General features: G+C 44.9%; 36 protein-coding genes. 30 read left to right on the forward strand and 6 right to left on the reverse strand.

Annotated elements, in window-relative coordinates; genetic code table 11:
- The 20 genes from B3M51_RS03900 to B3M51_RS03995 all read left to right on the forward strand — a co-directional run.
- Window positions 1-357, forward strand: a 357-nt coding sequence (locus tag B3M51_RS03900) for a phosphoribosylaminoimidazolesuccinocarboxamide synthase (protein WP_292756966.1), incomplete at its 5' end; no start/stop codon positions are given.
- Between the two features lie 731 nt (window positions 358-1,088).
- Window positions 1,089-2,477 (forward strand): PglL family O-oligosaccharyltransferase, encoded by a 1,389-nt coding sequence (locus B3M51_RS03905; RefSeq protein WP_292411626.1) that lies wholly within the window; start codon window positions 1,089-1,091, stop codon window positions 2,475-2,477.
- A 162-nt stretch (window positions 2,478-2,639) separates the two neighbouring features.
- Window positions 2,640-3,074, forward strand: a complete 435-nt coding sequence (locus tag B3M51_RS03910; protein WP_292357471.1) for a pilin — start codon at window positions 2,640-2,642, stop codon at window positions 3,072-3,074.
- Between the two features lie 202 nt (window positions 3,075-3,276).
- Complete coding sequence (locus B3M51_RS03915; protein ID WP_292357469.1) at window positions 3,277-3,774, forward strand: ATP-dependent zinc protease; 498 nt, start codon at window positions 3,277-3,279, stop codon at window positions 3,772-3,774.
- Entirely contained in the window at window positions 3,771-4,676 is a 906-nt protein-coding gene (rimK, locus tag B3M51_RS03920; RefSeq protein ID WP_014706795.1) for a 30S ribosomal protein S6--L-glutamate ligase, read from the forward strand. The genes B3M51_RS03915 and rimK overlap by 4 nt, the downstream gene beginning before the upstream one ends.
- Entirely contained in the window at window positions 4,676-5,731 is a 1,056-nt protein-coding gene (locus B3M51_RS03925) for a succinylglutamate desuccinylase/aspartoacylase family protein (protein ID WP_292357466.1), read from the forward strand. The genes rimK and B3M51_RS03925 overlap by 1 nt, the downstream gene beginning before the upstream one ends.
- Before the next feature lie 109 nt (window positions 5,732-5,840).
- Entirely contained in the window at window positions 5,841-7,790 is a 1,950-nt protein-coding gene (gene speA / locus B3M51_RS03930) for a biosynthetic arginine decarboxylase (RefSeq protein ID WP_292482286.1), read from the forward strand.
- 24 nt (window positions 7,791-7,814) lie between these two features.
- Entirely contained in the window at window positions 7,815-9,014 is a 1,200-nt protein-coding gene (locus B3M51_RS03935; RefSeq protein ID WP_292756969.1) for a saccharopine dehydrogenase family protein, read from the forward strand.
- A 344-nt stretch (window positions 9,015-9,358) separates the two neighbouring features.
- Complete coding sequence (nspC, locus tag B3M51_RS03940; RefSeq protein ID WP_292756971.1) at window positions 9,359-10,525, forward strand: carboxynorspermidine decarboxylase; 1,167 nt, start codon at window positions 9,359-9,361, stop codon at window positions 10,523-10,525.
- Window positions 10,522-11,406, forward strand: a complete 885-nt coding sequence (speB, locus tag B3M51_RS03945) for an agmatinase (RefSeq protein WP_292756973.1) — start codon at window positions 10,522-10,524, stop codon at window positions 11,404-11,406. Before nspC ends, speB begins: the two co-directional genes overlap by 4 nt.
- A 400-nt stretch (window positions 11,407-11,806) precedes the next feature.
- The gene (locus tag B3M51_RS03950) at window positions 11,807-12,214 is read left to right on the forward strand and encodes a ketosteroid isomerase-related protein (protein ID WP_292482276.1); all 408 of its coding nucleotides are present in this window, start codon (window positions 11,807-11,809) and stop codon (window positions 12,212-12,214) included.
- 86 nt (window positions 12,215-12,300) lie between these two features.
- Entirely contained in the window at window positions 12,301-12,888 is a 588-nt protein-coding gene (locus B3M51_RS03955; RefSeq protein ID WP_292756975.1) for a GNAT family N-acetyltransferase, read from the forward strand.
- A gap of 185 nt (window positions 12,889-13,073) precedes the next feature.
- Window positions 13,074-13,958, forward strand: coding sequence for a carbon-nitrogen hydrolase family protein (locus B3M51_RS03960; RefSeq protein ID WP_292756977.1), 885 nt, complete (start codon window positions 13,074-13,076; stop codon window positions 13,956-13,958).
- A gap of 138 nt (window positions 13,959-14,096) precedes the next feature.
- Entirely contained in the window at window positions 14,097-15,179 is a 1,083-nt protein-coding gene (gene apbC, locus B3M51_RS03965) for an iron-sulfur cluster carrier protein ApbC (RefSeq protein WP_292756979.1), read from the forward strand.
- Between the two features lie 40 nt (window positions 15,180-15,219).
- The gene (gene dcd, locus B3M51_RS03970) at window positions 15,220-15,786 is read left to right on the forward strand and encodes a dCTP deaminase (protein WP_292482268.1); all 567 of its coding nucleotides are present in this window, start codon (window positions 15,220-15,222) and stop codon (window positions 15,784-15,786) included.
- Between the two features lie 14 nt (window positions 15,787-15,800).
- A complete protein-coding gene (locus B3M51_RS03975; protein WP_292482265.1) occupies window positions 15,801-16,832 on the forward strand; it encodes a WD40 repeat domain-containing protein in 1,032 nt (343 codons plus the stop codon).
- Window positions 16,833-16,837: 5 nt separating this feature from the next.
- The gene (locus tag B3M51_RS03980) at window positions 16,838-17,155 is read left to right on the forward strand and encodes an NGG1p interacting factor NIF3 (RefSeq protein WP_292482263.1); all 318 of its coding nucleotides are present in this window, start codon (window positions 16,838-16,840) and stop codon (window positions 17,153-17,155) included.
- Between the two features lie 4 nt (window positions 17,156-17,159).
- Window positions 17,160-19,811, forward strand: a complete 2,652-nt coding sequence (gene pepN / locus B3M51_RS03985; RefSeq protein ID WP_292756981.1) for an aminopeptidase N — start codon at window positions 17,160-17,162, stop codon at window positions 19,809-19,811.
- Window positions 19,811-20,248 (forward strand): HIT family protein, encoded by a 438-nt coding sequence (locus B3M51_RS03990; RefSeq protein ID WP_292756983.1) that lies wholly within the window; start codon window positions 19,811-19,813, stop codon window positions 20,246-20,248. Before pepN ends, B3M51_RS03990 begins: the two co-directional genes overlap by 1 nt.
- Window positions 20,226-20,453: a DUF2835 domain-containing protein gene (locus B3M51_RS03995; protein WP_292756985.1), complete on the forward strand. Its 228-nt coding sequence runs from the start codon at window positions 20,226-20,228 to the stop codon at window positions 20,451-20,453. The genes B3M51_RS03990 and B3M51_RS03995 overlap by 23 nt, the downstream gene beginning before the upstream one ends.
- A gap of 4 nt (window positions 20,454-20,457) precedes the next feature.
- On the opposite strand, the gene B3M51_RS04000 is transcribed toward B3M51_RS03995, so the two are convergent.
- Complete coding sequence (locus B3M51_RS04000; protein ID WP_292482253.1) at window positions 20,458-20,892, reverse strand: RDD family protein; 435 nt, start codon at window positions 20,890-20,892, stop codon at window positions 20,458-20,460.
- An 81-nt stretch (window positions 20,893-20,973) separates the two neighbouring features.
- Between B3M51_RS04000 and purL the strand changes: the two genes are divergently transcribed.
- From purL to B3M51_RS04015, 3 genes are all read left to right on the forward strand, one after another.
- Window positions 20,974-24,858: a phosphoribosylformylglycinamidine synthase gene (gene purL, locus B3M51_RS04005; protein ID WP_292756987.1), complete on the forward strand. Its 3,885-nt coding sequence runs from the start codon at window positions 20,974-20,976 to the stop codon at window positions 24,856-24,858.
- Window positions 24,859-24,975: 117 nt separating this feature from the next.
- Window positions 24,976-27,099, forward strand: a complete 2,124-nt coding sequence (locus tag B3M51_RS04010; protein ID WP_292756989.1) for a sensor domain-containing diguanylate cyclase — start codon at window positions 24,976-24,978, stop codon at window positions 27,097-27,099.
- A 129-nt stretch (window positions 27,100-27,228) separates the two neighbouring features.
- The gene (locus B3M51_RS04015) at window positions 27,229-27,678 is read left to right on the forward strand and encodes an RT0821/Lpp0805 family surface protein (protein ID WP_292756991.1); all 450 of its coding nucleotides are present in this window, start codon (window positions 27,229-27,231) and stop codon (window positions 27,676-27,678) included.
- A gap of 60 nt (window positions 27,679-27,738) precedes the next feature.
- On the opposite strand, the gene B3M51_RS04020 is transcribed toward B3M51_RS04015, so the two are convergent.
- Window positions 27,739-28,431 carry a hypothetical protein gene (locus B3M51_RS04020; protein WP_292756993.1) on the reverse strand — a complete coding sequence of 231 codons (693 nt, stop codon included), beginning with the start codon at window positions 28,429-28,431 and terminating at the stop codon, window positions 27,739-27,741.
- Between the two features lie 115 nt (window positions 28,432-28,546).
- On the opposite strand from B3M51_RS04020, the gene B3M51_RS04025 reads away from it, so the two are divergent.
- Both B3M51_RS04025 and B3M51_RS04030 read left to right on the forward strand, forming a co-directional pair.
- Window positions 28,547-29,179, forward strand: a complete 633-nt coding sequence (locus B3M51_RS04025; protein WP_292756995.1) for a LysE family translocator — start codon at window positions 28,547-28,549, stop codon at window positions 29,177-29,179.
- A 252-nt stretch (window positions 29,180-29,431) separates the two neighbouring features.
- A complete protein-coding gene (locus B3M51_RS04030; RefSeq protein ID WP_292756997.1) occupies window positions 29,432-31,042 on the forward strand; it encodes a GGDEF domain-containing protein in 1,611 nt (536 codons plus the stop codon).
- Here the strand turns inward: B3M51_RS04030 and B3M51_RS04035 are convergent.
- The 3 genes from B3M51_RS04035 to B3M51_RS04045 form a co-directional block, all read right to left on the reverse strand.
- A complete protein-coding gene (locus B3M51_RS04035) occupies window positions 31,039-33,036 on the reverse strand; it encodes a hypothetical protein (RefSeq protein ID WP_292756999.1) in 1,998 nt (665 codons plus the stop codon). The two genes, B3M51_RS04030 and B3M51_RS04035, sit on opposite strands and share 4 nt — an antisense overlap.
- 383 nt (window positions 33,037-33,419) lie before the next feature.
- Window positions 33,420-34,661, reverse strand: a complete 1,242-nt coding sequence (locus B3M51_RS04040) for an ATP-grasp domain-containing protein (protein ID WP_292757001.1) — start codon at window positions 34,659-34,661, stop codon at window positions 33,420-33,422.
- Window positions 34,662-34,895: 234 nt separating this feature from the next.
- Window positions 34,896-36,107 carry an MFS transporter gene (locus B3M51_RS04045; protein ID WP_292757003.1) on the reverse strand — a complete coding sequence of 404 codons (1,212 nt, stop codon included), beginning with the start codon at window positions 36,105-36,107 and terminating at the stop codon, window positions 34,896-34,898.
- A 116-nt stretch (window positions 36,108-36,223) separates the two neighbouring features.
- Here B3M51_RS04045 and B3M51_RS04050 point away from each other — a divergent pair, with 116 nt between their 5' ends.
- Window positions 36,224-36,742 (forward strand): MarR family winged helix-turn-helix transcriptional regulator, encoded by a 519-nt coding sequence (locus B3M51_RS04050; RefSeq protein ID WP_292757005.1) that lies wholly within the window; start codon window positions 36,224-36,226, stop codon window positions 36,740-36,742.
- Between the two features lie 28 nt (window positions 36,743-36,770).
- Here the strand turns inward: B3M51_RS04050 and B3M51_RS04055 are convergent, their stop codons facing one another.
- On the reverse strand, window positions 36,771-39,095 hold the full coding sequence (locus tag B3M51_RS04055) for a DUF1989 domain-containing protein (RefSeq protein ID WP_292757007.1): 2,325 nt from the start codon (window positions 39,093-39,095) through the stop codon (window positions 36,771-36,773).
- Window positions 39,096-39,447: 352 nt separating this feature from the next.
- On the opposite strand from B3M51_RS04055, the gene B3M51_RS04060 reads away from it, so the two are divergent.
- The 4 genes from B3M51_RS04060 to B3M51_RS04075 form a co-directional block, all read left to right on the forward strand.
- Window positions 39,448-40,629 (forward strand): sensor histidine kinase, encoded by a 1,182-nt coding sequence (locus B3M51_RS04060; protein WP_292757009.1) that lies wholly within the window; start codon window positions 39,448-39,450, stop codon window positions 40,627-40,629.
- Window positions 40,626-41,300 (forward strand): response regulator, encoded by a 675-nt coding sequence (locus B3M51_RS04065; protein WP_292757011.1) that lies wholly within the window; start codon window positions 40,626-40,628, stop codon window positions 41,298-41,300. The genes B3M51_RS04060 and B3M51_RS04065 overlap by 4 nt, the downstream gene beginning before the upstream one ends.
- A gap of 1 nt (window position 41,301) precedes the next feature.
- Window positions 41,302-42,081, forward strand: coding sequence for a PAS domain-containing protein (locus tag B3M51_RS04070; protein ID WP_292757013.1), 780 nt, complete (start codon window positions 41,302-41,304; stop codon window positions 42,079-42,081).
- A gap of 150 nt (window positions 42,082-42,231) precedes the next feature.
- The coding region (locus B3M51_RS04075; RefSeq protein ID WP_292757015.1) for an NAD(P)-binding domain-containing protein at window positions 42,232-43,388 on the forward strand (1,157 nt) is incomplete at its 3' end.

A 43,388-nucleotide genomic window follows, 5' to 3' on the forward strand; every position in this document is an offset into this window, starting at 1 on the left:
GAGTTTTTCCTGAAAAATGATGCTTTACATGACCCAATGGTTAATGAATACCATATCGCCACTTTTGGCTGGGCTACCGATGAACAGGTCCAACGCATGAAAGCGTTGACCTTTGAAGTCAATCAGGTGTTGAAAAAACTGTTTGCCGATGCCGGGATGATTCTGGTGGATTACAAACTGGAATTTGGTGTGTTCAAAGACGAAGTCTATCTCGGTGATGAGTTCAGCCCGGATGGATGCCGTTTATGGGATGCTGAAACCCGTAAAAAACTCGATAAAGACCGCTTCCGTCAGGGATTGGGTGGTGTTATCGAGGCCTACGAAGAAGTTGCTCAACGGATTGGTGTGCCTTTGTAGTTGATATAACCACAGAGGGACAGAGGTTTAAAAATATATCCGCAGATTTCGCAGATGGGCGCAGATATTTAGAGAAAAATTTTAATTTAAGCCTTTGAACAAAAGACCAAGCCCTGTAAATCAAAACCGGGTTGAATAGTTATTTTCCGTAGGTTGGCGCTGAGTCTGCGAAGCCCAACATCTTGTTTATGTCGGGTTACGCTGCGATAACCCGACCTACATTATTTTTAATCTCTGTGCTCTCTGTGTCTCTGTGGTTTGTATTCTTTTAAGCTGCACACATCTGCGTAATCTGTGGATAAAAATACAGCTGATATGAAATAGTCGTTGTTTCTATCCAACACGCCTTGCCACTCGATCAATCAGCCGACATAATCCTTTTTTGTTTATTCGCCAGAACAGGGAAGCTTATGTCGCGCACTCTCTCAAAATACCCGTTATTGCCGCAGCAGCCAATTGAATGGTTATTGGCATTACTCTACCTGGTATCTCCCTTTTATCTGGCCTCCAGTCTCGGTGGCACTGGATTTGATCTACCATTTAATATCACCGTCTGGGCGGCCGCTACGTTAGTTATTGCTTATTCAGTCTGGTATTTCTGTGGGCAGGATAAGCTGATTCTTCCAGCAAATTACAAAGGCCTGCTGGCATTACCAGTCGGGATCCTTCTGGCCGCTGCCCTAGCTGGGGTAAAAGACCCAATCACATGGTTATTTCGCATTACATATGTCATGGCGGGTGTGATTTTTCTATTCGGGTTATTTCAATTTCGACTTAAAAACACTGACAAACTTTTACTTTTGCTCGCGGTTGCGACATTCCTTCATAGTCTCTTTGGCATGATTCAACTTTTCCAGCCGCCAATTTTGGTGGACTGGATTCCGAAAACTAACACGCAAATAGCTACTGGAGTATTCCAGCAGGTAAATGTGATGGCGAGTTTTTTGGTGACTGGCATATTGATTTGTATTTATTTGTGTTTACGACCAATTTCCTATAAGCGGATTTATCTGAAAATTTTTTTATTGCTGACCATCGGTGTGGCTACGTGTGTAATGGTGTCGACTGGCTCAAGAATTGGACTTCTATCTGGAATATTCGGCTTATTGATGCTGCTGATTGGTTATCGAAATCAAGTCAGAAAAAATTGGAAAACGATTCTATCTATTCTGTTATTGATCATAGCTGCAAGCTGGTTAGCCAAAGAAGGCTTACATAAAACCTTGGATAAATCCTATCGATTGGTTGAAGCGCAATATTCTGATCAGCGTTTAAGTATTTATCGCATTTCTCTTAATGCTTTTTCTGAAGCTCCAATAAGTGGTCATGGCATCGGCAGTTTTCTTGAACAGTTTGGTTTAGCTTCATCAGAGTTTTACAAAAAGCATCCAAATGCAGATATGCCAACTTATATTGGGCATCCCCATAATGAGCTTTTGCAGTGGGCAATTGAAGGGGGCTTGCTGGCATTGGGAGGGATTGTAATTGCTGTAATCAGTGTACTTTGGTTTGCAATTAAATATAGGCAACAAAGGTTATTAGCCAATTTGGCCTTATTACTCCCGATTACCTTTCATACACAGGTAGAGCACCCTTTTTATATTTCATCATTTCACTGGTTTATTTGGTTAACGTTGCTTTTTGTATTACTTAATCATCACTTAGTCATTAGACAAAATTTGATCAGCTTGATGGCAAAAAAATCACTTCGTAGTTTGGTGGTTATTCTGCTTACAGTAACTTTGCTTTTTTTATGGCAAACATCACAAGCCCAACAACAAATGTATCAATTCATAAGACAATCGCAGCAAGCGCCTCAATTGGATAGCGCGTTAAATAATCTGTATTACAAAACGTATGCAGAGCAAATCGTCATGCGAACTCACTTACATGATGCAATCGGAAGAAATGACGCTGATAAATTGGTTCAGGTAGTGAATTGGTTCGAATCAGAACTGATTAAAAAACCTGAATTGAAAGTGTTTGAAGATATTATTAATGGCTATTTTGCTTTAGCACAGTCTGAACAACGCTGTCAGACGATCGGTAAAAGTCTGCAATATTACCCAGCAAATAAAGTTTTACAGAATCTTCAACAAGATTGTTTAGCCATAAACTGACAAAAAATGTCACTAGTTGACGTAGGTTGACCTTTGTTAAACTTAAAAAGTAATGCACATATAGATAAGTTATTAATTTTAAAGTGAAATTTAAGTTGGCATAGAGGGTGCGTTATTAATTCCGAGCACAAAGCTTGTCGTCTATATAATGGAGATTGAAAGATGAAAAAAACACAACAAGGTTTTACATTAATTGAGTTAATGATCGTTATCGCGATAATCGGTATTTTGGCGGCAATCGCTTTGCCTGCATACCAAACTTATACAGATAAAGCTAGATATACAGAAATTGTTATGGCTGCAACTAGCGTTAAATCTGCTGTTGAAGTATGTGCACAAGTAGAAGGTGGTTTTTCAAATTGTACCGCAGGATCCAATGGCGTACCTAATGATGTAACAACATCTCCATCTATTGCTAACACTATTAACTGGGCTGTTGCAAGTAATACATCTGGAACTATCACGGTAACTCCTGATGCTAACGCACCGGGAAATATCTCCGCTGCAGATACTTACATTATGACTGGTACATATGATACAAACTCTGGTGTTGTCACATGGGCTGGTGCATGTGCTAATAATCCTGCACTTTGCTAGTTTTTAGCTAACATAAAAAAAGCCCCGATTCATCGGGGCTTTTTTTTGTATCTGACTTATTAATTATCCTCTAGTAAATCTTTTCAACTCAACTGATCGCTAGGATTTAATTCTTTTTTAAACATTAATATCCAAAATCCTTTTTGACACTCACCAATAAATTGCTTTCAATTGCCCCATAAATTCTTAATTGGGGAATCCCGTGGAAAATCATCCAAAAATAATAACCGTTGGCTGGCGAGAGTGGTTGAGCTTGCCTGAGTTGGGTATTCAACAAATCAAAGCCAAGGTGGATACTGGTGCTCGAACTTCCGCGATTCATGCCTTTTCGGTTGAGCCGATTGATAAGAACGGTGAGCTTTGGGTAAGATTCGGGGTGCATCCCAATCAACACGATACTGAGACGGAAATCTGGTGCGAAGCGCGAGTTAAGGACGAGCGAAACGTTACTGACTCAGGTGGTCACACAGAAAAACGTTATGTAATTGAGACGCCACTGAGCGTTGGCGGTCATAGCTGGCCGATTGAAATTACCCTGACCAATCGCGATACCATGTTGTTTCGAATGTTACTGGGACGTACTGCCATGACGACTGGTAATATATTGGTTAATCCGGCATTGTCCTACCAAGCAAGCCCCGCATTCCACGACACTACCCAAGCGCCAAGAGATGAAGCGCTTGATGGAGAATCTGCATGAAAATAGCCATTTTGTCCCGTAATTCGAAGCTGTATTCCACTCGCCGATTGGTTGAGGCAGCGGAGGCACGAGGTCACGAAGTGGATGTGCTGGATGTGCTGCGTTGTTATATGAATATCACTTCGATGAAACCGGAAGTCCATTACAAGGGCGAGAATCTGACCGGTTATGATGCGGTGATTCCTCGGATCGGGGCTTCGGTGACCTTTTACGGAACTGCTGTACTGCGCCAGTTTGAAATGATGAATGTATATCCACTGAATGAGTCGGTGGCTATCAGTCGTTCGCGCGATAAACTTCGCGCTCTGCAGTTATTATCCCGCCGCGGAATTGGTCTACCAGTAACGGGCTTTGCACATCGTCCGGATGATGTTGATGATTTAATCAAGATGGTCGGTGGTGCGCCGCTGGTGATTAAATTATTGGAAGGTACCCAGGGCATCGGTGTGGTATTGGCAGAGACTGCTGGGGCCGCTGAGAGTGTTATCGAAGCCTTTATGGGTATGAAAGCCAATATCTTGGTACAAGAATTTATCAAAGAAGCCGGTGGTGCGGATATTCGCTGTTTTGTGGTCGGAGAGAAAGTGGTTGCCGCAATGAAACGCCAGGGTAAAGAGGGCGAGTTCCGATCTAACCTGCATCGTGGGGGCAGTGCCAATTTAATCCGCATTACACCGGCAGAGCGTGCTACCGCTGTCAGGGCAGCCAAAACGATGGGGCTGAATGTGTGTGGTGTGGATTTATTGCGTTCGAACCATGGACCAGTCGTGATGGAGGTTAATTCGTCGCCAGGGCTTGAAGGTATCGAATCAGCAACCGGTAAGGATATTGCCAGTTTGATTATTGATTTTATTGAAAAGAACTCTGTTTCAGGAACCACTAAAACCAAAGGCCGTGGTTGATGCCTGACGAGTTGATTATTGCCGGGCAAAAAATTGGCCCCGGACAAAATAAAGTAGTTGATGTAGCTCTACCGGATTTGTATATGCATACCTCCTTGAGTATGCCGGTGCAGGTGATGCGTGGACGACGTGACGGGCCTGTTTTATTTGTGTCCGGCGCGGTACATGGAGATGAAATCGTCGGTGTGGAAATAATTCGTCGGCTGGTTCGAAGTAAACGGCTTAAAAGCCTTAAAGGGACGTTGATAACCATCCCGGTGGTTAACGTATATGGTTTTATCAATCAAACACGTTATTTGCCAGACCGCCGAGATTTAAACCGCTGTTTCCCCGGTTCTGAAGAGGGTTCTCTGGCGGCGCGCCTCGCCAATCTTTTTATGAGCGAGGTGGTGAATAAGTGTACCCATGGCGTAGATTTACATACTGCAGCCATTCACCGCGATAACCTGCCACAGATTCGTGCAGCGTTGGATAATCCTGCCGTTGAAGAAATGGCGAGAGCATTTAATGCCCCGGTTATTTTGAATTCAGGCTTGATTGAGGGATCTCTGCGTTATGCCTGTCAGCAGGCCAATGTGCCGGTTATCGTCTATGAAGCCGGTGAAGCATTACGTTTTAATGAACTGGCGATTCGTGCTGGTGTCAGAGGCGTATTGGCAGTAATGCGTAAGCTGGGCATGTTGACTGAATCCCGTACTAAACATTTGAAACCGGTAGAACCATTTGTCGCGCGTTCAAGCAGTTGGGTGAGGGCACCGCAAAGCGGAATTTTCAGAATGCTGGTTCCTATGGGAGCCCACGTGACCAAAGGCGATATTCTGGGAATGGTCGCGGCCCCATATGGTGATGAAAAATCGGAAACCAAAGTGGTCGCAATCTGTAGTGGCGTGATCATTGGCAGAACCAATATTCCTCTGGTCAATGAGGGTGAGGCGCTGTTCCATATTGCGCGTTTTAATCGCCCTGACGAAGTTGCGGACAGTGTGGAGGCGTTCAATACCAATCTGGATCCATCAACAGATACCAGCGTTCCAGAAGAGCAACCAATTATCTAGGCCTGCGATTCATCTCGTTACGTAGTAGTGCTGTCATAATATTTTTGCAATTTATCCGTAAAATAGTGACAATCCCGCGATTTAACTGAAGCCAAAGGGGGTCATACTGATGACACAAACCCATGCCAACCTTGATACACACTCACCTGATGTTGCCTCCGAAGAATGGAGTGCGCAACATAGCAGTAAGCTTTATGGTGTGCGTGATTGGGGGACGGATTATTTTGATATTTCCGCCGATGGCAATGCGGTCGTCAGTTTGCAATTTGGTGAAAAGACTATTCATGTTCCATTGATCGATATTGTTAATGGAATGAAAGAGCGTGGCCTGGATATGCCCGCTGTATTACGCATTGAAAACCTGCTGGATTTGCGAATTACCCAACTGAACGAGGCTTTTGCCCGGGCGATTAAAACAGCTGGCTATAAAAATGACTATCGCGGCGTCTTCCCAATCAAGGTAAATCAGCAATGCCACGTTATTGAGGAAATTGCAGATTATGGTCGTCGTTATCATCATGGTCTGGAAGCGGGCAGTAAAGCCGAATTAATTATTGCTATTTCACAACTACGTGACCATGACAGTCTGATTATCTGCAATGGTTATAAAGACGAAGAATTTATTGAACTGGGTTTATATGCCCGTCAAATGGGTATCAAGTGTTTCTTTGTGCTGGAAACCGCCACAGAATTAACCACTATTCTGGAGCGAAGCAAAGCATTGGGAATCGAACCGCTGATCGGTATGCGTATTCGTCTTGCTTCAACCGTTGAAGGTCACTGGAATGGTGATAGCGGGGATCGTTCGATATTCGGCTTGTCGACCAATGCTTTGCTGGAAGTGGTTGAACAGCTCAAAAAAGCCGATATGTTGCATTGCCTGCAATTACTGCATAGCCATCTAGGTTCACAAATTCCCAATATCCGTAATATCCGTAGTGGTGTAATGGAAGCCTGCCGTTTTTACACCGGCTTAATCGAAGAAGGCGCACCGATGGGGTATATGGATCTGGGTGGCGGTTTGGCAGTCGATTATGAAGGCGCTCGTTCTAACAGTACCCACAGTATGAACTACGGTCTGGACGAATATTGCTACAACATTATTGAAACCTTGCAGGAATGCCTGGATCCGCTGGATATCGAACATCCCGTCGTTATTACCGAATCTGGTCGGGCGTTGATTGCCTATTCCTCAATGCTGTTATTTAACGTATTGGAAGTCCGCGATCATAAGCCAGGTGCAATTCCGGAAATGGTTCCGGATGATAGCCCGGATATGCTGGTGAACCTCTATGCCGTTCTGAATAATGTAAAACTGCAGAACTTACAGGAATGTTACAACGATGCGATTTATTATCGTGATGAATTACGTGAGTTATTCCATCATGGTCAGGCAACATTACGTGAACGGGCGTTAGCCGAGAATGTTTCATTGGCTATTCTGGAAAAAATCTCGGAATTACTGCCCCAGGCACGCCGGGTTTCAGCTGAACTGGAAAGTCTGCCGGAATTACTGTCTGACATTTATTATGGCAATTTCAGTCTGTTTCAATCATTACCGGATATCTGGGCGATTGATCAGATCTTTCCAATCATGCCGATTCATCGCTTGAATGAAAAACCGACTCGTGCAGCGGTTATCGCTGATATGACCTGTGACTGTGATGGCAAAATTGATTCGTTTTCCTATGAAGACGGAATTCGCAAAACATTACCATTACACCCGCTTATTGAGGGTGAGGAATATTATCTGAGCGTATTTCTGGTTGGAGCGTATCAGGAAACCCTTGGTGATTTGCATAACCTGTTTGGTGATACCAATGTGGTCAGTGTGCATATTAACGAGGATGGCAGTTTTGATTTTGTCCGTGAGTTTCATGGTGACAGTATTGCCGATGTACTCAGTTACGTTGAATACGATCCGAAAGTGATGCAGGAGCAATTCCGCAAACTGGCTGAACAAGCCGTTCGGGATGGCAAGATCTCGGTTCCAATGCGTCAACAAATGTTACGAGCCTTCAGCGATAGCATGAATGGCTACACCTTCTTTGAAAGATAACTGCAGATTTATAAGGATTCAGCAATGTCAAAAGTGATCATTATTGGTGCCGGTGGTGTTGGCGGTGTCGTTACGCATAAATGCGCCCAGTTACCGGAAATTTTCTCGGAAATTATTCTGGCCAGCCGTAATGAAGACAAATGCAAAGCCATAGCAGCGCAGCTGGATCGCCCAATCCGCACCGCTCAGGTCGATGCTGACAATGTGCCTGAGCTGACCGCTTTACTGGAAAAGGAAAAACCGGATCTGGTCATCAACGTAGCGTTGCCTTATCAGGATTTGCACATCATGGACGCCTGTCTGGCGGCTGGGGTCGACTATCTGGATACAGCTAACTACGAACCTTTGGATACCGCCAAGTTTGAATACAGCTGGCAGTGGGCTTATCGTGAAAAATTCGAAAATGCCGGTTTGATGGCATTGCTTGGTAGCGGCTTTGACCCAGGTGCAACCAATGTTTTCACCGCTTACCTTGCCAAACATTATTTCGATGATATTCATGAACTGGATATTATTGACGTCAATGGTGGTGATCACGGTTATCCATTTGCCACCAACTTCAATCCGGAAATCAATATCCGTGAAGTCACCGCAGAATGTCGTCACTGGGAAAATGGTGAGTTTGTCACTACACCGGCAATGTCGAAAAAAGCCAGTTTTACCTGTCCGGAAGAGGTTGGTAACTACAATATTTATCGTATGTACCATGAAGAGCTGGAATCACTGGTAGTGAATTTCCCGAGTTTAAAACGTGCTCAGTTTTGGATGAGTTTTGGTGAAAGCTATCTGAAACATCTGGAAGTGCTCGGCAATGTCGGCATGACCGGAATCGAGCCAATTGACTATAACGGTCAGCAAATCGTACCGATTCAGTTCTTAAAAGCATTATTACCAGATCCATCAACACTTGGGCCACGTACCAAAGGTAAAACCTGTATCGGTTGTGTGGTGAAGGGTGTTAAAGATGGTAAACAGAAAACTGTTTATCTCTACCAAATCAAAGACCATCAGGATTGTTACGCTGAAGTTCAGTCACAGGCGATTTCCTATACCACCGGTGTACCAGCCATGATTGGTGCCAAAATGATGCTGGAAGGCAAGTGGAAGAAACCGGGAGTCTGGAACATCGAACAGTTTGACCCGGATCCATTTATGGAAGATATGAATAAATACGGATTGCCTTGGGAAGTGATTGAACTGGATGATTTCAATCTCGACGATTGATTCATTTACCACAGAGACAAAGAGGGCACAGAGTTTTTTTATCCGCAGATTACGCAGATTTTCGCAGATTATTTTTGGTCGGGTTACGCTACGCTAACCCGATTTACGATTTTTTAAGAAAGTGTAGGTTGGGTTGAATTTATGAAACCCAACAAGACGCAAAGAGTATGGATGATGTTGGGTTTCGCAGGCTCAACCCAACCTACGTTCCACATAAAATTAGAAATCTGCGTCCATCTGCGTAATCTGCGGATGTATATTTTTATCTCTGTGATCTCCGTGTCTCTGTGGTTAATAAGTATTAATAAAATAAATTAACTATCATTTTCAGGTATTTGAAAATAATGCAATTTACTGATTTTACCAAGCTGGATTTATCTCGATTGCCGTCGCCGTGTTTTGTGGTGGACGAGGTGGCTGTGGAGCGTAATTTACGCATTTTGAATCACGTGCAAACTGCCAGTGGTGCCAAAGTTCTGGCTGCTTTGAAAGCCTTTTCGATGTGGTCTTTGGCGCCGTTGACTGCCAGATATCTGAGCGGCACGTGTGCCAGTGGTTTACATGAAGCGCGGCTTGGTTTTGAAGAATACGGTGGCGAAGTGCATGTGTTTGCAGCCGCCTTCAGTCAACAGGATATCGATGAACTGCTGACTTTTGCCCATCACATTGTATTTAATTCCTGCGGCCAATGGCTGCGGTTTCGCGAGCAATGTCTTGCAGCGCAGAAACAACGTCCGGAACTGCATTTTGGATTACGTATCAATCCGGAACATTCAGAAGGCGCAGTGCCGATTTATGATCCATGTGCACCCGGTTCACGTTTAGGCATTCCGTTATCGCAATTAGATGAAACGGCTTTGGATGGTATTTCCGGACTGCATTTTCATACTTTGTGTGAACAGGGCTTTGAACCGTTGCAGCGAACAGTAAAAGCGATGGAAGCCAAATTCGGTCGTTTGCTGCCGCAGATGCAATGGGTGAATTTTGGCGGGGGTCATCATATTACGGCTGATGGCTATAACATCGACGGTCTTATCGAAATGATTCAGGATTTTAAACAACGCCATCAGGTCGAAGTTTATCTAGAACCGGGTGAGGCGGTGGCAATCGGTACCGGTATTTTGAGCTGTGAAGTGCTGGATATCAGCTGGAATCATCTGGATCAGGCGATTCTCGATACTTCTGCCACCTGTCATATGCCCGATACGTTGGAAATGCCGTATCGTCCAGATATTACGGGTTCGGGCTTACCAGATGAGAAATCACATACCTATCGATTGGGTGGTTTAACATGCTTGGCCGGCGATGTTATTGGGGATTACAGTTTTGATAAGCCACTGGAAATTGGTCAACGTCTGGTATTTGAAGATATGAGTCATTACACCATGGTGAAAACCACAACATTCAATGGCACCAAATTACCGTCACTGGCTATCTGGAATTCCGAAACCGATGATTTACGTGTAGTCAAAAGCTTTGGCTACAGCGATTTTAAAGAGCGACTGTCATGAATACTGAATTGAACGAAGAATTTCCGATTTTCCTGGGCTCCGAGATTGATCAGGCTGATCCAAAACAGGCGATGTTTCATGTATTACCTGTGCCATATGAAAAAACGGTGTCCTATGGTGGCGGCACCAATAAAGGTCCCTCAACGATTTTGAATGCATCCTGGCAGCTGGAAAAATGGGATGGTAAAAGTAATCCCTGTGATTTGGGTATCTATACTTGCCCGCCAGTCGATTGCAGCGTCAGCTCGCAACAGGTGATTGATAATATTGCCAATGCTACCGCTGAGATCATTCGTAATGGTGGTATCCCAGTCGTATTAGGCGGTGAACATACCGTGACTTATGGCGTCATTAAAGGGTTAAAGGATGCCGGCATTGAAGACTTCGGTATTGTGCAGATTGATGCCCACGCTGACCTGCGTCATTCCTATGAAGGCGATATTCTGAGTCATGCATCGGTAATGAAACGTGCGGTTGATATGGGTATTCCATTATATCAGCTGGGAATTCGTGCGTTTTGTGAAGAAGAAATGCAGGTACGTGAAGAGTTTGGTGTGTATTACCAAGATGCCGATGAACTGGTCCCCAACAATATCAACAGTATTACCTTGCCCGATGATTTTCCGCAGAAAGTGTTTTTTACGGTGGATATTGATGGCATGGATCCCAGTGTGTTTCCTTCAACAGGCACACCAGTACCGGGTGGACTGAGCTGGTATCAGACATTGAACCTGTTTGAATCCGTTGCTAAACAACGTGAAATCATCGGCTTTGATGTAATGGAGTTTGCACCGATTGATGGCTTTCATGCCTACGACTTCGCTGCATCAATGCTGACCTATAAATTGATGGGGATCACTGCTCGTAGCCGCCAAAGTTGATTTTTGAAAGTAACTACAGAGACACAGAGGGCACAGAGGTTTTTTTGAGTTATCCGCAGATTACGCAGATTTTCGCAGATTAATATTTTTTATGAATAGTCTGCGGGTATATTCCCAGCTGAATTAAACAGTGATTCCAGTGTTAAAAATTGATGTAGGTCGGGTTAGCTTAGCGTAACCCGACACAAACCCATTATTGCTGGATGCCACAATTTCAACCCAGCTAAACCTTTTTAAACTTTTTTTAGAATAATCTGCGTCCATCTGCGTAATCTGCGGATGTATTTTTCTTTTATCTCCGCGCCCTCTGTGTCTCTGTGGTGAATTAGTAGTTTCTGCTTTTCTTTGAAGCGTTTACACGTTAAAATTCGCGGTTTTTTTACTCTCTGGGATCTGCAACATGAGCCAAGCTACAATCACATTGCTGCAAAACTACTACGATGCGTTCAACCGTCAGGATATGGATGCGTTTTTGAATATGCTGACTGATGATGTTATTCATGACGTTAACCAAAGTGGTCGCGAAATCGGTAAAGAAAAATTCTCAGCATTTATGGATCGCATGAATGCCCATTACAAAGAACAAATCGTTGATATTTCAATCACTACCAATGAAGCTGGTGATCGTGCAGCTGTGGAATTCACTGTATTGGGTGAATACCTGAGCACCGATGAAGGTTTGCCAGAAGCCAATGGCCAGAAATACAACCTGCCAGCCGGTGCATTTTTTGTGATTCGTGATGGCAAAGTGGCTCGCATCACCAACTACTACAACCTTGAAGACTGGGTTAAACAAGTCGTCGGTTAAACTGCAGGACAATCAGCCAGGCTGGGATGTTCTTTCCAGCTTGGCTTTTTTATGGTTGCCTTTCCATCGCACTAAGTGAGATAACTATGCTGGAATTGAAACGCTTATCAGGCGAAGCCCTGAACCAATTTATCCCGGAACTGGCCAGATTACGCATTGAGGTTTTCCGTGATTTTCCTTATCTATATGATGGGGACCCGGATTATGAAGCACGCTACCTGCAAACCTATATCGAAGCGCCTGACAGCGTGATTGTTTTAGCCTTTGATGGCGATAAGGTCGTCGGTGCATCGACGGGTATTCCACTGAAATATGAAACAGATGAAGTCAAAGCGCCGTTTATCAACGCGGGTATTGATGTCGATAGCGTATTTTATTGCGGTGAATCAGTGTTGTTGTCGCAATACCGTGGCAAAGGTGCCGGCATAGCGTTCTTTGAGCATCGTGAGCAACATGCACGAGAGCTGGGCGGATATGAATTTAGCTGCTTTTGTGGGGTACAGCGTCCGGAGGATCATCCACGTCGACCTGCAGGTTATAAGCCTCTTGATAACTTCTGGCGTAAACGCGGCTATGAGAAGCATCCCGAACTCAACACGACATTCAGTTGGAAAGAATTGGACGAAGATCATGAGTCACCCAAGCCGATGACTTTCTGGATGAAAAGGCTTTAGAGTCTGTTGATCTTTCATAATCGTCTCTGAAAGAACAAAAGACCCTAGTAATTTTTGTTTGTATAACAATAGCTTGTCATTAAACATGTAGATAAGCTGTTAAAAATATATTATCCGGCATTGAAGTAAGGCTAAAACGCCCAATCTTTTATGTCTCGCTAACGAATTTCCCGAGTTTGATGTAAATGAGCAAAGTTAAAGTCGCTGCAGCACAGTACGATATCGGTTTTTTCAAAGACTGGTCGCAATTCACTGATAAATTGACGCAGTGGGTCGCCGAAGCCGTTGAAGAGAAAGCCAAACTGTTAGTGTTTCCGGAATATGGCAGTATGGAACTGGCCTCATTATTTGGTGAAACTATTTATACCGATCTCGGTAAGCAATTACATTCAATGCAGGATGTCTATGCGGACTGGCAGGATCTACATCATCAACTTTGCAAACAATACGATGTAATGATGTTGGCCAGCACTTTTCCGGTGTTGCAGGAAGATGGCACCTTCCGTAACCGTGCCAATCTCTATGGACCGGATGGGTTGATTGGTTTCCAGGATAAATTGATCATGACCCGCTTTGAAAATGAGCAATGGTTAATTCATCCAGGGCAACAGATTAAAGTGCTGGATACCGATGTTGGTCGAATTGGTATCAGTATTTGCTATGATATTGAATTTCCAATGATTACCTATCAACAGGTCAAAGCCGGAGCCGATTTGATTCTGGCACCAAGTTGCACCGATACGCAGGCCGGTTTCCATCGGGTGCGGATTGGCTGTCAGGCACGTGCATTGGAAAATCAATGTTATGTGGTGCAGTCGCCTACCTTTGGTGAAGCTCGTTGGTCAGAAGCTGTTGATGTGAATACCGGACGTGCCAGCATTTATACGCCGGTGGATTATGGTTTTACCGATAACGGCATATTGATTGAAGGTGTGGCTGACAAGCCGGGTTGGGTCTGTGCTGATCTGGATTTGGCTGAAATTGCCCGCGTTCGCGAGGAAGGACAGGTCTTTAATTACCGTGATTGGCCTTTACAACACACATTAACTGGACCTGAGCAAACTCGCTAAACACTTTAAGCACCGCTGTTATAGCGGTGTTTTTCTATGTATTAGCCAATAGCCCTGCAAGCAGTGTGGATGCAGGCAGTTTTGGCAGGGTATAAAATATTGAGTCTAATTTAGCTTTGAAATTTACAGGAGTCATGCATGACTAGCCCCGCGCAAATTGAGGAAATCGTCAAAAATTATCAGGATCCATCAACTCTGATAACACTGGGCGATACCCGCGCCACGGTCAAGGTATCGCAGGACGATAAGCAAACACAGGTTGATGTGATTTTGGGCTACCCGGTCAAAGGCTATGCTGCTGAACTGGCACAAAATCTAAAACAATTGATTGAAGCGGAATGCGCATCGAATGTCAGCGTCAATATCACGACTAAAATTGTAAAACATAAAGTACAGCAGGGTGTGCCAGCGCTGGAAAATGTAAAGAATATTATTGCCGTGGCCTCCGGTAAAGGCGGTGTAGGCAAATCGACTACCTCGGTCAATCTGGCATTGGCTCTGGCAGCTGAAGGCGCCACCGTGGGTATTCTGGACGCTGATATTTATGGCCCAAGTCAACCGCGTATGCTTGGCACCACTCAACGTCCTGAATCGGTAGACGGCAAATCAATCGAACCGATTGAAAGCTATGGTATCCAAAGCATGTCCATTGGTTTTTTAATCGATGAAGAAGAACCAATGATCTGGCGTGGGCCGATGGTGACGCAGGCTTTGCAGCAAATGCTGGGCGATACCAATTGGAAAGAGCTGGATTATCTGGTGATTGATTTACCACCGGGTACCGGTGATATTCAGCTGACCCTGTCACAGAAAGTACCGGTCAGCGGTGCAGTTATCGTCACTACGCCACAGGATATTTCCTTACTGGATGCCCGCAAAGCATTGAAAATGTTTGAGAAAGTGAAGGTTCCGGTACTGGGTGTCGTGGAAAATATGAGTACCCATATCTGCAGCCAGTGTGGTCACGAAGAGCATATCTTTGGTGCCGGCGGTGGACAATCAATGGCTGATCAATATGGTGTGAATATGCTGGGCAGTCTGCCACTGGATATTCATATTCGTGAAGATGCTGATAATGGCCAGCCGACTGTCGTAAAAGATCCTGATGGTGATATTGCCTTAGCCTATCGTGTGATAGCTCGCCGTATCGCTGCCAACCTGGCAATGCAGGGCAAAAATTATTCAGCCGCATTCCCGAATATAGTTATCAAGAATGACTAATCAAGCTATCATCAACATCTTTTGAGCAAATTGACGGATTATGAGCATAAAATCTGATAAATGGATCCGGCGTATGGCCGAACAGCACGACATGATTTCGCCATTTGAACCGGGTCAGGTTCGCGAACAGGAAGGACAACGTATTATTTCCTACGGTACGTCAAGTTACGGTTACGATGTGCGTTGTTCGACCGAATTTAAAATTTTTACCAATATTAATTCGGCGATTGTTGATCCAAAAAACTTTGATGCCAGCAGTTTTGTTGATATCAATGCAGATGTCTGCATCATTCCGCCAAACTCATTTGCTTTGGCTCGTACCATTGAGTCTTTTAAGATTCCACGCAATGTTTTGACCATCTGTCTTGGTAAATCAACCTATGCGAGATGCGGCATTATTGTTAATGTCACACCACTGGAACCGGAATGGGAAGGTCAGGTCACCCTCGAGTTTTCCAATACCACTCCTTTACCTGCCAAAATTTATGCTCACGAAGGTGTTGCGCAAATGTTGTTTTTTGAATCTGATGAAGTCTGTGAGACCTCTTATGCTGACAGGGCTGGTAAATACCAGGGGCAGCAGGGCGTGACTTTACCAAAATCCTGATTGAGATTATGACTATGCGCAATATCAGCAGATTCGTTTTACCAGGGCTGCTGCTATTGCTGAGTGGTTGTGAAGATCGTCCCCAACAAACCTATCAGTGGCAGCATAGTGAAGGCAGTTATGCAGCTACCTTTTCAGCCGATGGAAATTTTTTGCTTTCAGCCGATGTGGATGCGGCCGCCAGATTATGGGATTTGCAAAACAATCAGGTGAAATACAGTTGGCAAAGTGAGCAGAAAGAAACCGTTCGCAGTACAACCGTAGCATTAGCCAAATCCAGCCCGATCGCCGCTACCGTAGAATTTGATACGGTGATGTTGTGGAACACGGATAGCGGTATGCCAGAAAACAGGCTGACATTTCCGTTGCGCGTGAAAGCTCTCGATATTTCGCCTGATGGCGAGTTTTTGCTGTTGGCTTTGGCGGATAGCACCGCAGTCTATTTTGATATTAAAGCCAACCGGGTTCTTCAGGTGTTTGAACACGATGGCACCGCAGTTGATTCCCCGGTTAAACATCCCATTAACACTGTGGCTATTTCACCGGATGGTGAAACGGCATTGACAGGGGGAGATGATCGAACAGCACGTTTATGGGATCTGCAGACTGGAGAACAGTTACAGAATTGGCTACATGGCAATACCGTAAATCTGGTGAAATTTGATCCGCAAAGTCGGTTTGCCTTTACCGCAGCGGATAATGATCACGCCTACCTGTGGTCCTTGGCGGATGGCAGTCTGCAATCCCAGTTACGCAGTTCCGCTTGGCCAAAATCGTTGCCAGTTCCAGAATTCCCGGTTTTTAATACGACGACAACTGCCGTTAATTTTTCAGAGGATGGCATGTTACTGGTAACCGGGCACGCTGCAGAACGGATTTGCGTCTGGCAATTACCCCAAGGTGACAAATTACGTTGCTGGAAAGTGACCAGACAGAACTCTCTTAATCCGGGAATGGTTATTCAGGCTGTAGCATTTAATGCCAACGCAAGCGCTGTATTGAGTATTGCAGGTACCGGTGAAGCCCAGCAATGGCAGTGGAGATAAACCTCATGTACAAACTTGTTTTTTTTGTTCCTGACACCCATAAAGAGTTGGTTAAAGAAGCCATTTTTAATGCCGGAGCAGGACATTTTGATGGCTATGACTGTTGCAGTTGGGAAACGCAGGGCATGGGACAGTTCCGACCTTTAGACAACAGTCAGCCATTTATCGGTGAAAACGGAAAACTAGAACAAGTAAACGAATATCGAGTTGAAACGATTTGTTCGAACGAGACTATTAAAACTGTTGTCTCAGCGTTGAAACTCGCACATCCATACGAAGAGCCTGCTTATCAGTACTGGCCAGTTAATCAAGAGGATTTTTAATTTAATGAACGCACCTGCGTCCCCCAAAACGATTCGTCTCGCGGATTACACTGTCCCGTCTTATCTGGTCGATAATGTTGATTTGCATTTTGATCTCGACGCTTCAACGACTCGTGTGACCAGTATTCTGAACATGCGACGTAACCCCAAAGGACCAGGTGAAGACTGTGTGTTAAATGGCGAGCACTTAGAGTTAATAAGCATCAAACTCGATGGACGGACATTAACTGCGGCAGAATTTCAGCGTTCCAATACTCAACTGGTGTTGCCTCAATTACCGGAAAAATTTCAGCTGGAAATTGTCACCGAGATTTATCCAGATCAAAATACGGCGCTTGAAGGCTTATATCATTCTGGCGCGTTGGTTTGCACTCAATGTGAGGCAGAAGGCTTTCGACGTATCACCTATTATCCGGATCGTCCTGATGTAATGGCGGTATTTACCGTGACCATCACAGCCGATAAGCATAAATGGCCAATTCTATTATCAAACGGTAACTTGCAGGAACAGGGTGAATTAGAAGATGGACGCCATTGGGTTCGCTGGCATGATCCACATCCTAAACCCTGTTATCTGTTTGCTTTAGTTGCCGGTGATCTCTATATGCAACAGGACAGCTTTACGACCCTAAGTGGTCGTGACGTGACCTTACAAATCTATGTCGATAAAGAAAATCACGATAAATGTGATCATGCACTGGTGTCTTTAAAGCAATCCATGCGCTGGGACGAAGAGACTTATGGCCGTGAATACGATTTAGATGTCTTCATGATTGTTGCGGTCAATGATTTCAATATGGGTGCGATGGAAAACAAAGGGCTGAATATCTTTAATGCTGCCTGTGTTCTGGCCAGCCCCAAAACGGCTACCGATAACGACTTTTATACAATTCAAAGCATTGTTGGCCACGAGTACTTCCATAACTGGTCCGGTAATCGTGTTACCTGCCGCGACTGGTTTCAGTTAAGCCTTAAAGAAGGCTTCACGGTGATGCGGGATCAGTCTTTCAGTGCGGATTTGAATTCTGCCGCGGTGCAACGAATTGATGATGTTGATCAATTACGCAGTTTGCAATTTTCTGAAGACGCCGGCCCGATGGCGCATCCTGTCAGACCTGACAGCTATATCGAAATCAGTAACTTTTATACTGTGACCATTTACGAGAAGGGTGCGGAAGTGGTTCGCATGATTAAAACCCTGGCTGGCGAAGAGGGTTTCCGTAAAGGCACGGATTTATATTTTGATCGCCATGATGGTCAGGCAGTGACCACAGATGATTTTGTCAAAGCTATTGAAGATGCCAATCGTATTGACTTAACCCAGTTCAAACGTTGGTATACCCAAGCTGGAACACCTGCTATTACAGCCACTCATCAATATGATGCAACAAAGAAAATATTGACCTTAACCCTACAGCAATCTTGCCCAGCTACGCCTGGCCAGACTGAAAAGCAACCGTTCTTAATTCCAGTTGCAATGGGGCTACTGGACGCTGCAGGTAATAGTTTGCCGTTGCAATTGATTGATGAAGCTCAACCCTACGATCATGACACCCGCGTATTAGAACTTAGCGAGGCAGAACAAACATTCCGCTTTATCGGAGTAGAGCAGAAGCCGGTTGTCTCTTTACTGCGTGGCTTTTCTGCGCCGGTTAAATTACTGATTGAACGCGATAATGAAGAACTCGCGTTTTTGATGGCCAATGAGAAAGACAGCTTTAATCGTTGGGATGCCGGACAAAGTCTTTTCATCCAAGTCATGTTGTCTTTAATCAACGATTATCAGCAAGGCAAACCGCTGCAATTACCGGAAATTTTGTCAAAACAATGTGCTGCAGTATTAGAGGATAAAACGGCTGATCCGGCTTTGGTTGCGCGCATGCTGACATTGCCCTCTGAGAACTATCTGGCAGCCCAGATGAAGGTGGCTGACGTCGATGCCATTCATCATGTGCGTAAATTTGTAAAAGATACCCTGGCAATGCAGTTGAAAGCTCAGTTTAATGCCTTGTATCAGCAACACAATTTACCAAATGTGCCATATCAGTTTAACTCAGAGCATATGGGGCGACGCAGTCTGAAAAATGTCTGTCTTGGCTATCTGATGGCAACTGGCGATCCTATGCAAACCCAGCGCTGCCTGAAGCAGATGAAGCAGGCCGATAATATGACGGACACTTTGTCCGGGCTACGTCTGATGGTTGATCAGCCAGGTACCGAACGTGAACATGCCTTACGTGCTTTTTATGAGCAATGGCAGCATGACCGTCAGGTGGTTGATAAATGGCTTACTGTACAGGCGCTCTCCAGCCTTCCGGATACATTGATTCGGATTAAAGGGTTAATGAAACATCCTGCGTTCAGCATTAAAAATCCAAATAATGTCCGGGCGTTAATCGGTCAGTTTTGTCGTAACAATCCAGCGTTATTTCACGCAAAGGATGGCAGTGGCTATCGTTTCCTCGCTGAGCAGATTCTACTGTTGGATAAAATTAATCCGCAGGTGGCTTCAAGGCAATTGGGTGCGTTTAATTCATGGCGCCGATATGATGCAAAACGTCAGGAAATGATGCGCGATGCATTGCAAAATATTGCTCAGCAGCAGGATCTGTCATCTGATGTTTATGAGATCGTTAACAAATATCTGGCGGATTAATGAAATTTGAATTATATCCACAGTTAGCTGCAGACACATTTGTCATTGGTGATTTACCACTGTGTCGAGTGTTATTGATGAATGACGCCCGTTTCCCCTGGGTGATTCTGGTGCCACGTCGCAAAGATATTAGTGAAATTTATGATCTTACGATGCAGGATCAGCAATTACTCTGGCAGGAGTCAGCATTAGTCGCTGAAAAACTGATGAAACTTACCGGAGCCGATAAAATGAATATTGCGGCATTGGGAAACGTGGTTCCACAGTTACATGTGCATCATGTGGCTCGCTTTAAAACCGATGCAGTCTGGCCCAAACCGATTTGGGGGCAGGGCACAGCTGAACCTTATAGTGAGTCAGATAAACAACAAATGCTGCGAAATTTAAGCGATATGTTTAGAGGTTTTCTTGTTAGTGGCCAAAGCCTTAACGTTTAGACTTAATGTCGATAGAGAAGAGGCGATGCGCTACTATCGAGGCGAAGCCTCTGCTGTGGTTGCGATAACCGACTCGGGACAATCTCTACAGTTTCCGGCATTGCATGTTCGGCGCTTTATTACACAAAGCGGTATCCATGGTCGCTTCCGAATCCACTTTGATGACAATCATAAAATGATCAATCTGGAACGCCTCCCAGATTAAATACTTAGCTTTTAGGCGAATAAACCAGGTAACTACCAGAAGCAATATCATGCCAGCTGAGTTTATCGGGGCTCAGCCACAGCCACCAATATCCCAAACCTAACGGCAGCCAGGAAAATATACCGACAACAAAGCGCAGAAATGCCTGCTGCCAGTTGATCCCGGTATTATTGCCGCTGATGAGATAAACCCGCCATGCACGCATGCCAAGCGTTTGTCCGCCATGGGTCCAGAACCAGCCATAAAAAATAAATGCCACGCCCAGCAGATAGACAAAAAAGAATGGATTATTGGCACCTATTGCTTCACCGCCATTCAGGGCGACCGCAACTGCAGCGGCAACTAACAGTACCGAGACCATTAACATGCTGTCATACAACATCACAGCAAGTAGTCTGAAAGGGCTGGGTTTATGGGTTGTGGAACTATTTTCAGTCATTATTAAAGCTCAATTTTATTGGGCGAATTCGGGCGTATAAAGTATCATTATCGCTTTAATTTTCTCTAAATTGGGTTTCAAATGCTGCAATTGGTTGGCCGTCCGGCTTTCTCTGCTTTCCGAATTGAAAAATTGCTGCGCGCTATCCGCGCTGAAGTCGCTGAAGTCAGTGCGTTAAGAAGTGAATATCACTATTTCGCTGAACTGGAAGGTGATGGTCAACTTAACCAAACGGATCTTATTACTCTGGGAGAGATGCTCGAAGCCAGCAAAGGCAGTAGCAGCGCACAAACTCAGGAAAACCTGTTTCTGATTACTCCGCGTCCCGGGACTATTTCGCCCTGGTCCAGTAAAGCGACCGATATTGTGCATAACAGTGGTTTAACTGACATCGTTCGGGTTGAACGCGGAATCGCTTTTTATGTCACCAGCCAATCTGCACTCAGCAGTGAACAACGCGCTACGATTGCAGCAAAACTGCATGATCGCATGATCGAAAGTGTGTTTGATAATGAAGAAGATGCTGAACAATTGTTTATGCATACGGCCCCAAGACCTCTATTGTCTATCGATATTCTGAATGGTGGTCGTCAGGCATTGATTGAGGCCAATCAAAACCTGGGCCTGGCCCTGGCTGACGATGAAATTGATTACCTGTTTGATAATTTCACAGCACTTAATCGTAATCCGAATGACATAGAATTAATGATGTTTGCTCAGGCGAACTCAGAGCATTGCCGTCACAAAATATTCAAGGCTGACTGGATCATTGATGGAAAAACCCAGGATCGCAGCCTGTTCGATATGATTCGCTACACCCACGAGCAACATCCTGAAGGTGTCGTTAAAGCTTACAACGATAATTCCTCAGTAATCGAAGGTCCACGCAGCCATCGTTTTCAGGTAGATATGAGTGATAATCACTACTGCTACGAAGGCGAGCAGCAGCATATTCTGATGAAGGTTGAAACGCATAATCACCCAACGGCTATTTCACCTTTTCCTGGTGCAGCAACTGGAGCCGGTGGTGAAATTCGTGATGAAGGTGCGACAGGACGTGGCTCTAAACCTAAAGCAGGCTTAACCGGCTTTTCAGTGTCCAACTTGCAGATTCCCGGCTTTGAACAACCATGGGAAACCGATTACGGCAAACCGGCCCGTATCGCTTCTGCTCTGCAAATCATGATTGATGGCCCATTAGGTGGCGCAGCATTTAACAATGAATTTGGCCGTCCCAATCTGTGCGGTTATTTCCGTACCTATGAAGCTAAAGTGCCCTCGGATAATGGCTTTGAAATGCGCGGTTATCACAAACCCATCATGGTAGCTGGTGGTCTGGGTAGTATTCGGCCTCAGCATGTTGAAAAACATATCATGCAACCAGGCACTCAGCTGATTGCGCTTGGCGGCCCGGCTATGTTGATAGGTCTGGGTGGTGGTGCAGCTTCCTCGGTGGCTTCCGGTACCAGTGAAGAGGGACTGGATTTTGCCTCAGTGCAACGCGGTAATCCGGAAATGGAACGCCGTTGTCAGGAAGTTATTGATCGCTGTGTGGCACTTAATGATAAAAATCCAATTGTATCTATTCATGACGTCGGTGCCGGTGGGTTATCTAATGCGTTTCCTGAACTGGTTGACGACAGCGGTCGTGGTGGCCGTTTTGAGCTTCGGGTCATTCCAAATGATGAACCGGGCATGTCACCGATGGAAATCTGGTGTAATGAATCTCAGGAACGCTATGTATTAGGCGTGAACCCAGAAGATATTGAGTTGTTCCAGGCCATTTGTGAAAGAGAACGTTGCCCCTGGGCGATAGTCGGTGAAACCACCGAAGATCAGCATCTGTTGCTGGGTGATGCTGAGTTTGAAAATAATCCAATCGATATGCCGTTATCGCTGTTACTGGGTAAACCGCCAAAAATGCTGCGCGATGTTAAACATCACAGCATACCCAAACCCGAGTTAGATCTAAGCGGTATTACTGTTCGTGATGCGTTGGAACGGGTCTTAAAACTACCGACAGTGGCCAGTAAAAACTTCCTGATTACCATTGGTGACCGCAGTATTACTGGTCTCGTAGCACGGGATCAGATGGTTGGCCCCTGGCAGGTGCCTGTTGCCGATTGTGCGGTAACGCTCGCAGATCACCACGGATTACTGGGTGAAGCCATGTCGATGGGAGAGCGCACACCATTAGCGGTGATTGATGCTCCGGCCTCGGGACGGATGGCGATTGGTGAAGCGTTAACCAATATTGCTGCGGCGGATATTGAGAAAATAAGTGATATCAAACTGTCAGCTAACTGGATGGCAGCATGTGGTCATAGTGGCGAAGATGCTTTGCTGTATGACACCGTCAAAGCCGTCGGTATGGAATTATGTCCGCAACTGGGTATTGCTATTCCGGTGGGAAAAGATTCGCTGTCGATGAAAACAGTCTGGGAAGAAGAAGGTGAAACCAAAGCCGTTACTTCGCCGTTATCACTTATTATCAGTGCATTTGCACCGGTTACTGATACCAGTAAAACGCTGACGCCCCAATTACGTACCGATCTGGGTGAAACCCGTCTGATTTATCTGGATTTAGGTCATGGACATAATCGCCTGGCAGCCTCTGCTTTAGCACAGGTTTATAATCAGGTCGGACATCATGGACCGGATGTCGACGATGCACGTAACCTGAAAAACTTCTTTGCGGCCATGCAGCAATTGAAGCAGGACGAATTGGTGTTGGCCTATCACGATCGCAGTGATGGTGGTCTTATCACCACGTTATGTGAAATGGCTTTTGCCGGACATTGCGGACTGAATATTAATTTGAATGGACTGGGCGAAGCCTTGCCAGTGCTGTTTAGCGAAGAGCTGGGTGCCGTCATTCAGATTAAGGCTGAACATCAGGATGCGGTACTGGAACTTCTGCAGCAGTTTAATTTAAGCAAACACAGTCATCTGATTGGCGAAGTTTCAGCAGATCAAACGATTCAAATCAGCGTTAATGACGAACAAGTATTAAATCAGCGCCGTCTGGTATTACAAAAATTCTGGGCTGAAACCAGCTACCGGATGCAGGCATTGCGTGATAACCCGGATTGCGCCGAGCAGGAATTTGCAGCATTGGATGATGAGCAAGATCCGGGTTTGCACGCCAAGTTGAGTTTTGATTTGAAAGAACAGGTCGCCGCGCCATTTATTATCAGCGGACAGCGTCCTAAAATGGCGATTCTGCGAGAGCAGGGCGTTAATGGTCAGCTGGAAATGGCAGCAGCATTTGATCATGCCGGCTTTACTTCAGTCGATGTACATATGAGCGATATTGTCGAAGGTCGCGTTTCTCTGGCCGATTTCAAAGGTCTGGTGGCCTGCGGTGGTTTCTCTTATGGTGACGTGCTGGGAGCAGGGCGTGGCTGGGCCAGTACCGTTTTACACAATGCGCGTGCACGCGATGAGTTTGCGGCGTTTTTTGCCCGTGAAGATACCTTTTCGCTTGGCGTATGTAATGGCTGTCAAATGCTGTCACAATTGAAATCGCTGATTCCAGGCAGTGAGCATTGGCCGCGGTTCAGTCGCAATTTGTCTGAACAGTTTGAGGCACGTTTCTCATTAGTTGAAATCACCGAATCGCCATCCATTCTGTTGCAGGATATGGCGGGTTCGATCATGCCTATTGCCGTTGCTCATGGAGAAGGGCGTATTGATTTCACCGAAGGCGGCAGTATGTCGGACGCTTTAGTGGCTATGCGTTATGTAGATCATTACGGGCAGCCTACCGAGCGTTATCCTTTTAATCCTAATGGTTCTGCAAGTGGACATAACGGTTTTACCACCACAGATGGGCGTGTCACGATTCTGATGCCGCATCCGGAACGGGTAATCCGTAGTGTGCAGCATTCATGGCATCCGGATGACTGGGGCAAAGACGCTCCATGGTTAAGGGTGTTCCATAATGCAAGACGTTGGGTCGGCTAAAAATTGAATACCTCTTGACTCCAACAAGGGGTATTTTTTTATCTGAGGATAAAAGCATTACGCTTAACGCCTATGACTGACTCAACCAACTACCAGTGTTACCTGTCAGGACGCTTAATGCGGCTGCTGCTACTTATAATGCTATTTTTGCCTCACGGAATAGTGTTTGCGGCTACCTCTGAACAAATAGATCTCGAAAATTGGCAATATCGTTGGGGAGATTCGCCTTTCATTGATGGGCAACCGGTATGGACCATGCCGGATCAGCAAAATCATGTCGGCTGGCAGTCCATTCCTAATCCTACCTATCCTCCTGATCGACAGGGCCGAGAAAATATCTGGTATCGCACCACACTGCCAGATATAAATCTGGTTGATCCGGTGGTGTTTATTTCCAGTATTGATTTGATTGCTGAGGTTTATCTCGATCAACAACTTATTTATCGCTTTGGTGAATTTGATGCGGCGGGAAAGGGTGATTATGCTGGTTGGCCATGGCATATCATTGGTCTGCCAGATGATTTTGCTGGCCGTACGATTTATTTCCGGGTCTATTCTGATTACACCGATATCGGTTTATGGGGAGAAAAGAAGCTGCTTGAACGCTCAGCAGCATTACTGAATATTCTCAATAATTCGCATAGCGATTTAGTGATTTCGGCATTCTTTTTCTTTATCGCATTGATTGCATTTGCGTTTTCCGCAATGCGCGGTGATAACGGTGAGTTTATTTACCTTGGATTGTTTTCACTGGCCAGTGCAGGCAACCTGCTGGGAGAAAGCCAGGCATTACAACTGTTGATATATGCGCCGTTGGCTAAAACCTATTTGGCGGCCATATCGTATTTTTCAATTCCGATTTTTATTGCATTGATCCTCAATTACTGGCTCGCCGTACAAAGCGGTAAATTGATGTTGCGTATCGCTCAGATGCATATGCTCTATGTTCTGCTATGTCTGGTATTAACAGTGTTTGGCGCTTGGCATCTGGCTTATTTCTACCCGATTTTCGATATATTGTTTGTTATCACTCTGGTCATCATACTTTGGTTTTGTATTCGTCATTTTACGGTGATGAATACTGAACAGAGATTGGTAATGGGCGCGTTTGGAATTTATGCCATATTTTTCCTGATTGATATGATTATTGCCCATGGTCTAGTGCCCTGGGTTAACTTTCCACTAGCCTTTGGCGGGTTAATTTTTGCGTTGATTCTGGTGTTTGTTTCGTTAAGACATTATCGGCAGATCCAACAGGACTTAAAAGAATTAAATGTGTTGCTGGAAAAGAGGGTGGGCGAACGAACAGCTGCTCTACAGAATTACGTGGTACTTGAACAGCAGCGGGCAAATCAACTGGCATTGATTAATGACTTCAGCCTTCGACTGGAAACCTTGATAAGTCGATTACAACCCAGCCAGAGTCTACAGCAGGCAGGCAATGTGATTTGTCAGGAATTACATAAAGTTTTTGCGCCAATACAGCTGCGTGTTTCGACCTTCAATGAATTTGCTGATTTGTCACCAAATTCTGTTTTGAATGATAAGTATCGAATTGAGATTGATGATTTGCGGCTAGGTAAACAAACGTTCATTACCTTTGAACTGCTGGACCTTTCCACTGAAACCTCAGAAACCCGGCAAGTGATTGAACAATTTATATTCAGGGCCATTGATAGATTAAGTGTGACTTTGAGTGGCATAAAGCATAGAGAAGACCTGCATATCATGTCCTTTGAAGATGCTTTGACCGGTTTGAAAAATCGTCGGTATTTTGATGATGCCCTGCAACGCGAACTTCAACTTGCTGAACGGTATCAACAGTCATTATCTCTGCTGATTTGTGATATCGATAATTTCAAACAGTTTAATGATCGTTTTGGTCATGATGCCGGTGACATGGCATTGCGTATAGTTGCTTCACTGATGTTGGAGCATTTTCGTGAAACGGATATACCTTGTCGTTACGGTGGCGAAGAGTTTGTTGTATTGATGCCGGCCGCTCATCTCCAGGACGCCTTGGATCGGGCCAATGCGTTATTGGAAAAAATTGCTGCTAAAACCATTGTTTATCAGGACAGGGAGTTGGGTAGGTTGACGATTTCGGTGGGTATTAGTAGTTGGGATGGACTAGGAGATATACCGCACCAGCTGTTACAAAATGCTGACAAGGCGCTGTATCGGGCAAAACAGTCTGGGCGAAACCGTGTAGAGGTTTCTGCCAGCGCATACCTTGATTGATATAACGGATAATATCTCTGCAAAGTGAAAAAGTATGTAAAGGTGCGCTCTGCGTCCAAGAGTAATGAATTTAATCCGTTAGAATAAAGTCATAAGATTATCAATTGAAAATAATAATAAGGACAGCGTATGAAAACTCTATTCACAATAATGGTCGCAGCAATTTTTACCGTCAGTCTGGCTGGTTGTCAGATGAGTAAACAAAACGTGGGTGCTGGATTAGGCGGTGTTGCAGGTGGTGTACTTGGTTCTAATGTGGGTGGTGGCACTGGTCGAACTGCAGCCATCATTGGCGGTACTATTTTAGGGGCAATGGTGGGTGGTCATATTGGTAGTGAAATGGATGAGCTGGACAGACGCCGCACTTATGAAACATTTGAAAACACCCCTACAGGACGCACTAATTCCTGGAATAATCCGGATACCGGCGCGCAATATAGTGTGACACCTACCCGTACCTATGAAACGAATGACCGTCCATGTCGCGAATATGAGATGGATGCCTATATTGACGGGCAACGTGAAGTCGTTAAAGGCACCGCTTGCCGTAATGCCAATGGGGAATGGGTAAATCAGTAATTAGCAATAAACCTGATAAAAAACCGGCGTCAGCCGGTTTTTTTATGGCTGAAATAAATTTCAGGAATGTTTCTTTGGGCAGAATGGACCAATCTGCCAGAACAATCGGCATTTAAACTCATCTTCACACTCAGCGAGTTGGTTTGAGTATTTTCTGGCTTTTTCACTTACCTGTCTGGCTTTAAGCTGAACCTGTGGTTTAGCCTGATAACTACCACGCCGATAGCCGGTTTGACCTTCATGATATGCCAGGTATAGATGTTTTGGATTATCCATAGAGATATCTAACATGCGTTGACTGCGCTGGTTGTACCAACCGATAAAGTCTGTGGCATATTTCATATGTGTCCGACGGGCCAGGGGACTTGCGTTATCTGCCAGATATTCCCGCCAAACCGGATTTTGCGCCTGGGCATAGCCATAAGCAGATGATGTTCGCGACCAAGGAATTAAGTCCAGTAACTTGCTTCTGGGTGGGCGGACAATACTTTGAAAACTCGATTCCGATTGTATAAAAGCCATTTGTGAGGCGACAGAGGTTCCCCATTTTGTTTCTGATGCTTTTGCATAGTCATACCAATGAGGTTTTTCACGGAACATCTCACATAGATCCTGATGATTGCCAGGCAGGGTAGCTGTGCTATTGGAACAGCTAGTCGTTAATAAAACGATCAGCAATAAAATGCTTACTATTGAGAGCGTAATAATGTGTTTTTGCATCAATATGGTTTTTGCCAAGCGAGCTGTCATCATGAGATTGCCAAATTAGTTTGGTAAAAGCATTACATGGCAGAATAGCAGAGCCACTTCAGAATTGGATTACAGCGAGTATATTTAATAATTACCTTTGCCAGAGAAACTTTTATAAATGGAATTAACTATAGATATACATACATTTCTGGGGTTATCTATCAGCCTGGCAATACTGGCCGCAATACCAAGTATAAGCGTGTTATTAGTCACCTCCAGAGCCGCTGTATATGGTTTTAGCCATGGTGTGGCCGTGGCCTTCGGCATTGTGATGGCCGACATTCTGTTTATCAGTATTGCACTGTATGGCATGACATTGTTGCTGCCATTAATAGGCCCATGGGAGTTATTGATACGGGTGCTGGCAGCAGCATATCTATTTTGGCTGGCAATATTGTTTTGGCGTCAAAAAGCATTGAAACAACCCGCTTTACAAGTTGAGCAACTGGTCACATTAAAGAGCAGCTTTTTAATGGGGTTCATCGTGACATTGGCTGATCATAAAGCGATTCTGTTTTACATGGGGTTTTTCCCTGCCTGGCTTGAGTTAAGCCAGTTAACCATCATCGATACCGCATTTATTTTTCTAGCGACGTTTATAGCGGTAGGTGGGGTTAAGTGTATTTATGCCTTGCTGGCAGCATCTGCCGGTCAGACATATTTCAAACAAGGACATCATTACTTGAATAAACTGGCCGCAATATTGTTAGCCATGGTCGGAGCAATGATAGTTTTTTCGTTATGGAAATAACCATATAAGTGTAGGGCTTTACAGCTATAACAGGCTTAGTAAACGCTTATTAAAGGCCTTTAATGAAAAAAATGCTGGCAGAAGGATTATTTTTCTGTCATTTGTTATAACTAACAACAGAAAATAAACTGAAATATGTGCAATACATAAAGTTCTTGGGGGGAAGATGATTGATAAAACAGTTCTAGCCAGGTCAATGGTCAGCGGATGATTTTAGGTGTTTGTTAATCACGTTATACATGCGATTTGATAATGATTGGCGCTAAACCAATTTTTCTGTTCAGCCGATATCTGGACTTACATATAGTTAAAGCGATGGTGTTGGTTGGTCTGGCCTATTATTTCGGAGCCCTGTTGGCCATTCATCAGACCATCACCCCCGAAGGTATCGCCATCCTCTGGCCCCCTAATGCGATATTACTGGCGGCATTCCTGATTTATCCGAGAAAGTATTTACCCTTTGTTGCAATAGCTGGCATCAGCGCAGAGCTGATAGCGTCTATTCCGGCATTTCCGGTCTGGGCAGCGAGCTGTTTTGCAATCATCAACATCGCTTCGGTGTCACTGGCTGCTTTTTTTATCCGACGCATATGTGGTCAGAATTTTAATTTCAAAAATCTCAAAAATGGAGCCTACTTTTTATTTTTTGCGCCATTTTTAGCGGCTTCACTTGCCGGGCTTTCCGGAGCTACAGTCTATGTCTTAATGGGCCGAACCGACACCAGCTATATTAGTTTATGGCAGTTGTGGTGGTTTGGTGATGCTCTGGCCATGCTGGTATTAACGCCGTTGATTGTGGTTTTATGGCGCTGGCTTCAGGCTGGGTTACCACACTTTAAATTACATTACTTATTGGAAGCATTAATTCTCTGGACGGCTGTGATTATCATCGGTTATCAAAGCTTTAGCGTTGAAACCTATGAAAAATCTTTTTTGTTTTTCACTCCTATCTGGTTAGTCTTGCTTGGTGTATTGGCTGCAATTCGGTTGGGCGTCGTCGGTGCATCAGCAACAGTTGCTTTAATTACTGTTTTTGCTGTTGAACACTTAATGCGTGGAACCCATCCGATAATTGTTAATACACCACAGAATGCCGTATGGCTGACACAGGAATATCTTGCCATTATTGCTGTTGTATCGATTGGACTGGCAATGCTGATTCAGGAGATTTCTGAGCAACGTGATGTGCTTAAACAGCATGAAAATGCATTAAAAGCACAAAATCAGTTTTTAGAGGAACGGGTGAGCGAACGCACCCTGGCATTAAAAGAGGTCAATCAGGCATTACAAAAAGCCAATGAACGACTGGCTAAAAGTGCGGCTACCGATGAATTGACGGGTATTCCCAACCGGCGACACTTTCTCAGTGAAGTACAGCGTGAGTTACAGCGTTTAAGACTGGATGGACAAACTGCCAGTGCCATTATGATCGATCTGGATCATTTCAAACAGGTCAATGATAATCTGGGACATGAAGCTGGCGATTTAGTATTGTGCAATATTGTAGAGCCAATCAGTAATGCGATCAGGCCGAGAGATTTATTTGGCCGTATGGGTGGTGAAGAGTTTCTGGTGTTTTTATCCGGCGCCGATCAGGAATTGGCAAATTCGGTGGCAGAACGTATTCGAGCAGAAATTGAATCGCTTGAAGTGCTTTACCGAAATCAGAAAATCAATGTTACAGCCAGTCTCGGCGTGGCAGAGTGGGATGGACGCAGCCATCTGGATGAATTGTTTCACCAGGCTGATCAAGCACTATATCAAGCGAAAAACAGGGGCAGAAATCGGGTAGTTAATCTGACGGAGTCAGACTCCGACTCAAATCACAGACTACCACCCGAAAATCATTTTGAATTGCCTTAGTTCAGTTCAGGTAAACGACTGGCTCCCCAGCTACGATGAATACGATCAATTACCCGTTGTAATTCTTCCGATTTGACCAAGGCAAATTGGCCAGGTTCTAACGGATCATAATGAAATATGTACAACCGCGAGGCAAACTCCTCAAAAGGCAAGGATGCTTCGCCAAACCGCTCAGAATTTCCTGAGGTACTGACCTGAATATCATCGCCCCAGTTCTGACCGCTGTCATTGTTGGGATTGTAGAAATAGACTCGCATTACACTATTCGGATCCAGAGTAACCCTTAAAATAGTAATCGCATGCCAGCCAACAAATCGCAGGGCACTGTCAGTTACCGCAATACCTGCTGGTTGAGGATGAATCAAAGGCTGATTGTCATTGTAGTAGGGGTGATAACTGGCGTAGAAATGCCTGAGAAATACCTCAAGTTGCATAAGTTTGCCTGAGGCAACATCAACATTAATACTGAACCCCCGGCCACACCACCAGCCATGAAACTCCGGATTAACCCAGCGATGTGGATCACCTTCACGTTCAATACAGCACCGGCCCATTTCAGCATAAATCCGATCCAGATGCGGAACCAGTATCAGTGAAACCGGATCCAGATCCATTGGTAAATGACTGGCAAGACCCGAAAGGCTGTCCTGGGATGAAATTGCCTTACCTTCAAAATGCATAATGATTTCATCATCACGCGCCGCCCACACCACCATCTGTAAAAGATAATCCGGATCGTTATAGGCCCACATCGACATTGCTCTGGCCGACTGACAGGTTGGGTTATTACCCTGTCCAATGCCTAAAGGCTGCCCAAGCACACATAAAACGCCTTCCAGTAATCGACTGCTCGCATTTGGGTTGTCACCAAACAATGAATGCAGACGTTCTTCTGCCGCTGGTGATAAAGGTAGCGACATTTGTCGCCACAAAGAAGGCGCCATTGCAGGTTGATAAAGAATGCCACGCTCAAGCATTAATGCCAGACCGTAAACACCTTGAGCGGTTTCAGGATAGATAGCCTTGGCAATCAAGGCCCGAACCAGATCACTGTAGCTCAGCAGACAATCCCTTCCGGTAGAGGATAAGCCCAATGCTTCACTTAACAGATAATCAGTTTCTTCCGATAAATGTCTGAGTAAGACTGAATGATAGGGCGAAACCAGACCGGTATCATGCATCGCACGAGCAAAACCGCTGGCTTCATATTGAAGCGCAGCATTGTCCATACTCTGCAGACGTTGCTGATAAATTTCCACGCCCGGATCTTCTCTGCAGGCCTGGGTTGGCCCGAACAGACTGCTAATCAATCGATCTGCACCCTGACCACTGTTGCCCATATCAATATCAGGATTTTGGCGACAAATAGCAATTTGCGTCACCATCTGTTTGACATGATCGACTTGAATAGGGCGTTGTTGCAGAATTCGCCAGATTTCATCAATTAATTGATCAATGACGTGCTCATAGCCAATGCTTTCCGCAAGATGATGCAACAAGCCCCGACTGATCTCAGCTAAACGACCCTGCAATTCCCGTTCTGCCTCATCAGCTGCCGAAAATAAGCGTTTCAGATTAACGGCCAGTACCTGTGTCAGAAAGTGATGAGCCTGTTCTGACGAGATTTCCGGATGCACATACTCCTGTTTGGCCACTGCCAAAAACCTTAACTCGCTTAAGGTTTCAATAATCACGGTATACACATCATTGCTGAGCAATGCCGGCGCACTTAGCGCCGGTATCAGGATCTGCGGTTTGGCGTAATCTGAATTATCAAATGCACCAGCTTTTTCAATGCGCTTAATTTGCTGTGAAATAATCTTGAAGCCACCATCGGCATGCAAAACTCGCTTGACGGTATCAAACAAACGCCCAGCCTTGGTAGGCTTACTAAAACTTGGTGCCTGTTCCAGCTGCTTAATGGCTTCATCCAGACGTTCAATCAATAAGGACTGATTGGGATCGGGATACTCAATGACATTTGATTCAATCAAACTGTTTACCTGCTTTTACTGTATGTATGCTTAGGGCTTGTTTATCTTCCATATCCATCACTGCTGGAGGCTATTTTTTCGTCCTACAAGAAGGCGGAAATGATGCGATGTAGTTGTTCTACATAAGTCATTTCCAACGCCGTAGGGCGGAAAAATAGTCCTAGCCCTACGTACGGGTTGAGGCTGAAAATGCACCACACTGCGTTACTCCTCGTTTATTTAGAATAACTACAAAAACGCCAGGAGCGTTTTTGAGCGCAAGCCCCCAAAGGGGTGAGATACATGGATGTATCTCATAAACGGCACTCCTCGCGCCTTGATTGGTACGTTTTCAGTCACAACACAGGCGGCTATGAAAGAGCAACAGACCCTAGAGTAATCGACTAAATATAGAAATCCAATGATTCCTGTTCTTTTAGTAAATCACGCATGACGACCGGATCTTTGCCGAAGAAGTATAACAAACCCCAATGTGTGCCAAAGGCGGTTCGTTTAGTAACGGTTTCTTCCAGTGGTGCGGTAAGCTCATGAAAATCAAAATAGGGATGATCTTCGGTTTCCTGTGGAATTTCCAAACGGCTAACCACCCGGCGACGTGGATAAACCCCGAAACATCCTGCAACACCTTTTGCATCCACCACTTCTTTGGGGAAGAAGCTGCTGATTTCTTCTTCAGTCGTTTTCGGATCGAAAGAAAGTATCAAGGCATGGTAGGCATTAAAACCATATGCCCGCTGAAGCAATTCAAATACTTTAAAACCGGGTGGACGATAGGCAACTTCACCGAAGTACATTTCACCATCACTGGTGACAAAGTATTCCGGATGCACAAAGCCGAATTCAATATCAAACGTTTTAATCAGTTTTTCGATCTGTCTGGTGATTTCTGGACGATATTGTTCGAGCTTCGGCGTAGCCGGTACAAACACTGAATAACCCAACGTGACATATTCGGAAATATTGAGAAAACGAATTTTGCCATTATGTATCCAGGCTTCTACGGCAAATTCCCAGCCATCCAGATGCGATTCCATCAATACGGGAAATTCTTCATCTGGGATCATATCCACTTCATCGGGAGTCCGAATAACTCGGTGCCCAAGACAGCCGGCTTTATCAAATGCTTTCAGATGAATCGGATCATTGGGATCACCATCCAGTTTGAGAAGCGTCTGATTAACGCGTTTCAGAAAACGTACCACATCGTCTTTATCGTGAGCTTCTTCAAAAATACCGACCCGAATACCACCCAATTGAGCACGACGTTTCATCAAGGCTTTATCACGTAATAATAGTGACTGACCAAATAATCTGGGGTTATTCATTAACACAGAATTAATCGCACCGGCCCACTCAACTGTTTCTTCAAATAATGGAATCGCCACATCAACACCGGCTTCCTGCAGTGTTTGGGCTATTTCCAGTGAACGATCATTGAGTCGTTCAAAATTCCATTTGATATAGGGAATGTTGTGCTGGGTGCAGTATTCTTCTGCCCAATCAGGCGCGACAACTACGTATTGTCGGTCAAATGATTCGGCAGCTTCAACAGCGTTCAGACTCCAGCCTAATAATGCAATGTAACCTTTATCGGGATTGAAGCTGCCTTTCGCTGATTCTGCCATAAATTATCACCTCTAAAATTTAATAAATAAAACAATACCTTACAGAGTTTAAGGTAATATTGATAATTACCCGAACTGTATTTATGGATATTGAAAGACGTCATCGTCATGCACAGTGCCATTGCCCGTGCAAGATAAAATATGACTATAAAGGGGACTGCTTAAGGTGTAATTGGTTGCATTTGCGCGGATATAACTAAGAAATGATCATGATTGGTTAGGGGAACTGACAAATCAGGATCTGTTGTGTGAATAAATGGTGTTATATCGTTGCGGATTAAAAGCCGTTGCCATGATTAACCCAACAATGCCTAACCCGGCCAGTAAAATCCAGGCAACACTGAAGCTTTCTGATGAATCACGGATCCAACCTGCAATCCATGGGACAATCGCGGCGATCATAGCGCCAACGCCTTGTACGAAACCAGCGAGTTTACCAGCGATCATGGAGTCAGAATGATGGTCCATGGAAACAATGATTGCCATTGGATAGATTCCTCCAATGCCTAGTCCAGCAATTGCTGACCAAAGCCACAGGCTGATATCCGGCCTGATAGCCATACCCCCAAAGCCGATGATTTGCAGCACAAATAACACATAGAGTATCAATCTTCGGTCTATATTTTTAGCTGAAAGGGCAGGGAATACTAAACCGGCTACTACTTCCATCGCGGTTAACAAACCAAGCATCAGGCCAGCTTGTGTAGCAGTAAAACCTTGTTCAATGGCGTAGGGAGACAACCAGGCCAAAACACAGACATAACCACTAGAACCCAGTGAAAAAAAGATCGCCAGATACCAACTTCGTCTATTTCGCCATAATCCAGGCGTTGCAATAGTGTTTGATGTATCCGGTTCAAGAAAACGTCTAGCATCAGGTTTAAAAATCATCCAGGCTACAAAAGCGAGGATGGCAAGCAGGCTCCAACTGCCCAGACCCATTTTCCAACCGTATTTTGCTTCAATAAAGGGTGAAAGTGAGGCCGATATCGCTGCACCAGCCATAATACCAGTGATATACAGCCCCATTATTTTGGGATGTTGTGCTCCATAAATACTCTTGATCACCATAGGCATCAATGCCTGGATCAATGCAATACCCAAACCGGCTAACAAAGCAGTGATAATCAAACTACTGGCGTTATAGGCCCAAAGTCTTAAGCCAGCGGCTAAAACTAACATCAGAATCGAAAAAATGATGATTTGATTGAAGCCAAAGCGATGAGCCAATTTGTAACCGGCAAGACAAAACAGACCCATTGCAAAAACTGGCAATGTGGTCAGTAATGATGCAAGTTTAAAGCTTAATGCTATGTCCTGTTGTATGGCGGGAAGTAATGGTCCAACTGAAGCCAGAATGGGCCGTAAATTCAATGCTACCAATACTATGACAGCGGTTAGGATAATTTTCTGCAACGCAGAATCTGCGCCAGTATTGGTAAACATGTAGCCCCTTTTCTTTAAAATCTGACAGGTGAAAGGTATTTATCTTGATGTAAAGATAGTTGCATATTAAAGTCAATTTTGTATGATGTAAAGAATCTTTATGTCGAGATAAATTTATGGCTAATAAAATAGAAACAATGCAGTCAGATAGTGTCGATACAATAATCACGCAGTGGCGTAATGAAAATAGTGAAGCAGACTTATTACCAATGGCTATTTTGGGGCGATTGGCAAAACTAGGCAAATATATTGATAACGATATTCTGCATTGTCATGATCAATATAATTTACGCCAAGGGGAGTTTGATGTATTGGCTACCTTGAGACGATCCGGTAAACCTTATAGTCTGACACCCTCTGCGTTATACCAAAGTATGATGCTGACATCAGGAGCAATGACCAGCCGGCTGGATCGGCTAGAAACCAAAGGACTTATTCGACGTGAACACAGCAAATCCGATCGGCGGTCTGTACAGGTCACATTAACCTCTGAAGGAAAAAAGAAGATTGACACGGTATTACCCGCACATATCAATACGCAACATGATTTGTTGGCGGGAATGAATCAACAAGATCGTGAAAGCTTGTCTGAATTACTTAAGCGCTGGTTGATGCAGTTGGAGACAGCAAAATAATTCACTGTCCCCCGTAATTATTCCTGATTCATGAAAGCAGCTTTTCGCGTTTTGGATCGTAAAACGGTAATTTCACTACCTCACCGGCAAGCCTTTTCTGTTGACCATCCAGTTTTCCGATTTCGAGCCGCGTGCCGATATAGGCAAAATCAGGAGCGATTCTCACCATAGCAATCTGCTTACCCATTAAAGGTGAGTAAGTTGCGCTGGTGACAAGGCCTACTGGGAATCGGCCGTTATAGACGTGATCTCCATGTGCTGCAGGATCACCACCATCAAGTACCATCCCCACTAGTTTATGACGACTCTCAGGAGTTTGACGGGCCAGCGCATCACGACCAATAAAGTCTTCTTTTTTAGTGTTAAGCGGCACACTGAATCCGGTACCTGCTTCAAATGGCGTAATTTCATGGGTAAATTCATGATCCGCCATACTTAAACCGGCTTCAATTCGCAGCATATCCAGCGCATCAAACCCCATTGGAGCAATGTCAAAAACTTGACCGGCATGCCAGACAGCATCCCACACAGCTGATGAATCATCCGGATGACACCAGACTTCATAACCAAGCTCACCGGTATAACCCGTTCGTGAAATCATCACTGGAATCCCGGATGGTCCATTAAGACGGCCAATGGTGAAGTGAAACCATTTGAGTTTTTCAACACTGGGTTGACTGTCCGAAGTCCAGACTATTTCACTCAGTAATTCGCGGCTGTTCGGTCCTTGTACTGCGAGATTATCCAGTTGTTCAGTTGCATTGCGAATGCTGACTTTAAAACCTTTTTGCTGAGCTTTTTCCCGCATCCAGACACCGGTATATTCTGCGCCGCACATCCAGCGATAGGCTTGTTCGCCCATGCGGAAGATGGTTCCATCATCAATCATGCCGCCGGTTTCCAGACAAATTGCTGAGTGTGCAATTTCGCCAATTGCCATGCGGCTGACATTCTGGGTTAACACATATTGTAAAAAGGCCACAGCATCAGGACCGACAACTTCAAATTTACGTAATGCTGATAAATCCAGCACGGCGACCCGTTCACGACAGGCCAGGTATTCTGCATTGGCTCCCCAACCATCATATTCAGTGGCGACCCAATAGCCGGCATAGTCGATAAATTTTTTGGTCAGTTCAGAGGTACGGTTATGGAAACCGGATGCTTTTGTCATACGAGGTAACTCCTCAGAAGTGGTTCGATGGGCAATGGCGCGGGGGAAATTCTGTTCGGCATCATAAATCCGCACATGAATATCGGTCGGCTGCCAGCCATTAGCCGGATCAATATCATCCGGGCAGGCTGATGAGGCGCAGATAAGATCCCTATCGGCGCGAAACAATACATAATCGCCAGCACGCGACCAGGGTTCATCCATAAATACCGCACCTGATTCATCAATCGCCGTGTTAAAAAATAAGTTGATTGCCGGCCAGCCGGCACGCGGAGCGATGCCAAAAGGTGCCAAAACCCGGTTAAAGTTCTCGGTACAGCTGATATGGCCGAAATAACCGCTGTCGTCATAATATTTTGGTGTGCAGGCCAACAGGAAACTGTCATGTCGACCGACGGTATCCTGTACCACTTCCAGCATCGATAACAGATCGGTTCCCAGAAAACGTGAGTGCAGACCGGGAACCGGATTACTCAAGCCCATAACCGTCCGGGTTGCGGTTGCATCAAGACCAACTTCGACGCCCTGTTCTAATGCTTGTTTATCAAAGGCAACAAAGTCTGAGCATTGCTTGCCAGAAACATCGATGATCTGGATCCATTCGCCTTTTTGAACTTCATAGGTTTTTGCTGAGGCGAGAGGGATCCGCAACTCTGATTTAATCGGGCCTAATGGCTCCGGCAATGAATCTTGATCAGGTTCAGCGTAGGTGACTTTTATATCAATCTCAGTCACCGGTAACTGTTGATCTACCGTCATTTTTGCACCCGCGGCGACGATTATGACGTTAAGCTCGTTGAGCGCTGTTAAATTTGCTGCTTCAGACCCTGAGATACATATAGCCTGCTCCAGATGTGTTGAATCAATTTGCCAGCTGGCCAATTGGCCACGTAATTGTTCTGCAGCTGACCCCGTCTGCTCAAGCTGCTGTTTGATAGCCACTGCTGGAACAGGAGAGCGTTTTTCAAGTAGCTCTGGTGCCGATTTGCCATTTGAATTCAATACAATAAGTTCACTATTCTGTGCTTTATCCTGGCTGGATATTTCCAGCTTATCGCCTGTTTTCAGCGAGAGTTTTATCGCTTGATGACCCGCCAGCCGATAGTGTCGGATAACCTTTTCTGGGGGGGAATTGAAAAAATAATCTTTCCCCCATTGCTGTTGTTGCAGTTCTAACATCTGTCATTCCTGGTTACGAAAAATATGAGCTTATCTGGTGCACTTTTTCAGTTTTTCGCAACATTAAAGTGCATAAACTGAAGCTGCTTTCCGATTAAAAAATGGCCGCTCGTTACTGACACACTATTTATCTTCAACAAGATTGCAGCAATTCTCCTGATGGCATACCTCATTGGTGTTACCCCGGCTTGAATTGACTGTAGATGGCATAAAAACTGCTGTCTCACTCAGAGAATAACCCTAGCGTGATCACGCTTTATACTGATAAATGGTATTCGGGGCTGTTTATCTTTCACTGACCCAAAATTGCTAGTGACAGATAAAAAGACCTCAGCCGAAGGACAATGGAGTCATGCTCAATATCAAACGGAAAAACTGGCCAACGATACAAGAGTGGTTGAGTCAGCAATTACAGTTTGTAAAACATAAAAATAAACCCAAGCCTGCTCTGGATTTGAATGATCTGGCTTTTAAACTGGCAACCGCCAACGATATTAATGAAATTCTGCCTAAGGTACTTTCTTCTTTACAGGCACTGATAGACGAGCAATTCATTCCTGCTGAGCAGGGCGATCTACTGGTCTTATTCAGCAATCCGTTAACGTCCGAATCCTTTTTGCATCATTCGATGGAACCTGCGCCATCACAAAAATTGATTCAGAGTCTGCATCAGCATTTCACCATCAGAAGACCAGAAGAAAAGGGCTTTATCAATCTGAAGATAAACGGGACATCAGTTACATGTGTTCCAAGCCGTCTTTTTGAGCACGATAACCAGACCATTTGGCTTTTAATGGTTTTCAGTCAGGCATTGCCCAATGAAAAAAAACTCAAATGGGAAATAGCGTTAATGGAGCAGACTCTGGCCAAGGGCTTACAAGCCTGGTTTCAACGTGAGAGCAAGGTTAAACAGGCATTGGCTGCAGAACGAGCGATTTATGCAGCAGAACTGCATGACTCACTGGCACAGGTGCTGGGGTATCTGAAACTTAAAAGTGCCAAGCTTGATAAGTTATGTCTCAAAACAGAGTATGCCGAGCTTAAGCCAATTACTGAAGATTTGGCTGCCTATACCCAATGTGCCTATCACCAGACTCGCGAACTTATCACCGCTTCGCGACTGACCATGCAAAGTGAGAGCCTGTCTCAGGGCGTGACCAACTCCGTCCGTGAATTTGAGCAGCAGTCAGCTATCGTGTTTGAACTGGATAACCGGTTACCCGCGAATCTACTGCCACCCAAACAGTCCATTCAGATCCTGTACATTATTCGTGAAAGTCTCAGCAATATCGTCCGTCATTCTCATGCAAGCCATGCCCGTGTCAGACTGATATTGAAAGCACCCAGGCAACTGCATATCCAGATCGAAGATAATGGCACAGGAATAGATTTCGCAGCAGCGCGCAGTGACAGCTTTGGTTTGCAAATAATGCATGAGCGTGCCGAACGGGTGGGCGCAAAACTGCAAATATCACAACGCCATGAGGGCGGCACATTGGTGCAACTGAATATGGATATCGGAGATAAAGTATGAACCCTATATCCGTGGTCGTGGTAGATGATCATCCTCTTTTTCGTCGTGGGGTAGTGGAGCTGCTTAACGATAGTGACGAACTGACAGTGATTGCTGAATATGATTCTGCCAGGTCGTTATTAAACAATCTAAGCAATACCTATCCGGATATTCTGTTACTGGACTTACAGATGCCAGAGCAGTCAGGACTGGATGTGCTCAAACAGCTTCGTAACCATGATGAACAACTCAAAATCATTATTATCACTGCCTGCAATGATCAGGAAGTGTTGCTGGAGGCGCTGCGCTGCGGCGCCAACGGTTTTCTGCAAAAAGATACACCTCCGGATGAAATCCTCTCTCAACTGATATCAGCAGTAAAAGGCAATGTGGTGATCAATGCCGGAGCAGTTACGTCTCTTGCTTCCCATCTTCGTGAGCATAAAACGGAACCCGGCAGCCAATTGAATGTGGCGTTTACGCAAATGACCGAACGGGAACGTGAAACACTATTTCACATATCCAGAGGGTTGAACAATAAATTGATTGCCCGCGAGTTGGGGATTAGCGACGGCACGGTAAAAGTGTATGTCAAAAACCTGTTGCGTAAATTGAATCTCCACTCGCGACTGGAACTGGCTGCATGGGCTCACAATAATCAATCGGCTGATTTGCCGGACCGGGAAGGCTGAAATGACTCTGCTTAAATGGCCAACTAAAATCGTAAACTCAGCGCCCACGGCATCACAATTAACTCAGTTGTTAAATAGTCTCAGTGATGTAGTAATGATGCTTGATGAACAGCATCAGATTAAAATGATTAATCAGTGCTGGCAGGATATTACCGGTATCAGCATAGAGCAAACACAAGGCAAGGCGTTTACCGACTTTCTGCATCCGGAGGATATTCCTAGCTGGGTACAGCTATTGCAGAACATGCGTTGTGATGCAAAAGAGGTTATCTGGTTTCGTCTGATAAGTGCCAGTGGAGAACTGCGCTGGTGTGAAATGCGCTTACAGTCAGTTGAGAAAAACAAACTCTATCCGTTGTCAGCCACGCTTTGTGATATTACCCCCCAGGTGCGTAATGAGCAGGTGCGTCATGCCAGTTACCGCAGTTTACAAAGTCTGGTGGATCGTTTACCCGGCATGCTGTATCGAGCACGAAACAATATCAGCTGGTCGATGGAATATGTCAGTGAAGGCTGTGAGCATGTAACCGGTTACACTGCCCAAACTTTGTTAAATCAACCACAGGTATCACTAGGGGCTATGATTCATGCAGCAGATGCTGGCTATGTCTGGGAACAAGTGCAGATTGCTCTGGAAAACCAAAGTACGTTTAGCATTCAATACCGTCTGACCCAGGCAAATGGCAATGAAATTGTGGTTCTGGATAAGGGCAGGGGCTTATATTCTGAGAGTGGAATGGTGCTTGGTGTTGAGGGGATTATTTTTCAGATAGCTGAATAAATAGGTATTTTTCCAGTTTATTAACCACTTACCCTGTTTGGGATACCCATAGAAGAGGATTTTTCATCATGGCATAGCAGGTTACTTTTACGCTGACAGCTGCATTAAACGCAGCATCATGCATATTAATAACCTTGATGGAGTAAACCTATGTCAACTCGAGTAGCGGTACTTGGCGCCGGACCCAGTGGCCTTGCACAACTTAGAGCATTTCAATCTGCCCAATCCAAAGGGGCTGAAATTCCAGAAATAGTCTGCTTTGAAAAACAAAGTGATTGGGGCGGTTTGTGGAATTACACATGGCGTACCGGTTTGGATGAAAATGGTGAACCGGTACATGGCAGTATGTACCGTTACCTTTGGTCTAATGGACCCAAGGAGTGTCTGGAATTTGCCGATTACACCTTTGAAGAGCATTTCGGTAAACCAATTGCCTCTTATCCTCCACGCGAAGTGTTGTTTGATTACATCAAAGGACGGGTAGAAAAAGCCGGTGTACGTAAATATATCCGCTTTAATACCGCTGTTCGCAATGTAACCTACGATGATGCCAGTCAAAAATTCACTGTGACAGTTCAGGATCACAGTACAGATACAGTTTATGCTGAAGAATTTGATTACGTGGTCTGTGCTACTGGCCATTTCTCTACACCAAAAGTACCTACCTTTGAAGGCTTTGATAAATTTGGTGGACGTATTCTGCACGCCCATGACTTCCGTGATGCGCTGGAATTTAAAGACAAAGATATTCTGCTGGTGGGCAGTAGTTATTCTGCTGAGGATATCGGTTCGCAGTGTTACAAATATGGAGCTCGTAGTCTGATTAGCTGTTATCGAACGGCACCTATGGGCTATAAATGGCCGGAAAACTGGGATGAAAAACCCAATCTGGTCAAAGTCGATACCGATACTGCCTATTTTATGGATGGCAGCTCGAAAAAAATTGATGCCATTATTTTATGTACCGGCTATTTACATTACTTCCCATTCCTCTCCGATGATTTACGCTTAAAGACCAACAATCGTTTGTGGCCGCTTAATCTCTATAAAGGCGTGGTTTGGGAAGATAATCCGAAGTTTTTCTATCTTGGCATGCAGGACCAATGGTACTCATTCAATATGTTTGATGCCCAGGCCTGGTATGCGCGAGACATCATTATGGGACGCATTGCGTTACCTTCAAAAGATGATATGAAGGCGCATAGCATGATGTGGCGTGAGAAAGAATTGACGCTGGAAACCGCTGAAGAAATGTATACCTATCAGGGCGATTACATTCAGGAATTAATTGATGCCACGGACTATCC

The organism is Methylophaga sp. UBA2689, assembly GCA_002354555.1.
Taxonomy (GTDB): Bacteria; Pseudomonadota; Gammaproteobacteria; order Nitrosococcales; family Methylophagaceae; genus Methylophaga.

Coding starts and splice junctions, on each gene's coding strand:
- B3M51_RS03990 (WP_292756983.1), top strand. CDS start 19,811: ATGAAATTTGAATTATATCCACAGTTAGCTGCAGACACATTTGTCATT.
- B3M51_RS04045 (WP_292757003.1), bottom strand. CDS start 36,107: ATGTTTACCAATACTGGCGCAGATTCTGCGTTGCAGAAAATTATCCTA.
- B3M51_RS04050 (WP_292757005.1), top strand. CDS start 36,224: ATGGCTAATAAAATAGAAACAATGCAGTCAGATAGTGTCGATACAATA.
- B3M51_RS04010 (WP_292756989.1), top strand. CDS start 24,976: ATGCGGCTGCTGCTACTTATAATGCTATTTTTGCCTCACGGAATAGTG.
- dcd (WP_292482268.1), top strand. CDS start 15,220: ATGAGCATAAAATCTGATAAATGGATCCGGCGTATGGCCGAACAGCAC.
- pepN (WP_292756981.1), top strand. CDS start 17,160: ATGAACGCACCTGCGTCCCCCAAAACGATTCGTCTCGCGGATTACACT.
- B3M51_RS03975 (WP_292482265.1), top strand. CDS start 15,801: ATGCGCAATATCAGCAGATTCGTTTTACCAGGGCTGCTGCTATTGCTG.
- B3M51_RS03905 (WP_292411626.1), top strand. CDS start 1,089: ATGGCGGGTGTGATTTTTCTATTCGGGTTATTTCAATTTCGACTTAAA.
- B3M51_RS03960 (WP_292756977.1), top strand. CDS start 13,074: ATGAGCAAAGTTAAAGTCGCTGCAGCACAGTACGATATCGGTTTTTTC.
- B3M51_RS04025 (WP_292756995.1), top strand. CDS start 28,547: ATGGAATTAACTATAGATATACATACATTTCTGGGGTTATCTATCAGC.
- B3M51_RS04000 (WP_292482253.1), bottom strand. CDS start 20,892: ATGACTGAAAATAGTTCCACAACCCATAAACCCAGCCCTTTCAGACTA.
- B3M51_RS04055 (WP_292757007.1), bottom strand. CDS start 39,095: ATGTTAGAACTGCAACAACAGCAATGGGGGAAAGATTATTTTTTCAAT.
- B3M51_RS04020 (WP_292756993.1), bottom strand. CDS start 28,431: ATGATGACAGCTCGCTTGGCAAAAACCATATTGATGCAAAAACACATT.
- B3M51_RS03950 (WP_292482276.1), top strand. CDS start 11,807: ATGAGCCAAGCTACAATCACATTGCTGCAAAACTACTACGATGCGTTC.
- B3M51_RS03955 (WP_292756975.1), top strand. CDS start 12,301: ATGCTGGAATTGAAACGCTTATCAGGCGAAGCCCTGAACCAATTTATC.
- speB (WP_292756973.1), top strand. CDS start 10,522: ATGAATACTGAATTGAACGAAGAATTTCCGATTTTCCTGGGCTCCGAG.
- B3M51_RS04040 (WP_292757001.1), bottom strand. CDS start 34,661: ATGGCAGAATCAGCGAAAGGCAGCTTCAATCCCGATAAAGGTTACATT.
- B3M51_RS04065 (WP_292757011.1), top strand. CDS start 40,626: ATGAACCCTATATCCGTGGTCGTGGTAGATGATCATCCTCTTTTTCGT.
- nspC (WP_292756971.1), top strand. CDS start 9,359: ATGCAATTTACTGATTTTACCAAGCTGGATTTATCTCGATTGCCGTCG.
- B3M51_RS03910 (WP_292357471.1), top strand. CDS start 2,640: ATGAAAAAAACACAACAAGGTTTTACATTAATTGAGTTAATGATCGTT.
- B3M51_RS04060 (WP_292757009.1), top strand. CDS start 39,448: ATGCTCAATATCAAACGGAAAAACTGGCCAACGATACAAGAGTGGTTG.
- B3M51_RS04015 (WP_292756991.1), top strand. CDS start 27,229: ATGAAAACTCTATTCACAATAATGGTCGCAGCAATTTTTACCGTCAGT.
- speA (WP_292482286.1), top strand. CDS start 5,841: ATGACACAAACCCATGCCAACCTTGATACACACTCACCTGATGTTGCC.
- rimK (WP_014706795.1), top strand. CDS start 3,771: ATGAAAATAGCCATTTTGTCCCGTAATTCGAAGCTGTATTCCACTCGC.
- apbC (WP_292756979.1), top strand. CDS start 14,097: ATGACTAGCCCCGCGCAAATTGAGGAAATCGTCAAAAATTATCAGGAT.
- B3M51_RS03935 (WP_292756969.1), top strand. CDS start 7,815: ATGTCAAAAGTGATCATTATTGGTGCCGGTGGTGTTGGCGGTGTCGTT.
- B3M51_RS03925 (WP_292357466.1), top strand. CDS start 4,676: ATGCCTGACGAGTTGATTATTGCCGGGCAAAAAATTGGCCCCGGACAA.
- purL (WP_292756987.1), top strand. CDS start 20,974: ATGCTGCAATTGGTTGGCCGTCCGGCTTTCTCTGCTTTCCGAATTGAA.
- B3M51_RS04070 (WP_292757013.1), top strand. CDS start 41,302: ATGACTCTGCTTAAATGGCCAACTAAAATCGTAAACTCAGCGCCCACG.
- B3M51_RS03980 (WP_292482263.1), top strand. CDS start 16,838: ATGTACAAACTTGTTTTTTTTGTTCCTGACACCCATAAAGAGTTGGTT.
- B3M51_RS04030 (WP_292756997.1), top strand. CDS start 29,432: ATGATTGGCGCTAAACCAATTTTTCTGTTCAGCCGATATCTGGACTTA.